47 protein-coding genes and 1 tRNA gene (2 of these 48 cut by a window edge) are annotated in these 56,977 nt (G+C 67.0%); 22 read left to right on the top strand and 26 right to left on the bottom strand.

Going from position 1 to position 56,977, the window contains the following annotated elements; translation table 11 throughout:
* Positions 1–18, bottom strand: the 5' portion of a protein-coding gene (locus RT513_RS08445; protein WP_290685252.1) for an amidase. The gene continues 1,320 nt to the left of window position 1, outside the view; only the first 18 of its 1,338 coding nucleotides appear in the window; the start codon lies at positions 16–18; the stop codon falls past the left edge of the window.
* Between the two features lie 127 nt (positions 19–145).
* Here RT513_RS08445 and RT513_RS08440 point away from each other — a divergent pair, with 127 nt between their 5' ends.
* The gene (locus RT513_RS08440) at positions 146–1,372 is read left to right on the top strand and encodes a UbiH/UbiF/VisC/COQ6 family ubiquinone biosynthesis hydroxylase (protein WP_088214758.1); all 1,227 of its coding nucleotides are present in this window, start codon (positions 146–148) and stop codon (positions 1,370–1,372) included.
* Positions 1,373–1,874: 502 nt separating this feature from the next.
* On the opposite strand, the gene RT513_RS08435 is transcribed toward RT513_RS08440, so the two are convergent.
* The 4 genes from RT513_RS08435 to purL all read right to left on the bottom strand — a co-directional run bounded on the left by RT513_RS08435 (position 1,875) and on the right by purL (position 5,478).
* Positions 1,875–2,522 (bottom strand): bifunctional 4-hydroxy-2-oxoglutarate aldolase/2-dehydro-3-deoxy-phosphogluconate aldolase, encoded by a 648-nt coding sequence (locus RT513_RS08435; protein ID WP_290685249.1) that lies wholly within the window; start codon positions 2,520–2,522, stop codon positions 1,875–1,877.
* A complete protein-coding gene (grxD, locus tag RT513_RS08430; protein ID WP_088214760.1) occupies positions 2,519–2,896 on the bottom strand; it encodes a Grx4 family monothiol glutaredoxin in 378 nt (125 codons plus the stop codon). Before grxD ends, RT513_RS08435 begins: the two co-directional genes overlap by 4 nt.
* 45 nt (positions 2,897–2,941) lie before the next feature.
* Positions 2,942–3,184 (bottom strand): BolA/IbaG family iron-sulfur metabolism protein, encoded by a 243-nt coding sequence (locus tag RT513_RS08425; RefSeq protein ID WP_088214761.1) that lies wholly within the window; start codon positions 3,182–3,184, stop codon positions 2,942–2,944.
* A gap of 131 nt (positions 3,185–3,315) precedes the next feature.
* Entirely contained in the window at positions 3,316–5,478 is a 2,163-nt protein-coding gene (gene purL, locus RT513_RS08420) for a phosphoribosylformylglycinamidine synthase subunit PurL (protein ID WP_290685245.1), read from the bottom strand.
* A gap of 27 nt (positions 5,479–5,505) precedes the next feature.
* Between purL and RT513_RS08415 the strand changes: the two genes are divergently transcribed.
* Positions 5,506–5,799 (top strand): hypothetical protein, encoded by a 294-nt coding sequence (locus tag RT513_RS08415; RefSeq protein ID WP_290685243.1) that lies wholly within the window; start codon positions 5,506–5,508, stop codon positions 5,797–5,799.
* A gap of 27 nt (positions 5,800–5,826) precedes the next feature.
* On the opposite strand, the gene RT513_RS08410 is transcribed toward RT513_RS08415, so the two are convergent.
* The gene (locus RT513_RS08410; RefSeq protein ID WP_035744132.1) at positions 5,827–6,735 is read right to left on the bottom strand and encodes a LysR family transcriptional regulator; all 909 of its coding nucleotides are present in this window, start codon (positions 6,733–6,735) and stop codon (positions 5,827–5,829) included.
* Between the two features lie 252 nt (positions 6,736–6,987).
* On the opposite strand from RT513_RS08410, the gene RT513_RS08405 reads away from it, so the two are divergent.
* From RT513_RS08405 to RT513_RS08365, 9 genes are all read left to right on the top strand, one after another.
* A complete protein-coding gene (locus RT513_RS08405; RefSeq protein WP_290685239.1) occupies positions 6,988–7,800 on the top strand; it encodes a glutamate racemase in 813 nt (270 codons plus the stop codon).
* A 104-nt stretch (positions 7,801–7,904) separates the two neighbouring features.
* Positions 7,905–8,531 (top strand): hypothetical protein, encoded by a 627-nt coding sequence (locus RT513_RS08400; RefSeq protein WP_290685237.1) that lies wholly within the window; start codon positions 7,905–7,907, stop codon positions 8,529–8,531.
* A 92-nt stretch (positions 8,532–8,623) separates the two neighbouring features.
* The gene (argC, locus tag RT513_RS08395; RefSeq protein ID WP_290685235.1) at positions 8,624–9,652 is read left to right on the top strand and encodes an N-acetyl-gamma-glutamyl-phosphate reductase; all 1,029 of its coding nucleotides are present in this window, start codon (positions 8,624–8,626) and stop codon (positions 9,650–9,652) included.
* A 9-nt stretch (positions 9,653–9,661) separates the two neighbouring features.
* Positions 9,662–10,108, top strand: coding sequence for a cytochrome c maturation protein CcmE (ccmE, locus tag RT513_RS08390; protein WP_088214767.1), 447 nt, complete (start codon positions 9,662–9,664; stop codon positions 10,106–10,108).
* A gap of 531 nt (positions 10,109–10,639) precedes the next feature.
* Complete coding sequence (locus RT513_RS08385) at positions 10,640–11,269, top strand: holin-associated N-acetylmuramidase (protein WP_290685232.1); 630 nt, start codon at positions 10,640–10,642, stop codon at positions 11,267–11,269.
* On the top strand, positions 11,260–11,640 hold the full coding sequence (locus tag RT513_RS20820) for a holin family protein (RefSeq protein WP_088214769.1): 381 nt from the start codon (positions 11,260–11,262) through the stop codon (positions 11,638–11,640). Before RT513_RS08385 ends, RT513_RS20820 begins: the two co-directional genes overlap by 10 nt.
* Positions 11,641–12,147: 507 nt before the next feature.
* Complete coding sequence (locus RT513_RS08375) at positions 12,148–14,124, top strand: heme lyase CcmF/NrfE family subunit (RefSeq protein WP_088215021.1); 1,977 nt, start codon at positions 12,148–12,150, stop codon at positions 14,122–14,124.
* The gene (locus tag RT513_RS08370) at positions 14,121–14,576 is read left to right on the top strand and encodes a cytochrome c-type biogenesis protein (protein WP_088214770.1); all 456 of its coding nucleotides are present in this window, start codon (positions 14,121–14,123) and stop codon (positions 14,574–14,576) included. The genes RT513_RS08375 and RT513_RS08370 overlap by 4 nt, the downstream gene beginning before the upstream one ends.
* Before the next feature lie 74 nt (positions 14,577–14,650).
* Entirely contained in the window at positions 14,651–15,427 is a 777-nt protein-coding gene (locus RT513_RS08365; protein WP_088214771.1) for an enoyl-CoA hydratase-related protein, read from the top strand.
* Between the two features lie 400 nt (positions 15,428–15,827).
* Here RT513_RS08365 and RT513_RS08360 read toward each other — a convergent pair whose 3' ends face one another.
* The 5 genes from RT513_RS08360 to gltX all read right to left on the bottom strand — a co-directional run bounded on the left by RT513_RS08360 (position 15,828) and on the right by gltX (position 21,228).
* Complete coding sequence (locus RT513_RS08360; protein WP_290685228.1) at positions 15,828–16,706, bottom strand: energy transducer TonB; 879 nt, start codon at positions 16,704–16,706, stop codon at positions 15,828–15,830.
* Positions 16,703–17,149: a TonB system transport protein ExbD gene (exbD, locus tag RT513_RS08355; protein WP_035713151.1), complete on the bottom strand. Its 447-nt coding sequence runs from the start codon at positions 17,147–17,149 to the stop codon at positions 16,703–16,705. Before exbD ends, RT513_RS08360 begins: the two co-directional genes overlap by 4 nt.
* Positions 17,150–17,152: 3 nt before the next feature.
* Complete coding sequence (gene exbB, locus RT513_RS08350; protein WP_290685221.1) at positions 17,153–18,319, bottom strand: tonB-system energizer ExbB; 1,167 nt, start codon at positions 18,317–18,319, stop codon at positions 17,153–17,155.
* Between the two features lie 139 nt (positions 18,320–18,458).
* Complete coding sequence (gene gltA / locus RT513_RS08345; protein WP_088215022.1) at positions 18,459–19,754, bottom strand: citrate synthase; 1,296 nt, start codon at positions 19,752–19,754, stop codon at positions 18,459–18,461.
* Positions 19,755–19,821: 67 nt separating this feature from the next.
* Positions 19,822–21,228 carry a glutamate--tRNA ligase gene (gene gltX, locus RT513_RS08340; protein WP_290685219.1) on the bottom strand — a complete coding sequence of 469 codons (1,407 nt, stop codon included), beginning with the start codon at positions 21,226–21,228 and terminating at the stop codon, positions 19,822–19,824.
* A 99-nt stretch (positions 21,229–21,327) separates the two neighbouring features.
* Between gltX and RT513_RS08335 the strand changes: the two genes are divergently transcribed.
* On the top strand, positions 21,328–23,463 hold the full coding sequence (locus RT513_RS08335; protein WP_290685217.1) for a ComEC/Rec2 family competence protein: 2,136 nt from the start codon (positions 21,328–21,330) through the stop codon (positions 23,461–23,463).
* A gap of 30 nt (positions 23,464–23,493) precedes the next feature.
* Here the strand turns inward: RT513_RS08335 and RT513_RS08330 are convergent, their stop codons facing one another.
* The 10 genes from RT513_RS08330 to RT513_RS08285 all read right to left on the bottom strand — a co-directional run bounded on the left by RT513_RS08330 (position 23,494) and on the right by RT513_RS08285 (position 33,467).
* Positions 23,494–24,597 (bottom strand): flagellar basal body P-ring protein FlgI, encoded by a 1,104-nt coding sequence (locus RT513_RS08330; protein WP_088214776.1) that lies wholly within the window; start codon positions 24,595–24,597, stop codon positions 23,494–23,496.
* Positions 24,594–25,583 carry a flagellin gene (locus RT513_RS08325; RefSeq protein ID WP_313533873.1) on the bottom strand — a complete coding sequence of 330 codons (990 nt, stop codon included), beginning with the start codon at positions 25,581–25,583 and terminating at the stop codon, positions 24,594–24,596. The genes RT513_RS08330 and RT513_RS08325 overlap by 4 nt, the downstream gene beginning before the upstream one ends.
* 2 nt (positions 25,584–25,585) lie before the next feature.
* Positions 25,586–26,986, bottom strand: coding sequence for a flagellar hook-associated protein FlgK (gene flgK, locus RT513_RS08320; protein WP_088214778.1), 1,401 nt, complete (start codon positions 26,984–26,986; stop codon positions 25,586–25,588).
* A gap of 5 nt (positions 26,987–26,991) precedes the next feature.
* Complete coding sequence (locus tag RT513_RS08315) at positions 26,992–28,293, bottom strand: flagellar hook protein FlgE (protein WP_290685211.1); 1,302 nt, start codon at positions 28,291–28,293, stop codon at positions 26,992–26,994.
* A gap of 80 nt (positions 28,294–28,373) precedes the next feature.
* Entirely contained in the window at positions 28,374–29,195 is an 822-nt protein-coding gene (locus RT513_RS08310) for a flagellar motor protein MotB (protein ID WP_290685209.1), read from the bottom strand.
* A 62-nt stretch (positions 29,196–29,257) separates the two neighbouring features.
* Positions 29,258–29,944, bottom strand: coding sequence for a fumarylacetoacetate hydrolase family protein (locus tag RT513_RS08305; RefSeq protein WP_290685207.1), 687 nt, complete (start codon positions 29,942–29,944; stop codon positions 29,258–29,260).
* A 63-nt stretch (positions 29,945–30,007) separates the two neighbouring features.
* On the bottom strand, positions 30,008–30,727 hold the full coding sequence (locus RT513_RS08300) for a sulfate/molybdate ABC transporter ATP-binding protein (RefSeq protein WP_088214782.1): 720 nt from the start codon (positions 30,725–30,727) through the stop codon (positions 30,008–30,010).
* 10 nt (positions 30,728–30,737) lie between these two features.
* Positions 30,738–31,628 (bottom strand): sulfate ABC transporter permease subunit CysW, encoded by an 891-nt coding sequence (gene cysW, locus RT513_RS08295; RefSeq protein WP_088214783.1) that lies wholly within the window; start codon positions 31,626–31,628, stop codon positions 30,738–30,740.
* Positions 31,621–32,460 (bottom strand): sulfate ABC transporter permease subunit CysT, encoded by an 840-nt coding sequence (cysT, locus tag RT513_RS08290; RefSeq protein WP_290685261.1) that lies wholly within the window; start codon positions 32,458–32,460, stop codon positions 31,621–31,623. The genes cysW and cysT overlap by 8 nt, the downstream gene beginning before the upstream one ends.
* Complete coding sequence (locus RT513_RS08285) at positions 32,460–33,467, bottom strand: sulfate ABC transporter substrate-binding protein (RefSeq protein ID WP_290685204.1); 1,008 nt, start codon at positions 33,465–33,467, stop codon at positions 32,460–32,462. Before RT513_RS08285 ends, cysT begins: the two co-directional genes overlap by 1 nt.
* Positions 33,468–33,610: 143 nt before the next feature.
* Here RT513_RS08285 and RT513_RS08280 point away from each other — a divergent pair, with 143 nt between their 5' ends.
* The 4 genes from RT513_RS08280 to RT513_RS08265 all read left to right on the top strand — a co-directional run bounded on the left by RT513_RS08280 (position 33,611) and on the right by RT513_RS08265 (position 36,677).
* Positions 33,611–34,075 carry an Lrp/AsnC family transcriptional regulator gene (locus tag RT513_RS08280; protein WP_290685201.1) on the top strand — a complete coding sequence of 155 codons (465 nt, stop codon included), beginning with the start codon at positions 33,611–33,613 and terminating at the stop codon, positions 34,073–34,075.
* An 89-nt stretch (positions 34,076–34,164) separates the two neighbouring features.
* Positions 34,165–34,668, top strand: coding sequence for a hypothetical protein (locus RT513_RS08275; RefSeq protein WP_088214785.1), 504 nt, complete (start codon positions 34,165–34,167; stop codon positions 34,666–34,668).
* A gap of 24 nt (positions 34,669–34,692) precedes the next feature.
* The gene (locus tag RT513_RS08270) at positions 34,693–35,430 is read left to right on the top strand and encodes a metallophosphoesterase (protein WP_088215024.1); all 738 of its coding nucleotides are present in this window, start codon (positions 34,693–34,695) and stop codon (positions 35,428–35,430) included.
* A 71-nt stretch (positions 35,431–35,501) separates the two neighbouring features.
* Positions 35,502–36,677 carry an acetyl-CoA C-acyltransferase family protein gene (locus RT513_RS08265; RefSeq protein WP_290685199.1) on the top strand — a complete coding sequence of 392 codons (1,176 nt, stop codon included), beginning with the start codon at positions 35,502–35,504 and terminating at the stop codon, positions 36,675–36,677.
* Between the two features lie 546 nt (positions 36,678–37,223).
* Here the strand turns inward: RT513_RS08265 and RT513_RS08260 are convergent.
* Together RT513_RS08260 and RT513_RS08255 are read right to left on the bottom strand one after the other, a co-directional pair.
* On the bottom strand, positions 37,224–38,075 hold the full coding sequence (locus RT513_RS08260) for a C40 family peptidase (RefSeq protein ID WP_088214787.1): 852 nt from the start codon (positions 38,073–38,075) through the stop codon (positions 37,224–37,226).
* Entirely contained in the window at positions 38,072–39,454 is a 1,383-nt protein-coding gene (locus tag RT513_RS08255) for a M17 family metallopeptidase (RefSeq protein WP_290685194.1), read from the bottom strand. Before RT513_RS08255 ends, RT513_RS08260 begins: the two co-directional genes overlap by 4 nt.
* A gap of 1,009 nt (positions 39,455–40,463) precedes the next feature.
* Here RT513_RS08255 and RT513_RS08250 point away from each other — a divergent pair.
* Positions 40,464–41,111 (top strand): carbonic anhydrase, encoded by a 648-nt coding sequence (locus RT513_RS08250; protein ID WP_088214789.1) that lies wholly within the window; start codon positions 40,464–40,466, stop codon positions 41,109–41,111.
* A gap of 868 nt (positions 41,112–41,979) precedes the next feature.
* Positions 41,980–42,330, top strand: coding sequence for a DUF2794 domain-containing protein (locus RT513_RS08245; RefSeq protein WP_088215025.1), 351 nt, complete (start codon positions 41,980–41,982; stop codon positions 42,328–42,330).
* Between the two features lie 18 nt (positions 42,331–42,348).
* Here the strand turns inward: RT513_RS08245 and pbpC are convergent, their stop codons facing one another.
* Both pbpC and RT513_RS08235 read right to left on the bottom strand, forming a co-directional pair.
* Positions 42,349–44,385 carry a penicillin-binding protein 1C gene (pbpC, locus tag RT513_RS08240; protein ID WP_290685191.1) on the bottom strand — a complete coding sequence of 679 codons (2,037 nt, stop codon included), beginning with the start codon at positions 44,383–44,385 and terminating at the stop codon, positions 42,349–42,351.
* Positions 44,385–49,811, bottom strand: a complete 5,427-nt coding sequence (locus RT513_RS08235; RefSeq protein WP_290685189.1) for an alpha-2-macroglobulin family protein — start codon at positions 49,809–49,811, stop codon at positions 44,385–44,387. Before RT513_RS08235 ends, pbpC begins: the two co-directional genes overlap by 1 nt.
* Before the next feature lie 831 nt (positions 49,812–50,642).
* On the opposite strand from RT513_RS08235, the gene RT513_RS08230 reads away from it, so the two are divergent.
* Positions 50,643–51,956 carry a dicarboxylate/amino acid:cation symporter gene (locus tag RT513_RS08230; protein ID WP_290685187.1) on the top strand — a complete coding sequence of 438 codons (1,314 nt, stop codon included), beginning with the start codon at positions 50,643–50,645 and terminating at the stop codon, positions 51,954–51,956.
* Between the two features lie 23 nt (positions 51,957–51,979).
* Here the strand turns inward: RT513_RS08230 and RT513_RS08225 are convergent, their stop codons facing one another.
* Entirely contained in the window at positions 51,980–52,816 is an 837-nt protein-coding gene (locus RT513_RS08225; protein ID WP_290685185.1) for an aldo/keto reductase, read from the bottom strand.
* Between the two features lie 103 nt (positions 52,817–52,919).
* On the opposite strand from RT513_RS08225, the gene xth reads away from it, so the two are divergent.
* From xth to RT513_RS08210, 3 genes are all read left to right on the top strand, one after another.
* Positions 52,920–53,699, top strand: a complete 780-nt coding sequence (gene xth, locus RT513_RS08220) for an exodeoxyribonuclease III (RefSeq protein ID WP_290685183.1) — start codon at positions 52,920–52,922, stop codon at positions 53,697–53,699.
* 347 nt (positions 53,700–54,046) lie between these two features.
* Positions 54,047–54,123 (top strand) — tRNA-Arg (locus tag RT513_RS08215).
* 208 nt (positions 54,124–54,331) lie between these two features.
* Positions 54,332–56,977: the 5' portion of a DEAD/DEAH box helicase gene (locus RT513_RS08210; RefSeq protein WP_290685181.1), read on the top strand. Its footprint extends 2,535 nt past the window's final position; only the first 2,646 of its 5,181 coding nucleotides appear in the window; the start codon lies at positions 54,332–54,334; its stop codon lies beyond the right edge, outside the window.

Here is a 56,977-nt window from a genome sequence, read left to right as displayed (position 1 = left end):
GAGCCAGTCCTCGTTCATCCCTCAATCCCCGCCGTTCCATGAATCGGCGGGAGGCTAGCCCTCCCTTGCCGCATGGACAATCCCGCCCGGAACGTTAGTTTCCCACCCGTGTCCCGATGCGTGCGGCGGGGCGAAAGGACGGACCATGCAGATCGACAGCGACATCGCCATCGTGGGCGGCGGCCTCAACGGGCCGGCCCTCGCCCTCGCGCTTTCCGGGGCGGGCTTTTCCGTGACGCTGATCGATGCGGGCCCCGCGGGCGCGCGGGGACAGGCGGGGTTCGACGGGCGGGCCTATTCGCTCGCCGCGGCATCGCAGAAGCTGCTGACCGTGCTTGGCGTGTGGGAGCAGGTGGCGGAGAGCCAGCCGATCCTCGACGTCGTTGCCAGTCAGGGCCGCGCGGGAGAGGGCGCTGCGCCCTTCTTCCTGCATTTCGACCATGCGGAACTGGATGACGGGCCGATGGGCTGGATGGTGGAGGATCGCCACCTGTCGGCCGCCCTTTCCACCGTTCTGGGCGACACTCCCGCGATTCGGCGGATCAGCGACACCGCCGTGACAGATCAGGAGGTCGGCCCGGCGGGGGTCACGCTCACCCTGTCCACCGGCACCACGATCACCGCGCGGCTGGCCGTGGGTTGCGACGGGCGGCGGAGCGGTGTGGCGGAGCGGGCGGGCATCCACCGCAGCGGCTGGTCCTACGATCAGACCGCGCTGGTCTGTGCCGTGACGCATGACCATCCCCATCAGGGCGCCGCGCATCAGTTCTTCATGCCGGGCGGGCCGCTTGCCATCCTGCCCCTGCCGGGCGGACATCGGTCCTCCATCGTCTGGAGCCTGCCCACGCGGGAGGCCGAGGCGCTGAAGGCGCGGGACGATGCCGCCTTCCTTGAAGTCCTGCGCCCGGCCTTCGGAGACTTTCTCGGGGAGATCGCGCTCGCGGGCGGGCGATTCTCCTATCCGCTGAGCCTTTCGCTCGCCGATCACTACGTCCGCCCCCGCCTCGCACTCGCGGGGGACGCGGCGCATGGGGTGCATCCGCTGGCGGGTCAGGGGTTGAACATCGGGCTGCGCGATGTCGCGGCGCTGGCCGAGGTGCTGGCGGAAGCGCATCGGCGGGGCGAGGATCCGGGCACGCTCCCGGTGCTCAGACGCTATGAACGCTGGCGGCGGTTCGATGCAACGGCGCTGGCGCTTGGCATGGATGGGATGAACCGGTTGTTTTCAAACGGAAATCCGCTGCTATCCGCCATGCGCGGGGCGGGAATGGGCATGGTTCAGGCACTCCCGCCCCTCCGCCGCGCCTTCATGCGTGAAGCGGCAGGTCTGGGTGGCGAAACGCCCCGCCTGCTTCGCGGCCTTCCGGCATGATGCCCGTCTGATACTTCATCCGAGAGGAGGAAGCGTCGAGGAGGAAGCGTCTGGGGTGCGGCCTTGCCATCCGCTGTGGCGGAACGGCCGAGGGGAAAGAGAGCGTCCGGAGTTCGGCTGCGCCATCCGCTGTAACCGAACGGCCGAGGCCAGGGTCCGGGGGGCGACCGCGCCGTCCGCTGTGGCGGAACGGTCGAGGCGAGGAAGAGCGTTCGGGGCGCGACCGTGCCATCCACTGTGACTGGAAAGGAGGGCGTCCCGGGGTGCGGCCGCGGTGTCCCGTGGTGGCGGAACGGTCGAGGGCAAGGAGGGCGTCCGGGGTTCGGCTGCGCCCTCCGCTGTAACCGAACGGCCGAGGCGAGGGTCCGGGGAGCGACCGTCCCATCTGCTGTGGCGGAACAGTCGAGGGGAAGGAGATCGCGCGTGGCATCCACCGCGGCCGAACAGTGCGCCGCGCCGGTGTAGCCGGACCCTGTCGCCCGGCCCGCTTCCGGCAGCGGCGTCAGACCGAAGGATGCGCGGCGGCCCTCGCCAAAGCTTCTATCCCCGCCCAGTCGCCAGCAGCCACCTTGTCGGCCGGAACGACCCAGCTTCCCCCGCAGCAGACCACGTTCGGCAGTTCGAGATAACGGGGCAGGTTGGCCGGGGTGATGCCGCCCGTCGGGCAGAAATGCGCGGCAGGCAGAGGCGAGGCGAGCGATTTGAGGAAGGGAACGCCACCGGCGGGTTCCGCAGGGAAGAACTTCATCGTGGTATAGCCGCGCTCCAGCAGGGCCATGACCTCGCTCGCCGTGGAGGCGCCGGGGAGGAGCGGCAGTTCCGCTTCCTCGCAAGCCTCAAGGATGCTGTCCGTCGCGCCGGGAGACACCCCGAAGGTCGCGCCCGCGTCCTTGGCCCGCAACACATCCTCCCGGCGGAGCAGGGTGCCCGCGCCGACGATCCCGCCCTGCACCTTCGCCATCGCGCGGATCGCATCCAGCGCCGCGGGGGTGCGCAGCGTCACCTCCAGCACCGGGAGGCCGCCTGCGACCAGTGCCTCCGCCATCGGAACGGCGGTGGCCGCATCCTCGATCAGGATGACCGGGATGACAGGCGCGCTCCGGCAGATTTCCAGTGTCCGGCGGCTGGCCTCGGCGGGCGAAAGGCTCAACCGTTGGCCTCGCGGATGCGGTCGGCGGCCTCCTGATCGAAGGCAACCCCCTTGGCGGTGAGAAGCTGGTCAAGCTCGCCCGACAGGGTCATCTCCGTCACGATATCGCAGCCGCCGACGAACTCACCCTTCACATAAAGCTGCGGGATGGTCGGCCAGTCGGAGAAATCCTTGATCCCCTGACGGATGTCCGCCTCGGCCAGCACATTCACGTCGGTATAGTCGATGCCCATGTAGTTCAGCACACCCGCGACGCGGGAGGAGAACCCGCATTGCGGCATCGACTTTGTCCCCTTCATGAAGAGCACGACGTCATGGCTGTCGACCAGATTGCGGATCTGGTCCTGAACGGGGGAGGAGGCTGTGTCGCTCATCTCGGTCCTCATAGCTAGGGGTTGGGCGGGCCTGTGCCCGCAAGATCAGTCCGGTGCCTTGGTCGTCAGCGCCAGCGCGTGAAGCTCGCCATGCGCCCCGTCCATCCGGCCCTTCAGCGCAGCATAGACCGCGCGTTGCTGCTGGACGCGGTTCAGCCCGCGAAAGCTCTCGTCGATCACCTCCGCCGCGAAATGGTTCCCGTCCCCGGCGAGATCGGTGATCGCGATCCTGGCTTCGGGGAACGTTTCCCGCAGCAGGTTTTCGATATCCTGGGCTTCCATCGGCATGAAGGGGCTCGTCGTCCTGTTTCCGTTTTCCAAGATGTAATCCGCCCACCCCCGGCCTGCAAGCTTTGGCCAGCGGGGATGGGCAGATAGCCTGGGCCGGATGGCCTCGGCGATGGCTTCAGGCAGCAGCCTCAGGCAGCGACGGCCTTTTCGAAAGCGGAGCGGTAAAGGGCGGAAAGCTCCGCCAGCGGGGCTGACGAATGGCCCATGCGGAACTCGCTGCCCGTGAAGCGGCCGACCCGCTCGGCCGGAACGCCTGCGGCCGTTGCTGCGTGAAGCAGCGCATCGGCAGCCTCATCGGTGCAGGCGAGCAGGTAGCGCGCCTGATCCTCGCCGAACAGCGCCGGGATTTCCGCCGTCTCCAGCGCCAGACCCACGCCGGCGCCCTCCGCCATCTCGAAGGCGGCGAGGGCCAGACCACCGTCCGACAGGTCGGAGGCCGCCGTCACCAGCGCGCGGTTCGCCCGGAGAAAATCACCGTTCCGCCGCTCCGCCACGAGATCGACCGGCGGCGCGTCGCCGGCCTCTATGCCAAAGGCTTCCACCGCCAGCGCGGACTGGCCGAGATGCCCCGCTGTCTCGCCGATCAGAACGGCGACCATGCCCTCGGCAGGGCGGCCCGCGATCAGGTTTGCCACATCGTCGATCAGCCCGACCGCGCCGATGGTCGGCGTCGGCAGGATCCCCGCGCCGTCGGTTTCGTTGTAAAGCGACACGTTGCCCGAGACGATGGGGAAGTCGAGCGCGCGGCAGGCCTCGCCTATGCCGCGGATCGCGCCGACGAACTGGCCCATGATCTCCGGCTTCTCCGGGTTGCCGAAGTTCAGGTTGTCTGTCGCGGCGAGCGGCAGGGCGCCGGTCGCCGTCAGGTTCCGCCAGGCTTCCGCCACCGCCTGCCGGCCACCCTCCACCGGGTTCGCCTTCACATAGCGCGGCGTCACGTCGGAGGTGAAGGCCAGCGCCTTCTGCGTGCCATGCACCCGCACAACGCCCGCGCCAAGACCGGGGGAGCGGACGGTATCGGCCATGACCATGCTGTCATACTGCTCCCATACCCATTGCTTGCGGGCATGGTTGGGCGAGCCGATGAGCGCCTTCAGCCCCTCGATGGGGTCGATGTCGGGCAAGTCGCCCAGCGGCGCGGCGGCAGGCGTCGCCACCCAGGGACGGTCGTATTCCGGCGCGGAGGAGGCGAGTTTGGAGAGCGGCAGGTCCGCCTTCACCTCGTTGCCGTGCAGGATGAGGAAGCGGTCCTCCGGGATCGTCTCGCCCACGATGGCGAAGTCGAGATCCCATTTGTCGAAGATCGCCTTCGCCTCCGCTTCCTTCTCGGGGAGCAGCACCATGAGCATCCGCTCCTGAGATTCCGACAGCATCATCTCGTAGGCGGTCATGTTGGCTTCGCGCTGCGGCACGGCGTCCAGCGTCAGCCGGATGCCGAGGCCCCCCTTGTCGCCCATCTCCACCGCCGAGCAGGTCAGCCCCGCCGCGCCCATGTCCTGAATGGAGATCACGGCGCCGGTCTTCATCAGTTCGAGACAGGCTTCCAGCAGGCGCTTTTCGGTGAAGGGGTCGCCGACCTGCACGGTGGGGCGCTTTTCCTCGATCGTGTCGTCGAATTCCGCGCTGGCCATGGTGGCGCCGCCAACCCCGTCACGCCCGGTCTTCGCGCCCAGATAGACGACCGGCATCCCCACGCCGGAGGCGGCGGAGTAGAAGATCTTGTCCGCATCGGCCAGCCCGGCGGCAAAGGCATTGACCAGACAGTTGCCGTTGTAGGCGCGGTGGAACCGCACCTCTCCTCCCACCGTCGGCACGCCGAAGGCATTGCCGTAGCCGCCGACGCCCTCCACCACGCCCTTGACCAGATGCGCGGTCTTGGGATGCGAGGGTTCGCCGAAGGAGAGCGCATTCATCGCCGCGATGGGGCGCGCGCCCATGGTGAAGACATCGCGCAGGATACCGCCCACGCCGGTCGCCGCACCCTGATAGGGCTCGATGTAGGACGGGTGGTTGTGGCTCTCCATCTTGAAGACCACGGCCTGACCATCGCCGATGTCCACCACGCCTGCGTTCTCTCCGGGGCCGCAGATCACCTGCGGGCCGGTGGTCGGCAGCGTGCGGAGCCATTTCTTCGACGACTTGTAGGAGCAGTGCTCGTTCCACATGGCGGAGAAGATGCCCAGCTCCGTGAAGGTCGGCGCGCGGCCGATGATCTCGAGGATGCTGTCGTATTCGTCCGGCTTCAGCCCGTGCGCGGCGATCAGGTCGGGAGTGATCTTGGGCTCGTCCATTGGCGGTCTCCGGGAGATTTGGCGGGGATGGAAGATATGGGCGCTTCCTTAAGCGATGACACCCCCGCCGGAAAGGTGGGAATGCAGGGGCGGCCATGCAGGAAGCGGCGGGATTTCGTGCAAGGGCAGGTCCGGCTGCCCTATTCTTCGGCGTTGCGGCGCAAGATGGGCGAAAACCAAAAAAAAGGCCGAGCAAAAGCTCGGCCCAAGTCCAACAGGGAGGTAAAGGAACAGCAGAAACTGCCGCGCCTTCGAGAGATCATCTATGCCCCGCACGCCGGGGTATCAAGGCCGGGAGCCCTGCGCATCCTGCAACCCTGACATGTGTCATGGGTATGGCAGGCATCTTCAGGCATCGATTTCCTCTTCCTGAAGCTTCTTGCGATGCTGGAAAATCTCCTCCAGCACGAAATCCCGGAACGCGGCGACCCGCTTGGAATGGCGAAGCTCCTCGGGATAGGCGAGAAAGACCGGCACCTCGCCGCTGTCCACATCGGGCAGCACCCGCACGAGCGAAGGGTCCGATTCGACCACGTAATGCGGCAGCACCCCGATGCCGAGGTTGTTGCGCACCGCCTGAAGCACCCCGAAGTAGTTGTTCACGTGCAGCGTCGCGCCGGGCTCATAGGTGGTGAGCATCTGGATGAGGTTCTTGCCCGCCGTGACCTGCGGGGTGGACGCGCTCTGGCAGATGAGCCGATGCTCCTTCAGCTCCGATAGCTGCGTGGGCGTGCCGTGCTTCTCCAGATATTCCGGGCTGGCGTAAAGGCGGATGTTCACGCTCATCAGCCGCTTGCGGATGAGGTCGGCCTGCGTCGGCTCCTTCAGGCGGATGGCCACGTCGGCCTCCCGCATCGGCAGGTCCAGAACGCGCTCCTCGAGGATAAGGTCGATCTTCAGGTCGGGATACTTGTCATAGAGCGCGGCCAGCCGCGGCGCGAGCCAGATGGTGCCGAACCCGGTCGTGGTCGTCACCCGCAGCTCGCCATATACCTCGTCCGAGGAATCCCGGATCCGGGCGGCGGCGGCGTCCAGCCGCTTGACCATCGCATCGGTGGCCTCGAACAGCAGTTCCCCCTGTTCGGTGAGGATCAGGCCGCGCGCATGGCGGTGGAACAGGGTGGCGTTGAGGCTCTCCTCCAGCGCGCGGATCTGACGGCTCACCGCAGACTGGCTCAAGTGCAACGTCTCGCCCGCATGGGTAAGGCTTCCCGCATCGGCCACCGCGTGGAAGATGCGCAGCTTGTCCCAGTCCATTTTTCACGCCCTCGTTCTGACAGGTCCCATATAAAATCGAATGCCAGCCATGCAACAGGTGCAAGCCGCGTCGCAGCGTCTTTCGCCGCCAAAGTGGCGCGGCGGAGCGTTCATCTGCCGCTCTGCGGCGTATATGCCCGCATTTTCGGCGCATTGTGGCGGACAGCGATGCTGCATCGCAGCGAAATGGCGCCGATGGATTTTCCCCACCCATCCGCTTAAGCAGTGGGTCTGCGAGTCGGAGGTGTGGGAATGGCGGTCGGAGTGTTTGATTCGGGGCTTGGCGGCCTGACCGTGCTCGACGCCGTGGCCCGCCGCCTGCCGGATGTTCCTTTCGTCTATCTGGGTGACAATGCCCATGCGCCCTACGGCGTGCGGACGCCGGACGACATCTTCAACCTGACCTGCCGGTCCGTGGAGCGGCTGTGGGAGGAGGGCTGCGATCTGGTGATTCTCGCCTGCAACACCGCGTCCGCCGCCGCGCTCCGCCGGATGCAGGAGACATGGATGCCTGCCGACAAGCGGGTGCTGGGCGTCTTCGTGCCGCTGATCGAGGCGCTGACGGAGCGGCAATGGGGCGACAACTCCCCCCCGAGGGAGGTGGCCGTGCAGCACGTCGCGCTGTTCGCCACGCCTGCCACAGTCTCCTCCCGCGCGTTTCAGCGCGAACTGGCCTTTCGCGCCATCGGCGTGGATGTGGAAGCCCAGCCCTGCGCGGGTGTCGTGGACGCGATCGAGCAGGGGGACGAGATGCTGGCGGAGGCGCTCGTCCATTCCCATGTGGAGGCACTCAAACGCCGCATGCCGCGCCCGCAGGCCGCCATCCTCGGCTGCACCCACTATCCGCTTCTGGAGCGCGTGTTCCGCGAGGCGCTGGGGCCGGAAGTGAAGGTCTATTCACAGGCCGACATCGTGGCGGAAAGTCTCGCCGATTATCTCTCCCGCCATGCCGACATGCGGGGCAGGGGCGGGATATCGCGCTTCCTGACCACGGGCGATCCCGTCGCCGTCTCCCACAAGGCCACCCAGTTCCTCCGACGCCGTCTTGAGTTCGAGGCCGCGTAACGGGTCGTTAACCCATTAATATCGAATAGATATTCCATGCCCCGCCCCTTGCGCCTTCGCGTGGCCGGGACGATCTTCCTGGCTTCCATCACAGGGGATCGACGATGCGTTTCACCTCAGGGCGTTTCACCTCAAGGGCGGTCCACCGCCTTTTCTGCCTCGCCGCGGCGGGGGGATTTCTGGCCTGTCCGGCCGCAGCCGCGACCTTGAGCGAAGCCGATGTCGGGATGTTCAGCCACGACTGGTCAAGCCCCAGCATCATCTCGGGCGTGTCCGGGGTCACGGGCACGACGGGCGACGGCTACGACATGTTCCGCTTCGATCTGCCCGCTGGCCCGCGTGAGCTGACGATCAGCTTTTCGGCCGGGTCGCGCATGGGCTATTCCTACTCCGCCGGGTCCACGCTGATGTACTCGCTGACGGGGTTTCCATGGGGCTGGTCCGGGGCGACGCTCGGCACCGTCCAGATAGACTGGAACCAGCAGGCGGACCGCCTCCTCCAGCTCTCGCTGGACGAGGCGTTCGAGGGCACGCTCTACCTCGCGCTCTACAACACCCACGGCGCGATGGACTATGCGATCAACGGGCTGATGGCCCCCACGACGGGTCGCGTTCAGGCGGAGGTTCCCGCCGCCGTTCCGCTTCCGGCAGGCCTCGCGCTGCTCGGCTCCGTGCTAGGCGCGGGCGGCCTTTTTGCGCTTCGCCGGAGGCGCGACGCAGCGGCTTCTTGACCTTGGGGGTGGCGCGGTCGAAAAGGGGGCCGCTGAAGGGGCCGGTCGAGAGTGTCCGGCCCCGATCGTCCATGCAAGAGGGAACCCGTCCGATGACCCTTTCCGTCGCCATCCTTGGTGCGTCCGGCTACACCGGAGCGGAACTTGTCCGCCTGATCGCCACGCATCCCGAGCTGCGTATCGCCGCGCTCACCGGCGACCGAAAGGCCGGCATGTCCATGGGCGACGTGTTTCCCTTCCTGCGCCACATGAACCTCCCCGATCTGGAGAAGATCGAGGATGTGGATTTCGCGACGGTGGACCTGTGCTTCTGTGCGCTGCCCCATGCCACGTCGCAGGCCGTCATCAGCGCGCTTCCGCGCGATCTGAAGATCGTCGATCTTTCCGCCGATTTCCGGCTTCGCGATCCGGCGGAATACGAGAAATGGTATGGCAAGCCGCATGCCGCCGTGGAGCTTCAGAAGGAGGCCGTCTATGGCCTCACCGAATTCTACCGTGACGACATCCGGGGGGCGCGTCTCGTCGCAGGCACCGGCTGCAACGCCGCGACCGGCCAGTATGCCCTCCGCCCGCTGATCGAGGCCGGGGTGATCGACTTTGACGATATCCTGATCGACCTGAAGGCAGGCGTCTCCGGCGCCGGGCGCAGCCTGAAGGAGCCGAACCTTCACGCGGAATTGTCCGAAGGCGCGCATCCCTATTCCGCGGGTGGCACACATCGCCATCTGGGCGAGTTCGATCAGGAATTCTCCAAGGCCGCGGGCCGCCCGGTCCGGGTGCAGTTCACGCCGCATCTGCTGCCGATGAACCGCGGCATCCTCGCCAATGTCTATGTGAAGGGCGATCCGCAGGCGGTGCACCGGGCGCTGGCGGAGCGTTATGCGGCGGAGCCGTTCCTGCACGTGCTGCCCTTCGGTTCCTTGCCCTCCACCCGGCATGTGCGCGGCAGCAACTATGTCCATATCGGCGTCATCGGCGACCGCATTCCCGGCCGCGCCATGGTCGTCGCGGCGCTTGACAACCTTGCCAAGGGGTCGTCTGGTCAGGCGATCCAGAATGCGAACCTGATGCTGGGAGTGGAGGAGACGGCGGGGCTGACACTGGCTCCCGTCTTCCCGTAAGGGGGCCGGATGAGGGGGCTGAAGAAAAAGCGCAGGATTCAGGTGATCCTCGTAGCGGTGGTGGCGCTGGCGCTCTCCACCGCCATGATCGGTTACGCGATGCGTGACGGGATCAACTTCTTCCGCTCGCCCAGTCAGGTGGTGGAGGCGCCGCCCGGCCCCAGCGAGGTGTTCCGCATCGGTGGTCTGGTGGAAAAGGGCAGCCTCATCCGGGGGGAGGGCACGACGGTGAGCTTCCGCGTCACGGATGGCGGCGCTTCGGTGCCCGTGACATTCACCGGCGTCCTTCCAGACCTGTTCGGCGAGGATGAGGGCATGGTCGGCATGGGCAGGCTTGTCGGCGGTGTCTTCGAGGCGAGCGAAATCCTCGCCAAGCACGATGAGACCTATATGCCGAAAGAGGTCGTGGACGCGCTCAAGGAACAGGGCGTTTACAAGGATCCGGGCGCGAGCTGACCCATCGGAGGGTCGGGCGCGTACCGACTTCAGCGGGTCTGGTCTGGCCGGACCTGCCTGCCCGACGATCGGCCCTGCTTCCCCTCCATCGCAACCTTCCCGCTGCACTGGCATTGGCCCTGCCGGGCCATACACGGCGTCCTTGTCCGCGCCGGTTTCCCAGACTGTTCCGGCGATCCCGTCCCCGAATGCTGAAAAGGTCCTGAAGTGTCAGGCCTATCTGCCGGAAGCGGAAAATCGGCCCGGAAACGCCCGAAACTCTATCGATTTCCGGCTGGATTTCGTCAGATGGCGAACGATTTCCGCGCCAACACGGGCCAAAAAGCCTTTTTCAGCAGCCTGCTAGCGGTCAGCGGAACCTCCACCCTGCCATGCACCGCGAACCTCGGGGATTGCCCGAATGCCCCTGCTGAACCGCCACCTCCGGCCCGCACCATGCGGCACCCATGCAACGCACGGTGCCCAAACCTCACCTTAGATCTCCCTGGCCATGATGCCCCGATCAGAGCAACCGCTCAGAAAGGGACTGTCATGCCGCCGAGCCGCCATCTGTCGATCCGCCGCGTCGCGGAGGAAATCGTCCTGCGCGAAGGTGGCTATGTCAACGACCCCGACGATCCGGGCGGGGCCACGAACCTTGGCATCACGCTCAAAACCCTGCGGGGGCTGGGGCTGGACATCGACGGAGATGGGCGGGTAACGGAGAATGACCTGCTGGCGCTTACCCCGCCGATGGCCACGGACATCTACCTTGAGCACTACTGGCGCAGGCCGCGGCTCGACCTGCTGCCCGGCGCGCTTCAGCCGCCGGTTTTCGACATGCGCGTCCATTCCGGCGATACCGCCGTGCGTCTGTTGCAGGAGATGCTGGGCCGTCTGGGCCAGCCCTGCGCTGTGGACGGTATCGTCGGTCCGCAGACAGCCGCCGCCACCCGCCGCGCCGCTCGTCAGGCGGGGGAGGACCGGCTGGCGGAAAGCTATGGTATCGCGCGGCGCGATTATTACTATCGCCTCGCCGACAGGCGGCCCGCCAGCCGCAAATATTGCCTGCGCCGCGACGGGGGCAAGGGCGGCTGGATCGTCCGGGCGGAGGCGTTCCTGCCCGCGGCGCTGCATTACACCCCGGCCCAGCATCGCGCACGGGTGTCGGCATGGCTCTGACGCCCCGCGCAGGGCTGCGGGCGGTGGAGGCGCTGGGGGCGGCCGCCGCGCTCTTCGGTCAGATCGCCGCACGGGCGGCCGAACGGGGGGAGGATGTCCTGCTGCGCAAGCCGGGGGAACTTTCGCGCTATGACCGGATCGTCGATGGGCTGAACCGCCTGCCGCGCCCGCTTCTCGCGCTCGGAACGATCGGCCTGTTCATCCATGCGATGACGGATCCGGAAGCCTTCGCGCGGCGCATGACGGGTCTCGCTGCCGTGCCGGAGCCGCTGTGGTGGCTGCTGGGGGCGGTCGTGTCCTTCCACTTCGGCGCGCGCGAGGCGCATTATCTCCGCTCCTCCCGCCCCGCTCCGCCAAATGATGAGGGCTGACAGTGCGAGGGCCGGGGGATGCCACCGGGAAGCATGGACAAGCCCCTTCCCCTGCCATCCCGCCGAAGTCTCCGCCCGTGCAAGAGCTGCATGCGGCCCTTCCCGTTGTGGCGGTGCAAAACCGGGTTGGCAGGCTCCTGAAGACGTTCTGAACCGTCGTGTTCATGCTTTGGAAATCGGGAAATGCGGCCCGGCAGTGATCCGAAATGTGCAGATTTCCGGCTGGATTTAGTCAGACCGTGACCGATTTCCGCTCCGGCACAGACCTGAAGCCTTTCTCGGCAGCCTGTCAGGCGGTCAATGAATTGGGGGCGAACTGACCTGCCGAAATTCCGCTTGGTGTTTGCTGAAGCGCCATTCGGAGGGAGGGATTGGGGACAGTTTTACGGAGTCTGGCTCCCCCCGGTGGCCTCTCCCTCCCGCGACATCACTCCCGCGACATCACTGCCGCGCGACCAGACTTCCGGGGGATTGGCGCGGCTGCGGACAGGGCATATGATCGGCAGCATGTTTGTAGAGCTTGGCCACTTCGCCCTCATCCTCGCCTTCATGGTGGCCATCCTGCAGATGGTCGTCCCCTTCGTGGGCGCGCAGAAGGGTTGGCGTGCGTGGATGGCGGTGGGGGAGCCTGCCGCCTCGGCGCAGTTCCTGCTGCTCGCCTTCTCCTTCGCCGCCCTGACCTATGCCTTCGTGACCTCGGATTTCTCGGTGCGGCTGGTGGTTGCCAATTCGCATACCGACAAGCCGATGCTCTACAAGGTCGCGGGCGTCTGGGGCAATCATGAGGGGTCGATGCTCCTCTGGGTGCTGATCCTTGCGCTGTTCGGGGCCTGCGCGGGCTGGTTCGGCGGCAATCTGCCCGACCGGCTCCGTGCGCGGGTTCTTTCGGTGCAGGCGGCGATCGGCGTGGCCTTTCTCGCCTTCATCCTCTTCACCTCGAACCCGTTCCTGCGCCTTGCGGTGCCGCCCTTCAACGGGACGGACCTGAACCCGCTCTTGCAGGATCCGGGCCTCGCCTTCCATCCGCCCTTCCTCTACCTTGGCTATGTCGGGCTCTCCATGTCCTTCTCCTTCGCCGTCGCCGCGATGATCGAGGGCAAGGTAGATGCCGCCTGGGCGCGCTGGGTCCGGCCCTGGACGCTGGCCGCATGGCTTTTCCTGACCATCGGCATCGCGCTCGGAAGCTGGTGGGCCTATTACGAACTGGGGTGGGGCGGCTTCTGGTTCTGGGATCCGGTGGAGAACGCCTCCTTCATGCCGTGGCTGATCGCCGCCGCGCTGCTGCATTCCGCCATCGTGGTGGAAAAGCGGGAGGCCCTGAAAAGCTGGACGATCCTGCTCGCGATCCTCGCCTTCGGTTTCTCGCTCGTTGGCACCTTCATCGTGCGGTCCGGTGTGATCACCTCCGTCCATGCCTTTGCGTCGGATCCGACACGGGGCGTGTTCATCCTCGCCATCCTCGCGGTATTCGTGGGCGGTGCGCTCACCCTCTACGCCGCGCGGGCAGGGTCGATGCAGGCCAAGGGCATCTTCAGCCTCGTCAGCCGTGAATCCGCGCTGGTGGCCAATAACATCCTGCTGGCCGTCGCGGCCTTCGTGGTGTTCATCGGAACGATCTGGCCGTTGGTGGCGGAGCTTGCCTTCGGGCGCGTCCTTTCCGTCGGGCCGCCGTTCTTCGACGCCGCCTTCACCCCCTTCATGATCGTGCTGGCGCTAATCCTGCCGGCAGGCGCCCTCCTGCCGTGGAAGCGGGGAGAGATGCGGCGCGTCCTGCTTCCGCTGCGGGGCGCGCTGGCGCTGTCCGTGGCCATCGGGCTGCTGGTCTATGCGGTGCAGTCCGGGCATTCCGCGCTGGGGCCGATCGGCGTGGCGCTGGGCGTCTGGCTCATTCTCGGCGCGGGTGTGGACCTGTGGCAGCGCACGGGGCGGGAAGGGATCCGCCGCCGCCTTGGCCGCCTGACCCGCCTGCCGCGTGCCGACTGGGGCCGGGCGGTCGCGCATGGCGGCCTTGGCGTGACGTTCATCGGCATTGCCGCGATGCTCGCGTGGAATGTGGAAGATATCCGCGTCGTCCAGACGGGCGAAAGCTTTGAGGTCGGGCAATATACCATCACGCTCGACGGCGTCCGGCGGGTGCAGGGGCCCAACTTCCAGTCCACGACCGCCGATATGACGGTGCGGGAGGGGGGGCGTTTCATCGCCACCATGCACCCGGAGAAACGCTTCTACCCCGTCGCCGGAATGCCCACCACGGAGGCGGCGATCCACAACGGCTTCCTGCGCGACATCTACCTGGTCATCGGGGATCCGCAGACGGGGGGCGGCTGGGCCGTCCGCAGCTACATCAAGCCCTTTGCCAACTGGATCTGGGGCGGCGCCATCCTGATGTCTCTGGGCGGTTTGCTCAGCCTCACGGACCGGCGCTACCGCGTCGCGGCGGGGGCGCGACGGCAATCCCCGGCGGTGCAGGTCGCGGCGGAATGAGGGTTCTGCGCCTGCTGGTCGCGGTCCTGCTCCTTGCCGGTCCCGCCTTCGCCGTTCAGCCGGACGAGATGCTGTCCGATCCGGGGCTGGAGGCCCGGGCGCGGCACATCAGCCAGGGTCTCCGCTGCACCCAGTGCCGGAACGAGAATATCGACGAGTCGAATGCCGGCATCGCCCGCGACCTGCGCCTTCTGGTGCGGGAGCGGCTTCTGGCGGGCGAAAGCGACGCGCGAGTCATCGATTATGTCGTTGACCGCTACGGGGAATTCGTGCTGCTCCAGCCGACGGTGACCGGCATGAACTGGGTGCTGTGGCTTGCCGGCCCGGTGATGCTGCTGGCGGCGGGGGGCATCGCCTTTGCCTATGTCCGCCGCCGTGACTCCAGCCGGGAACAGCCCGAGCCGCTGACCGAGGCGGAGGCGGAGAAGGTGCGCCGCATCCTTGGAGAGTAGCGCCGGGTGACGCAAGGTTGGCCCTTCCGCGGGGCCTTGGCGTGGCTATGCTCCTTTGGCAAAGGGAGGCACTCATGACCTACGAAACCATTCTCTGGCACCAGCACGACGGTGTGGGCGTCATCACGCTGAACGATCCGCGTGCGATGAATGCGCTTTCCTCCCGCATGAGGAGCGAAATCCGCCGCGCGGTGCAGGAAGCGCCCTCCCTCGGTGCGCGGGTGCTGGTTCTGACGGGCGAGGGGCGGGCCTTCTGTTCGGGGCAGAACCTGACGGAGAGCGGTGATGGCCCGATGGATCTCGGCCGCGTTCTGCGCGAGGAATATGAGCCGATGCTGCGCGCCATCGCGGATTGTCCGGTCCCGGTGATCGCTGCGGTGAACGGCGTCGCTGCGGGTGCGGGGGCCAATCTCGCTTTGGCGGCCGATGTGGTGATCGCGGCGGAAAGCGCGGTGTTTCTGCAGGCGTTCACCCGTATCGGGCTGATCCCGGATGCGGGCGGCACCTATTTCCTTCCCCGGCAGATCGGTTTCGCCCGTGCGATGGGGGCCATGCTCTTTGCCGATCCGGTCCCGGCGCGCAAGGCGGCCGACTGGGGCATGATCTGGGAAGCGGTGCCGGATGAGGAGTTCCGCTCGCACTGGGAGCGCCGCGCCATGCAGCTCGCCCTCGGCCCGAGCGCCGCTTTCGGCGCGGTCAAGCAGGCGCTGCGCCAGAGTCTCGACAACGACCTTCCCGCGCAACTTGCGCTGGAGGCGGAGCTGCAGGCGGCCTGCGGCAGGACAGCCGATTTCGTGGAGGGTGTTGCCGCCTTCCGGGAAAAGCGGCAACCGGTCTTCCGCGGCGCGTGAGCGAGCGCCGGGCAAGTGTGACGGGGAAAGGTGACGGAGGAACCGGCGCAGTTCTACAGCCGTCCTCTAGCAGGCTGCCGAAAACGGCTTTTTGGGCTGTGTTGGAGCGGAAATCGTTCGTAATCTGACGAAATCCAGCCGGAGATCTATATACTTCATACTTCCGGGCGTTTCGGGCCGATTTTCCGATTTCCGGCACATCTCCATGACATTTCAGAACTTTTTCAGCAGCCTGCTAGCGGACTGCCGAAAAAGTCGGGCCTCTCCCCGGGCTTACGCCCAGAGCAAATCTGTTCGGGCACGCGCCAAAACTTGCGGTTTCCGGGGCGTTCCTCACCAATGTGAGGAACGCCCCCGGGGGCAACCCCGGAACGCTTTTTCAGCAGCCTGTTGGCGGGGCCTACAGCCCCTCCAGCACCAGCGGCACGCTCACCGTTCCGCCGCCGCCCGGATGCGGGGGCAGGTTCGGCAGCCGTTGTGCATGGGCATTCAGCGACTGGTCGAGCCGCGCATCCCCGGTGGAACCACGCAGCGACACGGCAGTGATCCGCCCGCCTGCATCATGCTGAATGGTCATCATGACGGTCAGCGGCCTGCGGCTGGTGTTCCGCCACCGTTTCATGTGCCGAGCAACAACGGCATAGGCCCGGTCGCGCCACTTCTGCTCGACCTGTGCATTGCTGGCGCCCTGCGCGGCGCGGGGTGCGGCGGCAGCTTCGGCACGCGGGGCCTCTACACGGGGCGGGACCTGTGTCTGCGGGGCGGGTGGCCGCGTGGTTGTGGCCTGACGGCGCTGTGGCCGCGGCGGGGGGGGTGAGGAGACCTGAGGCAAGGCGACCTCCGCCTGCTCGGCGACCGTGGGCAGTTCCTCCACCGGCTCGGGCGGGGGCGGCTCATCCATGATGGGCTGCGTATCGGGCGGAGTGATGTCCGGCGGCGGTGTCATCTCCGCCTGCTGGATCGGGTCGGTCACGGGGTCGGGCATGTCCTCCGCCTCGATCTCCTCCGGGGCCTGCGGCAGGTCGGGCGCGGCCTGCATCGCCATGGGGGAGTCGTCGGAGACCAGATCCTCCGGCGCGGCGAACATCTCCGGCGCGATGTCGATCACATAGGTTTCGGGCATGCCCGGCGGCGGCGGCGCGGTATGGTTCAGAAGATAGGCCGCGGCAGCCATGTGGACGCCGAGCACCAGCACCGCGCCCCCGGCCCAGAGCGACACTTCACCCAGCCGACGACCCGTTCCGATGGTGTCGGTCCAGTCGACATGGGCAGCGGTCATGGCTGCAACCCCGCGGGCGGTGTCGCAAAACTCTCCAGCCCGACCAGCGCGATCTTGAGATACCCCGCCTCGCGCAGCTTGTTCATCACTTCCATCAGGTCGCCATAGGCCACCGTCTTGTCGGCGCGCAGGAACACCCGCTGCTCGTGATCGCCGCCCGTGAACGTGTCCAGCGCCGCTTTCAGCCCGTCCTCCGTCACCGGATCGTTGCCGATCGACAGGCCGAGGTCCGACCCCACGGTGACGTAGAGCGGCTTGTCCGGCCGTTGTGCGGGCTGGGCGGTGGAGGCGGGCAGGTCAACCTTCACATCCACCGTGGCCAGCGGTGCGGCCACCATGAAGATGATGAGCAGTACGAGCATCACGTCGATGAACGGCGTGACGTTGATCTCATGCGCTTCGGGAAGGTCGTCGCCCTGATTTTCGCGGATGCCGCCTGCCATGGTTCACTCCGCCGCCTGACGGTGACGCAGGCCGCCGCGCCGCATGTTGCGGAAGTCGAGATCGCGGCTCACCAGCCGTTCGATCCCCGCGCCGGCATCGCCGAGCAGCGCACGGTAGCCGGTGATGGAGCGGGCGAACATGTTGTAGATCACCACGGCGGGAATGGCCGCGACCAGACCGATGGCGGTGGCCAGCAGCGCCTCGGCGATCCCCGGCGCGACGACGGCAAGGTTGGTCGTCTGCGATTCGGAAATGCCGATGAAGGAGTTCATGATCCCCCAGACCGTGCCGAACAGGCCGACAAAGGGCGCGATGGAGCCGACGGTGGCCAGAATGCCCGTGCCGCGCGATAGGCGGCGCCCGGCCTGAAGCTCGACCCGGCCGAGCAGGGAGGAGACGCGTTCCTTCAAGCCCTCGCCGCCCGCATCTTCGATCGCGGCTTCGGACCGCTGGTATTCTTCCTCGGCGGCGCGGAGCATGAAGGCGGCGGGATCCTTGCGGTTGCCCGCGGAGGCGCGCGCCTCCTCCAGCGTCTGCGCGCTGTAGATGGCCCGCAGGGCGCGGTTCGCGTTCCGCTTGGCGCCCGCGATCTCGAAAGCCTTGACCACGAGGATCGTCCAGCAGGCCAGCGAGGCAAGGGCAAGGCCGAGCATGACCCCCTTCACCACCATATCGGCGGCCATGAACATCCCCCAGGGGGAAAGGTCATGGGGCAGGGTATCGGCGGGGATCGCCAACATCTCCGGCGCAAGCGCTTCCGCGGACCCGGTGTCGGACGGGATGCCCGCGTCTGCCGCAGCGTCCGCCGCCGCAGCGTCCGCCGCTGTGCCGTCCGTCGGGGAAGGCGTCAGGGCGGGCGCGGCTGCTGTCTCCGGCGTGACAGCCGAGGGGGCGTTGGACGCACCATCAGCCGGCGTCGCGGGGGCACCCGCTTCTGGCGCCGCTCCGGCGGGGGAGGGCGCGGCTGCAGGCGCGCTTTCTGCGGCGGGGGCACCGCTGCCCTCCCCGGTGGGAAGCGCGGGGGCAGAGGGCGCGGTGATTTCCGGGGCCTGTGGCTGGACCTGCGGCTGCGGCGCGTCCTGCGCCATCGCACCACTGGAAAGAAGGGCGAAGGCGACGGCAGCGCCTGCTGCCCGGCTCAACTTGGTCTTCGACGGGGCTTTCAGCATGATGCAGATTCTTTTTGTCAACTTTTCCCGCCCCTCCATACGCCCGTGTTTCAAAAGTTGCACCCCTAAAACTGCCAGAAATACCCGGAAATGAAAGAGGCCGCCCGGAAGGGCGGCCTCGGCAGGCGGTTTGATGCGATCAGCGCGACTTGATATCGCTGTAATCGCGGGCCGTCGCGCCCACATAAAGCTGGCGCGGACGGCCGATCTTCAGTTGCGGATCGGAGATCATCTCCTTCCACTGGGAGATCCAGCCAACCGTGCGGGACAGCGCGAAGATCGGCGTGAACATCGCGGTCGGGAAGCCCATCGCCTCGAGGATGATGCCGGAGTAGAAGTCCACGTTCGGATAGAGCTTCTTCTCGATGAAGTAGTCATCCTCCAGCGCGATGCGCTCCAGTTCCTTGGCGACCTGCAGCGTCGGGTTGTTCTCGACCCCGAGCAGGCCGAGCACCTCGTCGGCGCTCTCCTTCATCACCTTGGCGCGCGGGTCGAAGTTCTTGTAAACCCGGTGGCCGAAGCCCATCAGGCGGAACGGATCGTTCTTGTCCTTCGCCTTGGCAATGTATTCCGGGATCTTGTCCACCGTGCCGATCTGGCGCAGCATCTCCAGCGCCGCCTGGTTCGCGCCGCCATGCGCCGGACCCCAGAGACAGGCGATGCCTGCCGCGATGCAGGCGAACGGGTTCGCGCCCGAAGACCCGGCCAGACGCACCGTGGAGGTGGAGGCGTTCTGCTCGTGATCGGCGTGCAGCATCATGATCCGGTCGAGCGCTTTCGCGAGGATCGGGTTGACCTTGTACTCCTCCGCCGGGACGGCAAAGCACATGTAAAGGAAGTTCGATGCGTAATCGAGGTCGTTCCTCGGATACACGAACGGCTGGCCGATGGAATATTTATGCGCCATCGCCGCGATGGTCGGCAGCTTCGCGATCAGCCGGATGGCGGCCACTTCCCGCTGCCACGGATCGTTGATGTCGGTGGAGTCGTGATAGAAGGCGGACATGGCGCCCACGACGCCGACCATGGTCGCCATCGGATGCGCGTCGCGGCGGAAGCCGCGGAAGAAGTTGGTCATCTGCTCATGCACCATGGTGTGGCGCGTGACCAGCGTCTCGAAATCGGCGAGTTGCTTGGCGGTCGGCAGCTCTCCGTAGAGCAGCAGGTAGCAGACTTCGAGGTGATGCGACTCGGCGGCCAGTTGCTCGATCGGGTAGCCGCGATACAGAAGCTCGCCCTTGTCGCCGTCAATGTAGGTGATCGTGGATTCGCAGGCCGCGGTCGAGGTGAAGCCCGGATCGAAGGTGAACACGTCGCCCTGCGCGTACAGCTTGCGGATATCCAGCACGTCCGGGCCGAGTGTTGGCGACATGATCGGCAATTCGATGGTCTTGCCTTCGAATGTCAGCGTCGCCTTCTTGCTCGTCTCTGCCATGTCAGCCATCTTCGTCCCTTTCATGCTCCGGCGGGGATGCCGGTTGTCTTGGAAGCCCGGTGGCGGCTCAGGAAGCCGCATCCTCCAGGCGGGAAATTGTCTCGTCGCGACCGATGACAAGCATCATGTCGAAAACGCTCGGCGAAAGCATGCGCCCCGCCAGAGCCGCACGCAAGGCCGGGGCAACCTTGCCCAGTCCCAGTCCGCGCGCTCCGGCGACCTCCGCCACCGCCGCTTCGAGTGTATGCCGCTCCCAGGGTGTGGTCCGCAAGAGCGCAGCCGTATCCCGAAGTATACCGCGCGCATCATCGGTCAGGGCGGCTTCCGCGGCGTCATCCCGCGAAATCGGATGTTCGATCAGAACAAATCTTGCCTTCTCAATGAGATCGACAAAGGTCTTCGCACGATCCTTGAGTGAATACATCGCTTGCAGCAAGCCGCTGCGCTGTTTCTCCGTCAGGGGTGGTTCGTCGGCCGCGGCGAGGTATGCCTCTATTTCGGGCACAAGTTCTTCGTCCGGCGTGGCGGCGATATGCTGGCCGCAGATGTTCTCCAGTTTCTTGAAATCGAGTCGCGCAGGCGCGCGGCCGATCCCCGGGAGGTCGAACCATTCCAACGCCTGTGCCGTGGTGAAGAACTCGTCATTGCCATGACTCCACCCGAGCCGCGCAAGATAGTTGCGCATGCCCGCGGCGGGATAGCCCATGGCCTGATATTCCTCCACCCCCAGCGCGCCGTGACGCTTGGAGAGCTTCTTTCCGTCCGGCCCGTGGATGAGCGGGATATGCGCCCAGACCGGCACCTCCCAGTCCATCGCGCGGTAGATCTGCGTCTGCCGCGCGGCATTGTTCAGGTGGTCGTCGCCGCGAATGACATGGGTCACGCCCATGTCGTGATCGTCCACCACCACCGCCAGCATGTAGGTGGGCGTGCCGTCCGAGCGCAGCAGCACCATGTCGTCGAGCTGATCGTTGCGGAAGGTCACTTCGCCCTGCACGGCATCCTCCACGACGGTCGTCCCTTCGCGGGGCGCCTTCAGGCGGATGACATAGGGGGCGTCGGGCCAGGTCGCCGGGTCGGCATCGCGCCAGGGCGACAGAAACAGCGTGGAGCGTCCCTCCGCCCGCGCGGCCTCCCGGAAGGCTTCGATCTCCTCCTGCGTGGAGTAGCAGCGATAGGCGCAGTCGCGCGCCATCATCTCATGCGCGACTTCCGCGTGACGGTCGCGCTGCTCGAACTGGCTCACGGCATCGCCGTCCCAGTCGAGGCCGAGCCATGTCAGGCCGCGGAGGATCGCCGCCGTCGCCTCGGGCGTGGAGCGTTCGCGGTCCGTATCCTCGATACGGAGCAGGAACCGGCCCCCGCGCCCGCGGGCATAGAGCCAGTTGAACAGGGCCGTCCGCGCACCGCCGATATGCAGGTAACCGGTGGGCGAGGGGGCGAAACGGGTGACAACCGGGCGGGCGGCGGACATGCGCGGGGCCTTTCGGAATTAACCATTCAGAAACCATGTCTGCGTTATGGCTTCGGCGTCTCTGTAGGCAATCGGCCGGGGGAGGGCAAGCCGCGCGCGATGGCGATCTTGGACGAGGGACAGCAACCACGTGGCTCCACGCGGAACGGAGAGGGCACTTCGCGGCGTATTCTGGCGCTTCTGGGCCTTCCGCTGGAGGGACTTGCGCGGGCACGGGGGCGGCTGTTCCCCTTCGTCCCGGTGCTGCTGGGCCTTGGCATCGCGTGGTATCTGGCGCTTCTCCGGGAGCCGTCTCACGCCTTTGTCTGGGCGGCGGTGATTCTCTGCGCCGTCTCCGCGGGTCTCTGGTTCCGGGGGCCGCACCGCTGGCGGCCCGTGGCAGCGGTGCCCTGCCTCGTGCTGGCGGGGTTCCTGCTGATCCTGCTTCGCACCCATATGGTCGCAGCACCCGTGCTCTCCTTCCGCTACTACGGCCCTGTCGAAGGGCGTCTCGTGGAGATCGACCGTTCGGGAAGCGACCGTCTCCGCCTGACGCTGGATCAGGTGACTCTGGCCCGCATGGCGCCCGACCGGACGCCGGAGCGGGTGCGCGTCTCGCTGATGGAGGAGCCGGGGCATGCCCTCGCGCCCGGAACGCGGATCATGCTCACCGGTCATCTCTCCCCGCCGGGCCGCCCGACGGAGCCAAGCGGCTTCGACTTCCGCCGCACCGCCTGGTTCGAGCGGCTGGGCGCCGTGGGCTACAGCCGGACGCCGGTGATGACGGTGGCCCCCTCGCAGAATGACCTCGGCCTGTTGATAGACCGTATCCGCATGACGCTTTCCGCCGGTATCCGCGCGCATATTCCGGGCGATGCCGGGGGTTTCGCCGCAGCCGTCACTACGGGCGACCGCTCCGGTATTTCCGCCGCCGCGAATGATGCGATGCGGGATTCCAACCTCTCTCATCAGCTTTCGATTTCCGGCATGCACATGAGCATGCTGGCCGCCTTCATCTTTGCCGTGGTGCGGCGCGGGCTGGCATTGATGCCGGGCGCGGCGCTGCGTCTGCCGACCAAGAAGATCGCCGCCGCCATCGCGCTTGCCGCCTCCGCCTTCTATCTCGCGCTCGCCGGGCGGGATGTGGCGACGGAGCGTGCCTTCGTCATGGTGGCCGTCATGCTGATCGCGGTGATATGCGACCGGCGCGCCCTTTCGCTCCGCTCCATCGCGTTGGCCGGGGTGATCGTGCTCCTGCTGCGGCCCGAGAGCCTGACCAATGCCGGGTTCCAGATGTCCTTCGCCGCAACCACGGCGCTCGTCATCGCCTTCGGCTGGATTTCCGGCAGGGCCCGCCCCTGGCCACGGTGGAGCGACGGGACGATCATGCTGCTCTTTTCCTCCTCCGTGGCCGGGGGTGCGACGATGCCTTTCACCGCAGCGATCTTCAATCGGGTGGTGAATTACGGCTTGCTCGCCAATCTGCTGGCCAGCCCGCTGATGGGGGTGCTTGTCATGCCGTTTGCCGTGGTTGCGCTGCTGCTCGCGCCGCTGGGGCTTGAGACGGCTCCCCTGTGGCTGGTCGGGCTGGGGTCGCAGGGCGTTCTCCGCGTGGCGGAGACGGTGGCCGGTCTTGACGGAGTGGTTTCCGCGGTTCGGATCCCGCCGCCCGGAGCGCTGCCGCTGGTTGTGGTGTCCCTCCTCTGGCTCACCCTCTGGCCCGGGCCGTCGCGATGGGCGGGCATGGTGCCCTTGGTGATGGGGGGCTGGCTTTTCTGGCACGGTGCAGCCCGCCCGCTCGTACTGATCTCAGAGAGCGGCGCCGTCTCCGGCCTCCTCACCGCAGAAGGTCGGGCGCTGTCGCGCGGGCGGGGCGATGCCTTTGCGGTGACCGGCTGGCTGCAGCGGGATGGCGATCTCGCAAGTGCCGAAGTCGCCGCGCGGCGACCGGGTATGGCGCGTGACGGGAGTGTCGTCCGGTATCGCGCCGCAGATCGGGAGATCGTCCATATCACTGGGCGGGGTGCCGCTGACCTCGTCCAGGAGAACTGCCGCGATGGGGCCATTCTCCTCACCTCCATTCGCTTGCCGGACGGGACATCGCCATTGCGTCAAGGCGCGTGCGACATCATCGATGGAGCGTCGCTCGAACGATCGGGCGCGCTGGCGCTGCACGCGAACGGAGGCGTCCTGCGCATCCTGAGTGTCGCCGAGGCGAGCGGGGACCGTATTTGGACCCGGCCCGCAAAGCGTTGAGCGGCCAGCATTCACCGCTTTCGCCCCTCCCTACTTGACCAGCAATTCCGCGTGCAGCGCTCCCGCCGCATTGATGCTCTTGAGGATGTCGATCATGTCCCGCGGACCGACCCCCAACGCATTGAGGCCCGCGACGACATCCGACAGCGATGTGGAGGCGGAAACCTCCGCCAGCCCGACACCCGGTTGCTCCTCTATCGAGGCGGAGGACCGCGGCACGATCACCGTCTCGCCCCGTGCGAACGGGTTGGGCTGCACGACGAGCGGGGCTTCCTCCACCCGCAGGGTCAGATTGCCCTGCGCGACAGCGACGCGGGAGATGCGGACGTCCTGTCCCATCACGATCGTGCCGGAGCGTTGATCGACGACGACGCGCGCGCGCTGCTGCGGCTCCACCATAAGCGCTTCGATACGGGTCAGCACATGTGCGGCAGATGCCATGCGTGTCCCGGCGATATCCAGCGCCACCGTGCCCGAATCCAGCATTCGCGCCACCGGGCGACCGAAGTCGCCGTTGATCGCTGCCTCGATCCGCGCAGCCGTTGTGAAATCGGGCGCGCGCAGGGCAAGCCGAAGCGCCTCCAGATCACCCAGCTCGAAGCCGATCTCCCGCTCCACGCGGCCGCCGCCCGGAATGCTGCCGGCCGTCGGGACACCCTCGGTCACGCTGGCGGCCTGACCCGCCGCGACTGTGCCGCCGGCTATGATGGTTCCCTGTGCGACCGCGTAAATCTGCCCATCCGCCCCGTTCAGCGGGGTCATCACCAGCGTTCCGCCCAGAAGGCTCTTTGCATCCCCGATGGTCGAGACGGTGACATCTATCCGCCCCCCCGCGCGCGCAAAGGGGGGAAGCTCTGCGGTGACCAATACCGCGGCGACGTTCTTGGGGCGAAATTGCTCACCCGTCACGTTTACGCCAAGCCGTTCGAGGATATTGGTCATGATCTCTTCGGTGAAGGGCGAGTTTCTAAGCCCGTCTCCAGTCCCGTTGAGCCCGACAACCAGCCCATAGCCGACGAGGTCATTGCCGCGGACGCCGTCGAACTCCACGAGATCCTTGATGCGGATCGGCCCTGCGGTCGCGGACAGGGAGAGGATCAGACCTGCCAGCAGAAAGGCGAAGAAACGGATCATCGCAGATAATTCGTCAGTGTGAGCGAGGAAAGGCGGCCTGTAAGCTCATAGAGCAGTTCGAGTTGCTTCTGTGTGGCGTCGAGGTCTATCGCGGCCTCATACGGATCGACACCGGCGATTTCCACCAAACGCGCTTTCGTAGCCGTTTCCTCGGCCGAGTTGCGCGTTCGCACCGCGTCGATACGGGCCTCTGTCGTGCCAAGATCAGCTGCCGCAGCCACGATGCCATCCGTCGCTTCCGACATGCGAAGCGCGGCGAGACCGATCATCGCACCGCTCTGGGCATCGGGAAGGGGGGCGGAGAGCGCGCCGAGAGCCAAGGCTTCCAACGTCTGCCGGAAGGCCGGAGCATCTGCGCGAAGAGACAGGCTGACCGCTTCTCCCGCGCCGATCGGGACCGGGCTTCGGGGCTGGCTGTCGCCAAGGTAGTAATTGGCGGGCGTGTCGAACCAGCCGGAAACCGTCGCCGCGATATCTGACGCGGTCTGTGCTCCCGATGCCGAGATCGCGTCCGCGAGACCTGCGAGAATTTCCGCCGCCTCCTTGATCGCAGGGCCCGCCGCCGCCGCGCCACCGAATACGGGCTGACCGGAGGACTGCATGTTGATGGTCGATACGGCAGTCCCGAAACGCGCGTGAAGATCGTTCGCGACCGCGCGTCGCGATGCAGGGTCTTCCGTGCTCGACGCAAGGATGGCGGACTGCCGGCCGGATTCCAGGGATTCCTTCAGAGAAGTAAGCGACTCCTGCATTGTGGCGGCCGATAGGGCGGCCTCTGTCGCCGTTGTGCGCCAGGCGGCAAGGCTCGCCAATCTGGTGTTCAGGCGGCTGTCCAGGCGGTGGTCTCCCCCAAGGCGTGCGGACCTGTCGGTCGGAGCCCCGGTTGTCGCCTCCTGCATCGCGCGTGAAAGCGCTTTCTGCGTCGCTCCCGTGGATTTTCGCAAGGCAAGGCTGCGGGCCAGATCCCCGATTCCCATTCCACCCATCATCAGCGTATCCCCAGCAGCGTTTTCATCATCTCGTCAGCGGCCTGAAGGACACGTGCATTGGCCGCAAATGCCTGCTCCATCAGGAGCAGCTTTTGCACCTCCTCGTCGGAGTTGACGCCCCGCGCGGCTTCGGCACTGCGGAGCTGGTCACTTCGCGCGGTTCTGAAACTCGCCTCCATCTCCGCCGAGAGACGGCGGGTAGCCACGCCGGAGAGAAGAGCGGCCGCGCTTTCCGTCAGGGGCTTTTCCTTTTCCATCGCGGTTGAGAGAGCAATAAGTCCGCCCGCGTCACCTGGCCGCTCTGTCGTGGTGCCTGCGCCGTTCCGGATGCGCCACAACTCCCCTCCCTGATCGGGATCGTAATCAGCGGCTATGACCAACCGGCTCGCCAGCCCTGCGCCGCCGGTACCGGAGGCGTCCTGAAAAAGACCCGCGCCATCCGGGGCGAGGGTCTTTGCCGCGGCATCGAACCTGGCGATCAAATCGCCTGCAAGCGCATCCGCCTCACTCTGCAACGCGGGGGCGAGTTGATCGCGGATGGTCAACTGTGCCGCGATCCTGCCCTCGCCGACCCTGCCTCCGGCACCAAGGGACAGCGGCTTCCCGTCCAGTGTGACGCCGGAGAGAAGGCCGTTTTCGACCGTCGTGGCAGCCGTTACGTCCCCTGCGGGTGAGAAGCCCAGTTTGGCAACCCTTGAGCCTTCCAGCAGGGTCGTTCCGTCGCTGAGGTGAAGCGATATACGGCCGTCATCCTGCAGCGTCTGGCGCACCGGAAGGGCATCGGCGATACCATCGACGAGCCTTTGCCGCTCATCGAGAAGGGTGTTGATATCACTGCCGCGGGCAGCCCCGGCAACGACGGCACGGTTCAATTCGTCGATCCGCGACAGGTTGGCATTCACCATCCCGACATCTGCCGCGAGCTTCTGATCGGCGGCAGCACGTGCCTCCTGCGCAGCCTGTCCGATGCCGTTGATCTTGCCGGCGAGCGCCTTTGCCGCCGACAGCACATCCGCCAACCGGCTTTCGGAGGAAGGCAGGCTGGAGGCTGTGGCCAGAGTGGCGCCAAGCCGTGCGACCCTGGCAGAGAGCGAATCGCCGGAGTCACTGGTGCCGATGCTGTCCTCCAACGCTTTCAGGAAGGCGGCTTCCACCCCCGTGCCCGCGGCCTCAGACTGAGCTTTCAGCCGCTGGAGCGTCAGCGCAGGGTCCACATCCCGCAGGACGGCCGTGACCCTGACGCCGGTTCCGGCATTGCCGGCGATGTTCGAGACGACGACCTCCTGCCGGCTGTAACCCGGGGTCAGGCTGTTCGCGAGGTTGGCCGACACCACGCCCGTCGTGCGACCGACGACGGAAAGCCCGCTCGCAGCATTTGAAAGAGCCTGTGAAATGCTCATCGGGTTTACCGTTTGATGTTCGTGGTTTCCTGCAGCATCTCATCCACGGTCTGAATGACCTTGGCGTTGGAGGAATAGGCCCTCTGGGTCTGAATGAGCTGCGTCAACTCGCTTGCGACATCCGTAGCCGACTCTTCCCGGGCAAAGCCTGTCACACCGCCGACCGGCCCCTTGCCCGCGTCCCAGAGAAACATCGGACCACTTTGCGAAGACAGCCGGAATGTCTGGTTGCTGCCCGCCAGCAGACCGTTCGGGTTGGGAACGTCGATCACGGGCACCTGGTAAATCGTGCGGGTGCTGCCGTTGTCGTAGATCGCGTTCAGCCTGCCGTCGGCGGTGAATTCGACGGAGGCGAGGTTGCCGACCGGAGAGCCGTCTTTCTCGCTGGGGCGCGTTGCGAACGTGTCCGACAGTTGGGTCAGCCCGCTGTTCGAGCCGAGAGTGCCGATCCCGATGGCGATGCTGCCGCTTGCCGTCGTCAGGTTGAGCTTGCCCGTCGCCGCATCGTAACCGGGCGTGTTCACGCCGCCCGTCACGGCGACGGAGGCAAGGGTGCCGCCCTTGGCCGCCGTATCGTCGAAGGTCAGTTCGAAAATGCCGATGTCCGCTCCGCTCGCCTCGTCATGGACCGTCATCGTCCACTGGTTCGGCGTCGTGGTGGAGGGGGTGTAGGTGACTTTCAGCCCTTCCGTGGTGCCGAGGTTGCCGAAGTATTCGACCGACATCTCATAAGGCTCCCCGCTCGCCCCGGGACCAGTTGCGGTGGCGGGCAGGTTGGCGCCGAGGGTGATGTTCTTCGTCGGGTTGCCGACATACTGGTTGGCCGTGATCTGAATCGGCTGAAGCGCGGCTTCCGAATCCCGCGGATACGTGGGGATCGTCCCGTCGGGATTGGCTGGCCAGCCAAGCAGGACGAGGCCCGAGCTCGTGGTGAGGTAGCCGTTCTGGTCCGCACGGAACGAGCCTGTGGTGGCAAGCATCAAGGGTGTGTCGCCCGACCCGATGGAGGCAGTGGAGGAGACGGGCAGGAAGCCGCGTCCGCTTACCGCGATGTCGGTGGCGTTGGACGTCCCGACGAGGCCGCCCCGCTGATCGACCACGCGGCCCGTCGTCGCACGAACGCCCCCGGCGGAAAAACTGGCCGCGCCCGCCGTGCCGGAGCCGATGACCATGGAGAGGAAATCCGCCTCCGCCCGCTTGTAGCCATAGGTGCCGGAGTTCGCGATATTGTCCGAGATCGTCGCGAGCCGCACGGCATTCGCGTTGAGCCCGGCCACGCCCGCGTTGAGTGAGGAGGATATGGACATTCTGATGCCTTTCGAGGTTCGGATTCGGATGTCGTTGTCCGACTTTTGCTTTCAGGGGCTTAAGAACCCGCTAACGCGTGTCATTTTTTGCGCAGAAGGATGATCTCCACGCGGTTGTTGCGGGGGGAGGCCCGATCTGCGGCGGCGGGGCGACGGTCTGCATGGCCCGTAACCCGCTGCAGACGCGCGGCGGGAAAGCCTGCATCCTCCATAAGACGGCGCGCGGCGTCGGCACGGGCCGTCGTCAGGTCCCACACGGGGTTCCGCGCGAGCGGCAGGGGATAGCTGCGCACATGCGCCTCCACCGCGACAGGATTGCGCGATTGCAGATAGACGGAGGCCACGACGCCGGTGAGATCGCGCAGGAGGGGGGTCGGCGTGGCCGATTCCGGCTCGAACAGCGCGGCGCCGTCCGTGTCGAAAAGCTCCACGATCAACCCCTCGTCGCTGACACGCGTGGCGAGGTGGATGAGCTTGCTGCGGAGGGTGAGGCTGTCGCCGGTGCGGCCCTGAAGCAGCGCCTCCATTCCTTCGCGCGCGCGCTGAATATCCGCGTCCAGCGTCACGCCGTTGACGCCGCGCGCCTGCCGCTCGCGCATCGCGCGGCTTTGCGAGGCCCCGGTGCCGTTGTGGACCAGCGTATCCTCGGAAAAGATGCTGTCACCGCCGAAGGCGCCGTCTCCGCCGCCGGAGACGCGATTGACGGGGATGGTCGGGTTGAAATAATCGGCGATGCCCTTGCGCTGCTTCTCCGTCGTGGCGTTGAGCAGCCACATGAGCATGAAGAAGGCCATCATCGCGGTCACGAAATCCGCATATGCCACCTTCCAGGCGCCGCCGTGGTGACCCCCGGCGACGATCTTCTTGCGCTTGATGATGATCGGGCGCTTGTCGTTCTGCATGGCTCGCCTCCCTGACCCGGCGAGACTAGCCGCACCGGGTTAAGGAGGCGCTAACGCAGCGATCAGACGACGCGGACGTCCAGGACGCCCAGGCCCTCGATGGCAGCGGTCATCACCTGGCCCCGCTGAACGGCGCCGACGCCAGCCGGCGTGCCGGTCATGATGAGATCACCCGGAGCCAGTTCGAACAGACCGGACAGATGCGCGATCACATCGGCAACGGACCAGATCTGATCGGCCAGATCCCCGGACTGGCGAAGCTCCCCGTCCACCTTCAGCGTGATGGCGCCGTGATCCGGGTGGCCCACCTCGGCCACGGGGTGAAGAGGGGACACCGGCGCGGAGCGATCCGCGGCCTTTGCAGCCTCCCACGGGCGTCCGGCCTTCTTCGCCTCCGCCTGAAGGTCGCGGCGGGTCATGTCGAGGCCGATGGCATAGCCATAGACGTGATCCAGCGCCTCGGCCGCGGGGATGTCGCGCCCGCCCTTCGCCAGAGCGACGACCAGCTCGACTTCATGGTGCAGGTCGGCGGTGCGGGAGGGGTAGGGGAAGACGCCCTCCGTCGTCAGGTTGTCGGGATTCTTCTGGAAAAAGAACGGCGGCTCCTTGCCGGAATGGCCCATTTCGCGCGCGTGTTCGGCATAGTTGCGCCCGACGCAATAGACGCGGCGAACTGGGAAAAGCGCGGTCTCCCCCGCGACGGGCAGGGTCACGGGGCGCGGCGCGGGGATCACGTAGGTGTCGGGCATGAGGAACTCCGGTCGGTTGCAGGCCGTTGGTAGCCCCATCGACCCGCGCGCGCCAGAGCGGCGTCAGACGGAAAGGAAGTCCTTGACGAACGGTGTGGCGGGACGGGCGCGAATGTCGCCGGGGCGGCCGATCTGCTCGATCCGGCCCATGGACATGACGACCACCAGATCGGCCAGTTCCATCGCCTCCTCCTGATCGTGGGTGACGAAGACGGAGGTGACGCCGGTCGCGTCGTGGATCTCGCGCAGGCCATGGCGGAGCTCCCGGCGGACACGGGCGTCCAGCGCGCCGAAGGGTTCGTCCAGCAGCAGCATCCGCGGCTCGATGGCCAGCGCACGCGCCAGCGCCACCCGCTGCCGCTGGCCGCCCGAGAGCTGGCTCGGGTAGCGTTTGCCGATGTCGGGAAGCTGGATCAGTTCCAGCAGCTTCGTCACGCGCCGGCGGATTTCCTCGTTGGAGGGCCGGGTCTTGCGGGGGCGGGCGCGCAGGCCATAGGCGATGTTCTCGAACACCGTCATGTGGCGGAAAAGCGCGTAGGACTGGAAGACGAAGCCCGCGCGCCGCTCCTGCACCGAAAGCCCCGTCGCATCCACCCCGTCGAAGAGCACCCGGCCCGAGGTCGGGTATTCCAGCCCGCCCAGAATGCGCAGGAGCGTCGTCTTGCCGGAGCCGGAGGGCCCGAGAAGCGCCACCAGTGCCCCCGTGGGAATGGAGAGGCTGACGGGATGCAACGCCGTCGTTCCGTCAAAGGTCTTGGCGATTTCGTCGATCTCGATATGCATGATCGGCCTCTCAATGGCGGAGCGTGGCGGCGAGCTGATCGGCATAACGCCACTCCAGGAAGGATTTGAGCGCAAGGGTGAGAAGCGCAAGAAGCGTCAGAAGCGCCGCCATGGAGAAGGCCGCGACCGACAGGTATTCGTTGTAGAGCATCTCGATGGTGATCGGCATCGTGGCGGTCTGGCCGCGGATCTTGCCGGAGACGACGGCGACCGCGCCGAATTCCCCCATCGCACGGGCATTGCAGAGCAGAACGCCGTAGAGCAGCGCCCAGCGGATGTTCGGCAGCGTGACCGTCATGAAGGTCCGCCAGCCGGAGGCACCCAGCGTCAGGGCGGCTTCCTCCTCATCCTTGCCCTGCTCGATCATCACCGGGATCAGTTCCCGCGCAACGAAGGGGAAGGTGACGAACATCGTTGCCAGCACGATCCCCGGCAGGGCGAACACGATGGGAAAACCGTGCGCCACGAGCCATCCACCGACAAGGCTGTTCGCCCCGAACAGCAGCACGAGGCAAAGCCCCGCCACCACGGGCGAGACGGAAAACGGCAGGTCGATCAGCGTGATGAGGAAGGCCTTGCCCGGAAAATCGAACTTGGTGATCGCCCAGGCGGCAGAGACACCGAAGACCGCGTTCAGCGGCACCGAGATCGCCGTGACGATGAGCGTGAGCCGGATCGCCGACCACGCATCCGGGTTGGACAGGGAGGTGACCGCCGCGAACCAGCCGCGTGCCAGCGCCTCGGAAAACACCACCACCAGCGGTGCTACGAGCAGCACCGCCAGCACCCCGAGCACAAGGACGGTCAGCCCGGCGCGGAAGGCCGGGCTTTCGTTGGCGGGGTCGCGAAAGCGGCTTTGCGGGGGGGAGTGAGACCCGGACCGGGCGGATATGTCAGACATGGCCGCTTCTCCTCCGGCTCCAGATCTGGATGATGTTGATGAGGAACAGCATGGCGAAGGCGATCAGCAGCATGGCGATGCCGATGGCCGCCGCCCCGTCGTAATCGAACTGCTCCAGCCGGATGACGATGAGCAGGGGGGCGATCTCCGTCTTCATCGGCAGGTTGCCGGCGATGAAGATCACGGAGCCGTATTCACCCACCGCCCGCGCCAGCGAGAGCGCGAAACCGGTCAGCGCGGCGGGCAGCAGCACCGGCAGCACCACGCGGCGGATCGTGTAGAAGCGGGAGGCGCCCAGCGTGGCGGAAACCTCCTCCCACTGGCGGTCCACTTCCTCGATCACCGGTTGCACGGTGCGGACGACGAAAGGCAGCCCCACGAAGACCAGCGCGATGAAGATGCCGATCTGGGTATAGGCGATGCGGGTGCCGAAATACTCCACCGCCAATGCCCCGAAGGCCCCCTTGGGCGCGTAGAGAGCGGTGAGCGCGATGCCCGCCACCGCCGTCGGCAGGGCAAAGGGCAGGTCCACGGCAGCATCTATGAGCCGCCGGCCCGGAAAGCGGTAGCGCACAAGCACCCAGGCCAGCAGCACCCCGAACACAAGGTTGAACAGCGCGGCGTAGAGCGACAGCCGGAACGACAGCAGGAGCGCCGCGAGAACGCGGGGCTCGGTCGCCACCGACCAGACATTCGCCGGCCCGTAGCTGGCGCCCCGGAGAAGCAGGGCGCCGATGGGCAGCAGGACGATGATCGACAGCATCGCCAGCGTCACCCCCATCGACAGGCCGAACCCCGGTATCGGGGATCGGCGGAGAGCGGTGCCGCGCATCATTTCGCGCTGTAGATCTGGTCGAAGATGCCGCCGTCGGCGAAATGCGTGGCCTGCGCCTTTTTCCAGCCGCCGAAATGCTCGATGGTCACGAGATCGAGTTTCGGAAAGCGCGCCACGTCTTCGAGATCGGCCTTCGACGTGTCCCATGCCCGGTAGTAGTTCTTCGCCGCGATGGCCTGCGCCTCCGGCGAATAGAGCCAGTTCAGGTATTCGGTGGCCAGCTTGCGCTGCGCGTCGGACTTGATGTTGCCCTCCACCAGCGCCACGGGCGGCTCTGCGAGGATGGAGAGCGAGGGCACGACGATCTCGAACTCACTGGGGCCAAGCTCCTCCAGCGCGAGGTAGGCCTCGTTCTCCCAGGCGAGCAGCACATCGCCCAGACCGCGCTGGGCGAAGGTGGTGGTGGAGCCGCGCGCGCCGGTGTCGAGCACGGGGACATGGGTGAAGAGCTGCTTCACGTAATCCTGCGCCTTCGCCTCGTCGCCATAGGTCTTTTCGGCCCAGGCCCAGGCGGCGAGGTAGTTCCAGCGCGCCCCGCCGGAGGTTTTCGGATTGGGGGTGATGACCTCCACCCCGTCCTTCACCAGATCGCCCCAGTCGCTGATCCCCTTGGGGTTGCCGGCGCGGACGAGGAACACGATGGTGGAGGTGTAGGGCGAGGAATTGTGCGGCAGCTTCCCCTGCCAGTCGGCCGGGAGCTTGCCCGTCCGCTCCGCAATCGCGTCGATGTCGGCGGCAAGCGCCAGCGTCACCACCTGCGCGTCCAGCCCGTCGATCACCGCCCGCGCCTGTGAGCCGGAGCCGCCGTGAGAGGTGGATATCTGCGCCGCGGGGTTGCCCTGTTCAGCCCAGTGCTTGGCGAAGGCATCGTTATAGGCCCGGTAGAACTCCCGCGTCGGATCGTAGGACACGTTCAGGAGGGTGCTCTGGGCCAGCGCCGGCCCGGCCAGCCAAAGGGAGGCCGCAACGGCCGCCGCTGCCTTGAAGGCGAGGAAAGGCTTCATCTGTCTTCTCCCGTTGGTCCGGGCATTTGCCACGGGACCGGTTGACACCATAATCACGACAGACATTATCGTTATTTTCAATGGTGGCGTTGTTTCGATTTCGCCGGGTCTTGGAGAATATGTTTCTCTGTGTGGGGAAGAAAATGGACCTGATCGACAGAAAGATTATCAGTGAGCTTCAAAAGGACGCGACCCTGCCCATCGCCCAGATCGCCGATCGGGTGGGCCTGTCGCAAACCCCTTGCTGGAAACGGATTCAGAAGCTCGAACAATCCGGCGTGATCCTGCGGCGCGTGGCGCTGATGGACGGGATGAAGATCGGCTGTGCGCTCACCGTTCTGGTGGGGATCGAGGCGCCCGACCATTCCGCCGAATGGCGGGAGCGATTCGCCGCCGCCGTCAGCGCGCTGCCGGAAGTGATGGAGGTGCTGCGCATGGCGGGGGACATGGACTACCTCCTTCGTGTTGCCGTCTCCGACATGGCGGCCTATGACGCCTTCTACAAACGGCTGACCGACGCGGTGATGCTCAAGAACGTCACGTCGCATTTCGTGATGGAGAGCATCAAGGCCACCACCGCCTATCCGGTTGATACGTCAAGCCGGTGATGCCTTGCCGAACCCGCCCGGCGATGTAGCTTCAACGTGTTCCCCCGGTCGCTGACCGGGCGGACGATATTCGCTGACGGAGACAGGACATGACCGTGAAGGAACATTTCGAGAGCCGCGACTGGGAGCGCATCACCGCGCTGCCCATGCTCGTTGGCGTAGCGGTCACGGCGGCGGATCCCAGCGGGCTGTGGGGTGCGATCAAGGAAAGCGCCGCCATGGCGAGCGAGCTCCGCCGCGCCAAGGCTAATCCCGAGGACAACGACCTGATCGCAGCGGTGGTTGCCGCCTATGACAGCGCGGATGAGCGTCAGGTGGTCACCGAAATTCTGCGGGCGGAGGTGCGCAACCGCAAGCCGCCGGAAATCGTGGAGGACATCGTGGCGGAGGTGGAGCGGCTCATGCTGCTCGCCACGGTGAAACTGCCCGATGAAGCCCCCGGCTTCGGCCGCTGGCTCATCGAGATAGCGCGGCAGGTGGCGGAGGCGGCGACGGAGGGCGGCTTCCTCGGCTTCGGCGGCGAGCCGGTAAGCCCCGAGGAACGCGCCACGCTGGACCGTCTGGCGCTGGCGATCCGGGTCGGCAGGGCGTGATCCCGGAGCGATGACGCGATCATGATACGCACCTACGCCATTGGCGACATCCATGGCTATATCGACGAGCTGCGCCGCGCCCACCGGTTGATCGCGGAGGATCGCGCGCGGACCGGCGATCAGGATGCGCCCGTCGTGCATCTGGGCGATCTGGTGGACCGCGGGCCCGATACCGCGGGCGTGATCGACCTGCTGTCGGAGGGCATCGCGGCGGGAGAGCCGTGGGTGGTGCTGAAAGGCAATCACGACCGCATGTTCGCGGGGTTCATGGAGGATCCCGCGCGGCGCGATCCGGGCCTGTCCGATCGCTATACGTGGCTTGCTCCCGCGCTGGGAGGGCTCGATACGCTGGCCTCCTACGGGGTCGGCACGGAGGGGCGGGAGGTGGCGCAGATACAGGCTGACGCGCTTCACCGCGTGCCCGAGGCGCATCGGGAGTTCCTTGCCGGACTGCCCACGTCCTACCGTCGGGGTGATCTGATGTTCGTCCATGCGGGCGTGCGGCCGGGCGTGCCGCTCGATGCACAGGCGGAGGACGATCTTGTCTGGATCCGCTCGCCTTTCCTTGAGGATACGCGCAACCACGGCGCCTTGATCGTGCATGGCCACACCGCGCTTGATGCGGCCACCCACCACGGCAACCGGGTCAATCTCGATACCGGCGCAGGCTATGGCAGGCCGATCACCGCTGCGGTCTTCGAGGGGCGGGATGCGTTCATCCTGACCGATGAGGGGCGCGTGCCGCTGCGTCCGCCCTACTGACGATACCTTGCAGTAACCCCGCCGCCATGCACAACTGCCGCCCGGACCTAAGAGATTTCCGGGAGGGAAATATGACGGATATCGTGATCCTCGACGGTGCGCGGACTGCTATCGGCGGCTTTGGCGGCTCGCTTTCCGGTTTTGCGCCCACCGCGCTCGGCGCGCTGACGGCCAGGGCCGCGCTGGAGCGGTCGGGCGTGGAGCCCGGGCAGATCGGCCACGTGGTCTATGGCCATGTCATCAACACCGAACCGCGCGACATGTATGTCAGCCGCGTGACCGCCATCGACGCCGGTGTGCCTGACACGGTGCCCGCGATGAACGTGAACCGGCTCTGCGGCTCAGGCGCGCAGGCCATCGTCTCCGCCGCGCAGGCGCTGATGCTGGGGGATGCCGATTTCGCGCTGGCGGGCGGCGTGGAGGTGATGAGCCGCGCGCCCTACATCCTCAAGGACGCCCGCTGGGGCCAGAAGATGGGCGACGTGAACGCGGTGGACATGATGCTCGGCGCGCTGAACTGCCCGTTCGGCACCGGCCACATGGGGGTCACGGCGGAGAATGTGGCGGCGGAATGCGGCATCACGCGCGAGGCGCAGGACGCCTTCGCGCTGGAGAGCCAGACCCGCGCTGCCCGCGCCATCGCCGAGGGCCGGTTCAAGGGACAGATCGTGCCGGTGGAGATCGTCACCCGCAAGGGCACGACGGTGTTCGACACCGATGAACACCCGAAAGCCACGAGCGGCGAGGGGCTTGCCGCCCTGCGCCCCGCCTTCCGCAAGGATGGCACGGTGACGGCGGGCAACGCCTCCGGCATCAACGACGGCGCGGCGTCCATCGTGCTGGCGCGGGCGGAAGCGGCGGAGAAGGCCGGGCTGAAACCGCGGGCGCGCGTGCTGGGCTATGCCCATGCGGGGGTGCGGCCCGAGGTGATGGGCCTTGGCCCGATCCCGGCGGTAAGGGCGCTGATGGAGCGCACCGGGCTGACGGCGAGCGATTTCGATGTGATCGAGTCGAACGAAGCCTTTGCCTCGCAGGCGCTGGCCGTGTCCGACGGTCTGGGCTTCGATGCGGCGAAGGTGAACCCGAACGGCGGTGCGATCGCGCTTGGCCATCCGGTAGGCGCCACGGGCGCGATCATCACGCTGAAGGCGCTGGCGGAGCTGGAGCGGACGGGCGGGCGGCGCGCGCTCGTCACCATGTGCATCGGCGGCGGGCAGGGCATCGCCATCGCGCTCGAAGCCATCTGAGCCGAACGCGGCACGCGCCGGATCGGAGCGTGAGCGGCGGGGGTGGAGGACCGCCCCCGCATCTCCACCGCATGGGCGCGCATTGACGGGGGACCCGACCAGCGTTCGGGGAAACCCATGCCGCAGGAGCGCAACCCGGATACGGCGGAGGTATCCCGACCTGCGGTCGGGGAAAAGCCGTCGGGACGCCAGACAACACCGTCGGGACTCCGGGCCCTTTCGGCAGGTCAGCGGGCCCTTCCGGCAGGTCAGCGGGCTGACTTCCAGGCCTTCTCCCGGGGCGGGGTCGTGGCGCTTCGGCGGCCCGTAACTCCACCCGGCCTGTTGCGTGCTTCCTGTCGCGCGCAGTCGGGGGGGGAAGCTCGATGCGGCGCCGCCCTTTTCATGGGCGTGAGGCGCGGTACGAGCAGGGCGCGCAGTTTCCTTGCCCTTCCGCACGGAGCCGCGCCGTGGCGTTTTGACGGCCTGTGTCTGAGGTCGGAACGTCCGTGACAAACGGCTGGTGAAACGTGCAGTGCTGCTTTTTGCAGGAGCGAAAGGCGGCGGTCAGGGCAGGGTGGGACGGCGCAATTTTCTGACCGGCAGGCCGTCGCTGGCCAGGATGCGGGCGAAGGCGGCCTCGATGCCCTCATGGACCACCGCCATGGCGTGGCCGTTGGCGTGAACAAGCCGCCCCGCGTCCGCCACCATCGCGACATGCCCTGTCCAGAACACCAGATCGCCACGCCGCAAGGGGGTTCCGGGCGGCAGTTCCGCGCCCATCGCCTCGCTCGCAGCCTCTCGTTGCAGATCGCTGTCCCCGGGGCAGGCGATCCCGGCGGAACGGAGCGCGAGCTGCACGAGGCCGGAGCAGTCGATCCCCTCCCGGCTGTTGCCGCCCCAGAGATAGGGTGTGCCGAGCAGCCGCTCCGCCACATCGACCGGGTCAGGCTCCAGCGTGTCGGCGGGGCGCAGGTGACTGCGGGGCACGAACCAGCCGTCCGTCGTCTCGGCAAAGGCGCCGCGTTCGTCCACCACATGAAGCCGGCTGCCGAGGGAGAGGAGCCTCGCCTCGCCCCGCTTGATGTCGGGGTGCCAGTAGGCATGGGTGGCGGGGGTCGCGACGCGGTGGGTCGCCTGCCCTGCGGGTTGCCCCAGAGCCTCCTCCCGCATCCAGCCGACATAGCCGTCGCGCCCGGACTGACCGAAGGCATGGCCCTCCTGCCGGTCGATGACAAGGAACGTCTCTCCAAAGATCATCTGCCGGTTCCTGATGCCGCCCGGCGCGTCCAGCAGGTCGGCGGCGGTGCGGATCACCCGGAGCGGCTCCCCCGCCACATAACGTTCGGCGGGTACGATGCCGCGCAGCGACTCAAGCGCTACGCGGCCGTTGGCGGGAGTAAGGCGGGGATCGCTCACAGCGACAGAACCTCCGGCAGGGCGGAGAGGATGGCGCGGCCCGCCTGACCGGTGCCGCCCTTCGTGCGCGCGGGCGCGGCGGCTGGCTGCCAGCCGTAGATGTCGAAATGGGCATAGCGTGCGGCGACGAAGCGGCGGAGGAACAGCGCCGCGGTGATTGCGCCCGCCATGCCGCCGGAGGGGGCGTTGTCCAGATCGGCAATGCCGGGTTCGATCATCTCCTCATAAGGCTCCCAGAAGGGCAGGCGCCAGATCGGGTCGGCCACGCGCCCCCCCGCGGCGGTGAGCGCGGCGGCAAGCGCGTCGTCATCGGTGAAGAAGGGCGGCACATCCGGCCCCAGCGCCACCCGCGCGGCCCCGGTCAGCGTCGCCATGGAGATGACCAGATCGGGCTGCTCCTCATCCGCCAGCGCCAGCGCATCGGCGAGCACGAGCCGCCCCTCCGCATCGGTATTGTTGACTTCCACCGTCAGCCCCTTGCGGGAGGTGAGGATGTCCTTCGGGCGGAAGGCCGCGCCGCCGACCGCGTTCTCCACCGCCGGGACGAGGACGCGAAGCTGAACCGGCAGGCCGAGCGTCATGATCGAGCGCGCCAGCCCCATGACGTTCGCCGCGCCGCCCATGTCCTTCTTCATCAGCAGCATGGAGGAGGAGGGCTTCAGGTCCAGCCCCCCGGTATCGAAGCACACCCCCTTGCCGACGAGCGTGAGCTTCGGCCCCCGCTCGCCCCAGCGCAGGTCGAGCAGCCGCGGTGCCCGCGGGCTGGCGCGGCCCACGGCGTGGATCATGGGGAAGTTCTCCGTCAGAAGTTCCTCACCCCGGATCACGCGGGTCTGTGCCCGGAAGGGTTCGGCCATTGCAAGGAAGGCCAGCTCAAGCTCCTCCGGCCCCATGTCGGAGGCGGGCGTGTTGATGAGATCGCGGACCATGGTTTCGCTGGCAGCCAGCGTCTCCAGCCGGGCCGCGTCGATCCCCGCGGGGGCGACGAGGCGCGGCTTGTCGGCCAGAGGCTTCTTCGGGCGATAGCGGTCGAAGCTGTAGCCCGCGAAAAGCCAGCCGAGCGCCGCTTCCTCCGCCATCTCGGGCGCGAGCCCTTCCAGTTTCCAGACCCTTGCGGGCAGGTGCGGCACCGCGCGGGCCACGGCAAAGCGCCCGCGCTTCCGGCCCGCCGCATCGCCAAGGCCGAGCACCGCGCCAAGGGGCGCGCCATCCGCCCCCGGCAGGAGCCGCAGGTCGCCGAGACGCGCCTCGAATCCTGTTGCCGTCAGCCAGGCGGCCACCGGGGCGGGCTGTTGCCCCAGCCAGTCGCGGAAGGCCGCCTGCTCCACGAGGTGAAGGGGCAGGGCGGCGCCATCATCGGCGGCGAAGGTCTGGCTCATGGGTGCTCCGGTGTCAGTCTGCTGCGACTCTGCGGGTGAGCCTAAACCTCATTTCCGGGAGAGCAAACCCCGGCGTCACGAGGTGCTTTGGCTCGGGGCGGAGAGCGCGGGAGAGGGCATGACGTTCGACAGAGCCGATCCGTGGAAATCCTTAACGGCAAGAAGATTGGCCGCGACGTGCCCCGGCACACGGCGGCACGCGGCGGCAGAACAGGAGAGCCCGATCGGCGTTCGGAAAGCCGCGATGGTGACGCCGGGAGGCTTTCGCAGCCTGCCTCCCGCAACCCGCCTCACCGGGCGCGGCATGCGGGGACATGGGCGTATCCGCTCTCAGGTACTCGGAACGGCAGGCCGAAAGATGCCGTGCCGAAAGGGGTCGTGCGGCGAATGGGGGGCAAAGGCGCGAACGCCACCGAAGTGGTGGGCAAGGCGGTGACGCGCCCGAATGCACGGTGGAACGCCGGGCTGACAGGGAGCGTTTGAGCGCGGGCCTATGGGGTGGCCGGTGTCCGCCCCAAAACGGCCCCGAGCGAATGGCGCCTCGCAGTCCAGAGCATGCCCGTGCGGAGGATATCGGCTTTGCCGCGGGTCGGCCGCCCGGGGCAGGGGTCGCAGGTGAGGGCGTTATCGTCCAGCCAGACGCGCTGGTGGCATCCGATGGAGCCTTGCCCGGGTGCAAAGCGCTTAGCAGACTGCTGAAAAAGGCTTCTTGGGCCTGTGTTGGAGGGGAAATTGTTCGCCATCTGACGAAATGCAGCCGGAAATCTATATACTTCCGGGCGCTTCCGGGCCGATTTTCCGATTTCCGGCACATAGGCATGACACTTCAGGACTTTCCAGCAGCCTGCCAGGTGTCAGGTTAGGTGGCGCGATTGCAGCTGCTCCGCTCATGCCCGTGGCGCTCCCTGCCTGCGCTCCGAAGCCCGCCGTCGCGATGCCGAAAGCTCGGGGGTTGCACTTCACCGCGAAAGAGGATGGAGTCCGCCCGCTTCGTCAAAGGAGAACCCCGATGCTGCCGATCCGCCCTCTGCCCGGTTACCTCGTGCAACGCTATCACGGCTGGAGAGCGACGATCTGGGAGGACAACCACAACTGGTATCGCCGTCTGGCGGAAGACGGCCAGCGGCCCCGCGCCATGGTCATCGCCTGCTGCGACAGCCGGGTGGACGTGGCCTCGATCTTTGGCGCGGATTCGGGCGAGCTGTTCATCCACCGCAATGTGGCGAATCTCGTGCCGCCCTATGCGCCCGACGGGGATCATCACGGCACCTCCGCTGCCGTCGAATATGCGGTGGAGACGCTACGCGTCGCCAATCTGATCGTCATGGGGCATTCCCGCTGTGGCGGAGTGCAGGGGTGTTACGACATGTGCGCGGGCCATGCCCCGCAGCTTGAGGAGAAGACGAGCTTTGTCGGACGCTGGATGGACATTCTCCGCCCCGCCTATGCCAAGGTGCTGGACTTGCCCGAACCCGAGCGCGTTCCCGCGCTGGAGAAGCTGGCCGTTCTGACCGGCATCGAAAACCTCCTGGGCTTTCCCTTCGTCACGGCGGCGGTGGAGGAGGGGCGGCTCTCTCTCCATGGCGTATGGAACGACATCGGCGAGGGCGGTCTGGAGAGCTACGATTCGACGACCGAGAGCTGGAACGCCGTCTGACGGTCAGGACGGCCGGATGTGGTGTGCCATGCGGCTCGTGGGGCGCTTCGGCAGACCGCGAAGCGGATGTCCTGCTGAGTTGCCGCCGGCCCTGACACCCTGGTCACCCGGAAGCTGCAGGCGGCGCGCTCTGGGGAGCGATGGGCGCGCTGCGATGGGGCCGCTCCCTGCAATCGGCGCGGGGTGATCCGGGTCGGTCGGAAAGCCGTGCTGCGAGGGATTTCTCGCGACAGGCCAGCGTGCGAGCGAACTGGCTTCCACCGAGCCGCCAGAGAGAGACATGTCCGCGCGGTGGGGCTCCCGGTTGAGGAGAAAGCCACGGAAGCGGTTGATCCCGCAGCTTTTAGCCAGGATGTGATCGCAATCCCCGCGGGTTCCCTTGACCACGGTATGATCGTGATACTTGCAGGGTTTCCCACGCTGTTTACGCAGATGCAATGCTAGGCGGAGCCGTTGCGTCAAGGCGAACATCTCGGCGACAGGGCCGAGCAACCTATGGCACAGGGTTCGATCCTTGCGGCCGATGCTTCCGGCGTGAGATGCCGGGGTTTAGCAGGCTGCTGAAAAAGCATTCCACGACTCCCCTGAGACGGGGATCTTTCCCGCACGCTTGAGTGTGCCCCGGAAACCGCCAGGTTTGGCGCGTGACCGGGCAGATTTTCTGGCTTTCGACGCAAGCCTGGGTAGGTGCCTGACTTTTTCAGCAGCCGGTTAGATACCGATGGTGCCGGTCCTCTGGCTGAAGCTGATGGAACGGAGGGAGATTTCCCGCCCCCGCTGCCAAGAAGCGTCACGGGCTGACGTCGTTCTTTCCCACCTGCCCATGACAGTGCTTGATTTGCGACGGTTTCCGACACACCTTTCCAGAATGACGGCGCAGATCCCTCCCTTTCCGACCGGCCAGCCCAGCTTCGTACCGGAGCAGGTGAGCTTCGACCGGATGGAGCTCGGCACGATCCTGTCGCTTTACGGGCGGATGGTGGCGGCGGGCGAATGGCGGGATTACGGGCTGTCCTTCCTGCGCGAAGTGGCGGTGTTTTCCGTCTTTCGGCGCACGGCGGAACATCCGCTCTACCGCATCGAGAAACGGCCGCGCCTGCGGGGGCGGCAGGGCATGTATGCCGTGATCGGCATGGACGGGCAGATCCTGAAGCGGGGGCACGATCTGCGTCAGGTCTTGCAGGTTCTGGAACGCAAGCTCATCCGCGCGGTGGAGTGATCTTGCGTGGCGTGAGCCTCAGCGCGGCACGCTGAACGTCACCGCCGCAGACCGTCCCTGACCGTCGATCACCGACAGCCGGAACGTCCCGGGGCCATCCAGCGGCAGAAGCAACTCCCGCCCGCTCCCCTGTTTCACGATGGGCCTGCCATCCCGGAGCCATGTGAACGGAGGTTGACCGCGTTCCACCCGCGCGGCGACATGACCGTCCAACGGTTCCACCACCGCACCTTCCGGCGGGAAGGAGAGAACGGGGCCGTCGCGACGGGCGGCCTGCGGGGGGCGAAACCGTTGGAGCGGAAGCGGGAGATCCGCCGTCGGCAGGAGCAGCGTGGCCGGCGGCGGCAGCGGCAGCGGGTCGAGCTGCGGCTTCATGAGAGAGAAGGCCTCGAACAGCACAGGGGCCGCGAACTCCCCGCCGAAGGCGCCGGGCACCGGCGTGCCGTCCGGCCTGCCCATCCACACGGCGATCACGGTGCGCCCGTCATAGCCGATCGCCCAGGCATCGCGGTGCCCGTAGGAGGTGCCGGTCTTGTAGGCCAGCCGGTTCGCGGGTGCACCGGGCGGCGGCGCGAGACCGGAGAGGATATCGCCCACCTGCCATGCCGCCTGCGGGCTGAGCACACGTTGCAGCGTCCCGGCCTGTCCGGGAAGGGCGGAAAGGCGGAGCGCCACGCCGCCGCGGGCCAGGGCTGCATAAAGCTGGGCCATATCCTCCAGCGAGAGGCCGATCCCGCCGAGCGCGATCGCCAGCCCCGGCTCCGCCCCGACAAAGCTCGGCTCCAGCCCCGCGCGCTTCAGGGCGGCGAGGAGGCGGGCGGGGCCGAGCGCCTCCGTCAGCGCAACGGCGGGAATGTTCAGCGACATCTGCAACGCCTCCCGGGCGCGGACGGTGCCGTGAAACTGCCGGTCGAAGTTCTGGGGCGCGTAGGTGCCGAACCGGGTGGGCTGGTCCTCCATCAACGTCTCGGGATGGGCGAGTCCCGCGTCGAAGGCCAGCCCGTAGATCAAGGGCTTGAGCGTGGATCCGGGGGAGCGGGCGGCGAGCGTCATGTCGATGTAGCCCTGCCGGTCCTCGGCACCAAAGGCTGCTGCCCCGACGGAGGAGAGGATCTCGCCCGTGCCATGATCGGCGATTACGATGGCCGCAGACACCCTGTCGCCCCGCGGCGCGACGGCGCGGGCGGCGAGGCTCTCCATCGCGATCTGCAACGGTGCGTCGATGGTCAGGCGGAGCGGCGAGACACCGGGTTCCGCCGCGACCATCCGGTCCGCCAGATGGGGCGCATGGGCGGGGAAGGGCAGCCGCGCGGACGGAACGGGGGCGGCCAGCGCCTCCGCCAGCGCGGCAGGCGTCAGCAATCCGGCCCCGGCGGCACGGCGGAGCACGTTGTCACGCCCGATACGCGCGGCCTGCGGGTTGCGGTCGGGACGGCGGAGGGTGGGAGCCTGCGGAAGCGCCACCAGCAAGGCCGCCTCTGCGGCGGTCAGGCGGCGTGGCTCCTTGCCGAAATAGGTGAGAGAGGCGGCGCGCACCCCTTCGATATTGCCCCCGAACGGCGCGAAGTCGAGGTAAAGGCTCATGATCTCCGCCTTGCTCAACCGCCGCTCCAGTGCGAGCGCCACGCGGATCTGGCGGAACTTGCCGGGCCATGCGCCCGTGCCGCTGTTCTCCAGCAGGCGAGCCACCTGCATGGTGAGGGTCGAGCCGCCGGAGACGATCCGCCCCGCGCGGAGGGACTCGCCTCCCGCCCGGATCAGCGCGCGGAGATCGACGCCCGAATGGCTGTCGAACCTTTTGTCCTCGAAGGCGCGCAGCATCGCGAGATAGGTTGGATCCACCTGCGCCGCGCTGGCGGAAAGCCGCCATATGCCGTCTGCAACCGTGTAGGGACGCAGGAGCGTGCCATCCCGCGCGACCACCTCCACCCCGGTGGCGACGGTCAGCGGCGGCAGCACCGTCCCGTCGATCCAGCGGCTGAACGCATCCCGCCCGCCCGCAGAAAGGCCCGCGATCACCACAAGGGCGAGGATCAGGCGGGCCAGCCGTTTCATCAGGGGCCGACCTCGGCCACGCCGGTTGCGGTCACGGCGCGGTAGTCGGGCCGGTACATGTCGGCCACGCTGGCGGCAGGATGATGATAGCGGCCCGGAGTCACCGCGCGAAGGATATAGGCAAGGCGCAGCACCTCCACCCCGTCGCTGTCGATCTGTGCGACGAAGCGGTCCTCCCGAAACTCCGCATGGGCAACGGCTTCTGTCGGTTGCAGCCAGTCGAGCTGGGAGAGATCGCCCGCGCGGAGCAGGTTCGGGTTGTCGATCTCCAGCCCTCCGGGCAGGGGATCGTCGATGACAAGGCGCGCGGGCACCGTTTCGGTCGGCGTCACCTCCAGCACCGCGACCAGCCGCGTTCCGGGGGCAATCGGGCCTTCGACCGGCTCTCCCGAGAGAGTGGTGTAGCGGCGGGTGATCGCATAGCCCTGGCCGCCCGCGGGCTCCGCCACCGCGGGCACGCCGAAGGTGGTGAGGGTGAGCAGGCTCGCCGCGCCGCCGGTGTTGCTGACGCTGACGGGCGCCGCAGCGTCAGCATCCGACAGCGCCTGAGCGGCGCTGCCGGAGGCCGGAGCGCCATTGATGGTGATGTCTTGCGCCCCTTCCGCCGAGAGTGCGTGGGCGGCAAGCAAGGTCCACGCGGCCTCCTGCGTGGAGGCGGAGCCGGTCGCATCCTCTCCCAGCCTTGCGATGATCAGGTCGAGGGGGGCCGCGCGACTGCCCGCCTCGGCGGCAAGCGCCACCACCCCCGCCGCGTCGCGCCGGTCCGAGCCGTAGTCATCCCGTCCCGTGCGTCTGCCGGGTGCGGTGAGGCGCTCCAGCGCTGCCTTGCCGGCCTGCGTGAACAGCCGGTCCGCGCGGGGCTGGTCCCCGATCGTGGCAAGGGCCGCGCCAAGCTGGGCCGCCGCGAGCGGCGTGTCGAAGGCCGCCGCCTTCACATCCGCATAGTAGCGCAGATCGTCCACCGGTGCGCGGCCCGCGCGGGTCAGCACGAGCATCGCATAGGCCCAGGGCCCGCCCCCGGTATCGAAGTCGGGGGCGAAGGAAAGCTGGTTGCGCAGGTTGTCGAGCGCGCTGGTCAGCGCCCGCTCCGGCACGGTGCCGCCCTGTTCCCTGGTGCGAAGCAAGACATCGGTCGCATAGGCATCGAGCCAGAGATCGCCCGATCCCGCCTGCCACAGACCGAAACCGCCGCTGGCCGACTGGTTCGCGAGGATGCGGGCAACGGCCTTCCGCGTCGCATCCTCCGCAGGCGGCAGGCCCATCCCCGCGAGCGTATCGGTGAAGTAGAGCAGCGGCAGCAGGCGGGACGCCGTCTGCTCCGTGCAGGCATAGGGGTAATCGGCGAGAAGCCTCAACAGCCCCGGCACATCGAGCCGCGCCTGTGGCCCCACCGCGAGCGTGGCCCTCCCCGTGCCGGGAAAGTAGTTGGCGAAAAGGTCGCGGTCGAAGCGGAGCGTCTGGCCGGGGTCGAGGGCGATGCGGCGCGTCTCGCTGACCATCGGGTCGTTGCGGCGGACGGGGATCGCCACGTCCTGCGTGAGCCTGCGGCCGTCGGGCGTGGTGAGGGCGACGCCGATCCGCGCCTCGCCCGGCGCGAGAGCGGAGAGGGGCAGCGCCACCTCGGCCGTGCCGCCTTCCGTCAGTTCGATCGCCTCGGGAACCGGCGCGGAGAGCGTCAGCCCGCTCGCCGTGACGGCAAGCGGCATCCGCCCCGCCGCCCCTCCCGCATGGGTGAAGCGGAGGAGCAGCCGGCTCTGATCCCCCGGAGCGAGCACGCGGGGGGCGCTTGCTTCCACCACCACGGGGTCGCGCACGGTGACATCCGCAGTGGCCTGCCCGACACCGGTGTCCGACCAGACCACCGCCATGAGCCGCACCGTGCCGTTGAAGGCGGGCAGGTCGAAGCTGGCCCGCACGACGCCATCCTCCACGGGGAGCGGGCCGGAGAAGAAGGAAACCGGCGCACCTGCGGGGGGCTCTCCCTGCATACGCGATTGTGCGCCCGCATCGCCGCCCGAGCGCACGGTGCCGGACGCGCCGCTCAGCCCGTCGATGAGGCGGCCGTAGATATCGCGGATGCCCACGCCCAGCCGCTGCTGGCCGAAATAGTGCCCCTCGGGGTCGGGCGGCGTGAAACCGGTGAGGTTCAGGATGCCCAGATCGACCGCTGCGATGGTGGCGTAAGTGCCGGGCTCCGCGCCATCCACCCGCAGCACCGCCTCCATCGGGGCACGGGGATCGGCGCTGGCGGGCATGTCGAAGCGCGCGACGAGCCGCCTGGCTCCCGGCGCGATGGCGGCATGGGCGAGGCCCATCGCACGGGCCGGGTTGTGGCCCGCCGCCTTGTCCAGCGGGCGGAGGAGCGAGGCCGTCACATAGGCGCCGGTGCCCCAGTCCTCCGTCACGGCGAGATCGACCACAGCACCGCCCGCGGGCACGGTGACGGCCCGGCTCGCGATCACCCGGTTGGCCAGCACGGTCACCAGCGCCTGCCCGCCCTCCCGCGAGGTGATGCGGAAATGCGCGGTGTCGCCGGGGCTGTAGCTCTCCCGATCCAGCGAGACCTCCAGCCGGTCCGGGGTGCCGCTGCCCTCCACCGCGCCGTACCAGCCCGCGTCGAAGCCGACGGAGCTTCCCACCGGGGTGCCATCCGCCGCCTCCACCCGCAGCTCGTAATGGCCCCAGTCCACACGGGGAGCAAGGGCGAGCGGGGCATCGGCCGGGATCCGCGCCTCCCCCTCCGCCACACGTGCGCGGGTGGTCACGGGTTGCCAGTTCCATGCGCTGTCAAGGTTGAACCACTGGTAGCGCGTCTCCACCCGCTCCAGCGTCCAGCGGACGGGCAGGTCAGCACGGGTGAGCGCCGGGTCCAGCGCGATGACATCGAACCGGGCCTCGCCGCCCTCCGGGACCGGGCCTTCGTTCGCGGGGCGGATGCCGATGACCGGCGTTCCGGGCAGGACGGGGGCGACCGTCCGCCGCTCCACCGGCCGGCCGGAGCCTTCGGCGACGCGCAGGACGATCTCCGCCTCCAGCGGCCGGGCAGGGGGCAGATCGACCGGCGGCAGGGTGAGGGTGAGCGGCAGGGTTCCGTCCGGCCCGGTGCGAAGGCCGGAGGGGAGCGGGGCCATCTGCGGCGCGAAAGGGTCATCCTGCAGTCCGAAGCGATAGCCCGGCCAGTCGGCAAGCGAAGAGGCTGCGCGGAGCCGCACCTCCCCCTCCACCGCCAGATCGGGCGCGGGCGGCCCGAAGAGATAACGCGCGGCCACGCTTCCCTCCGCCACCGCGCCGAGCCGCAGCGGGGTCCGGGCAAGCGTCAGCGTCACGTCGATCCGCTCGGGCAGGAAATCCTCCACGAGGAAGGTCCGGCTGGCCAGCGGGCGATCCGCCTCGGCCAGAATGTCGAGCCGCCACAACCCGCGTGCCGCGTCCGGGCCGAGTGGAGCGGACCAGACATGGCCCCCGGCGCCCAGGTCCGCGCCGGTCTGCCGCGTATATTCCACCCCGTCGGGGCGCGTCAGGCGGAGCGTGAGCGGCAGCCCGGTTTCCGCCGCCGCCCTGTCGTTCCGCGCGAGCGCGGTGACGTTCACCGTCTCGCCGGGCCGATAGACGCCTCTCTCCGTCGTCACGAACACGTCGATCGGCGGCGGCGCCTCCCGGCCTGCAACACCCCTGTCCGACAGGTCGAACTCCGGCTCCGTCAGCGACAGGAACGAAAGGTCTTCCCCCCGACGGAGCGTGAGAAGCGCCGGCGCCCCCGCGCCCGCTCCGCGCAGCAGGGGCAGGGCAAAGGCGGCACGGCCCGTGTCATCCGTCTCCGTTGCCGCGAGCACGGCATTGCCCTGCGAGAGGAGCGAGACCTGTACCCCGGCCAGTGGCTCCGCCGCGCCAAGGCTCTGGGCAAAGACCGTCAGCCCGTCCGCGCCGGTCATGCTGGTCACACCGATATCGCTTATGACGAACCATTGCTGCGGCCGGGGTGTGTCGCTGTCTGCCGTATCCGCGACGGTGGCGCGAAGGACATAGACGCCCGGCTCCAGCGGCCCGGCCGCAGCGAGGGGGAGGCGGGTGGTGATCTCCCGGTTCAGGGGGGCGGGCACCTCTGCCGTGCCGCGCCAGATCTCCTGGGCAAGCTGCGCGTCGAAATCCTCGATCCGCCAGGGGGGCAGGGGGGTTGCGAAGAGCTGCTCCTGCATCGCGCGGACGAGTGTCCTGTCGCTGACGCGGGAAAGGACGAGGTCGAGCCGGCCCGCGTTCACCGTCGTCACCGGAAGCGCCGCCTCTCCCGTCCGGGGCAGCTCATAGGCGCGTCCCGGAAACCACGCGGCGGGGCTGCGGTCGCGCACATAGGCGGTGAGCGGCGTATCGGCACGGAGCACCTCGCCCCGCGCGGAGGGCAGGCCGCGCCGGAAGGTCAGGGTGTAACGCTCGCCATGCCGGACACCGCCGATGCAGATCTGCTGGCCCGTCGTCTCCACCGAAAGCGCGGGATCGGGCAGGCGGACGAAAGGCGCATAATCCACTCCGGCGGGGGCCAGCGGCTCGGAAAAGACGGCGCAGATCCGGGGCCGGTCGGTGGCGGTGTCGATCTGCGTATCGGTCAGGCGGAAGCCGTATTTGCCGATGGCCTCGTCCAGCGCCGCGGCGGTTTCAGGGCGCGCCGCCAGCGTCTGGGCCAGCCGCAGCGCCGGGATCATGTCACGCCCCCGGCCCATCGGCTCCAGCGTCGCGGCGAGTTCCGTCAGGGATGCCGCGCGGGCAGGAGGGGTCTCCGCCCGGAGATAGGCGTTGATCGCGGCGGAGAGAGACTCCTGCAAGCCACCCCAGCGATCCTCCGCCTCCGGGGCAAGCGCGGCGCGGCGGGTGAGCAGGGCGTAGCGGGTCCAGTCCCCGCTGTCATCGGTGAGGGTGATCGCCTGCGCGGCAAGGTCCGCGGCCGTCTGCCACTGGCCTGCGGCGCGCGCGGCCTCCTCCTCGTCCCGCAGCGTGGGGAGCGCGCGGCCCTCTGCCGGGTGGCGCGCGGCGAAAGCGGCGGCGCGTGACCGGGCCTCTGTCAGATCATCAGGGGTCAGGAACGCCGCAAGCTCCGTCGCCCGCGCAGCGCCCCGGCTTCGCGCGGCGGCAGAAAGCGTGATGACCGGGCCGGAGACCGCACCGGAATAGGGCGAGGCCGGGCCGGCGGCGGATTTTGGAAAACAGGCGCCCGACCGGGCATTGAAGGTCATGGCCACACAGCGGGTATCAGCCAGACAGGCGCGTGCGCAGGCATCGAGCGTGGTGCCGAAAATCTGGCGGATATCGCCGCCCGGAATATCCTGCCCGCTGGTGAGCGCCATGCGCCGTTCGGGCACCATATCCTGTGCGGGGAGCATGGTTGTGCCCGCCATGAAGACCAGCGCCGAGAGAAGGCCGAAAGACAAACGCATGACACTTCTCCGGTTGCCGTTGGGCGATCTGCTGGGCGATGTTGCGTCGGGGGTGGCACCCCGTGCGCTTGCTCAAGGATAGGGGAAGCCGCTGGCCTGACAACCACAGGCGCCCGCTTCCGTGCAAATTCCCGTGTCGTGACCTGGTTGCGGCCGGGGCAAAGGTCTGTGTCGCAGACATGGACGACACTCGCGGTCGAGGTTGGGCGCAGCCGTTGCGGTCGGCCCCGGGGGCGGCGGCATACCACATCCGGGTGGCTGATGAATGACTGATGGGTGGCGGGCCCTGCCATGATGCGGGGCGCTCGATACCTGGTTGCGGCGATGGCGCTGGCGGGCGGTATTGGCGGCGGTACTGGCCGAAGTCCGGTCGTTCGGAAGGCATGGGCTTCTGAAGATCGCCTTTGATAGAGGTCAGGAACAGTCGCGACGCTGGGCCTGCAGGCCGCTTTCCGGGGCAGCCCGACGGGGTTCCATCCGGCTGATCCGCGAGGAAATCTAAGCACGGGCGGGTGACCGCTCGGCGCGGCGCGAGGGCGGGCATGCCTTTTCCTCGCCGCAACTTGGCCTTTGCGACCCGCGCGATACCTTTGTGAACAGGCCGCTGAAAAGCCGGGCTCCTACCTGAGCTTGCGTTGAAAGCCAGAAATCGGTCCGGTCATGAGCCAAAACTCGCGGCTTCCGTGGTGCTGTTCAGCAAGGCGGGGAAGATCTCCGCCCATGGGCAACCGCGGAATGCCTTTTGGGAACCTGTTAAGGGGTCTGCGGCGAGGGAAGGACATGGCCGGGGGAAATACATAGCCGGGCGAAGGACATGGCCGGGGGAAGTGAATGGCCGGAGTGACGAAACCCGCAAGCGCGGCACCGGGCGCCGGGCAAAAGTCCGAGGGGAGGAAAAGTCACCTCGCGCTTTGGATCGCGATGGCGCTGGTTCTGGGCGTCGCCGTCGGCGGCTGGTGCCATGCGCAGGCGGCAAGCCCCGAAATGGCGGAGGCCATCGCGGGGCGGTTCAACATCGTGACGACCATCTTTCTGCGGCTCATCAAGATGATCATCGCGCCGCTTGTCCTTTCGACCATCGTGTCGGGTATCGCCAGTCTCGGCGATGCCAAGGCGGTGGGCGGGCTGGCGCTCAGGGCCATGGGCTGGTTTGTCACGGCTTCCCTCGTTTCGCTGCTGATCGGGCTGGTGATGGCGAATATCGTGCGCCCGGGGGCGGGCGTGAACCTGCCCCTGCCGGCAGGCCGCAGCGCTGAGGGCGTTGAAACGAATTCGCTGAGCCTCGGGCAGTTCTTTACCCATGTGTTTCCCGACAGCATCGTCGCGGCGATGTCGGGAAACGAGGTGCTCCAGATCCTCGTTTTCGCGGTGTTCTTCGGTCTTGCCGTGGGGGCGCTGCCCCGGGAAAGGGCCGCTCCGATACTCGCGCTTGCCGATGCCGTCGCCGCGGCGATGTTCATCGTCACGGGCTACGTCATGCGCCTTGCGCCGCTGGCCGTCTTTGCTGCCATGGCGGCGGTGGTGACGGTGCAGGGGCTGGGGGTGCTGATCGACTACGGCCGGTTCATCGGCGGGTTCTATCTCGCTCTCTTGCTGCTCTGGGCCTGTCTGATCGGTGCGGGCCGGCTGTTTCTGGGGCCGAGCGTGTTCCATCTGCTGTCGTTGCTGAAGGAGCCGATGCTCGTCGCCTTCTCCACCGCGTCGAGCGAGGCCGCCTATCCCAAAACCGTGAGCCAGCTCGAGGCGTTCGGGGTGAGCGGGCGGGTGACGGGATTTGTCCTGCCGCTCGGCTATTCCTTCAATCTCGACGGGTCGATGATGTACCAGACCTTTGCCGCGCTGTTCATCGCGCAGGCCTATGGGATCGAGATGACCTTCAGCCAGCAGGTCATCATGCTGCTGGTGATGATGCTCGCGTCAAAGGGGATCGCGGGTGTGCCGCGGGCGTCACTGGTGGTCGTCGCGGCGGTGTCGCCGATGTTCGGCCTCCCGGCGGAGGGCGTGCTCCTCATTCTCGGCATCGACCAGATCCTCGACATGGGCCGCACCACCACCAATGTGATCGGCAACGGCCTTGCCACAGCGACGGTCGCCCGCTGGCAGGGCGAGATCGCCCCGGCGGAGAGCAGAGACCGCGGGCCGTGACGGCCAGAGGTGATGGACGGAGGTTAGATCATCTCCAGCGCGGTCCGATGGGTGGGCGGCGGGAACAGCGTATCGAGGAAGGTCCGTGTCTCCTCATCCAGCCTGACTTCGAGCGCGCCCGCATTGTCCTCCACATGTGCCACGCTCCCTGCCTTCGGGATTGGAATGATGCCCGGCCGTTCCAGCAGCCATGCCAGCGCGAGGCGCGCGGGCGAGAGGGAGAGGCTCTCGGCGAGCAACGTGAATTCCGGGTGATCAAGAAGCCGGCCCTGTTCGATCGGGCTATAGGCCATTGCCGGTATCCCGCGGGAGGACAGCCACGGCAGCAGATCCCACTCCACCCCGCGCCGGGTGAGGTTGTAGAGCACCTGATCGGTCTGGCAGCCGAAACCATCCGCTGCCAGCAGCTCCTCCATGTCATCGGTATCGAGATTGCTGACCCCCCAGCTTCGGATCAGCCCGTCCCGTTTCAGCCGCTCCATGGCGATCACCGTCTCGCCCAGCGGCACGTCTCCCCGCCAGTGAAGCAGGTAAAGGTCCAGCCGGTCCGTCCCGAGCCGCTTGAGGCTCCCGCGGCAGGCATCCGGCAGACGGGCTTCGGAGGCGTTCTGGGGATAGGCCTTGGAGACGAGAAACACCTCCTCCCGCCGGCCGCGGATCGCCTCGCCCACCATCTCCTCCGACGCGCCGTCGCCATACATTTCGGCCGTGTCGATCAGCGTGAGGCCGAGATCCAGACCCCTCCGCAGCGTGGCGATCTCCTCGGCCCGGCGGGACGGGTCTTCCCCCATCATCCAGGTGCCCTGGCCAAGTGGGGCTGCCTCTTCCCGGTCGGGGAAGCGTATGCCGCGTTCGTTCATCTGCGTCTCCTTCTGCACGGGAACAATGCGCGCCGTCCCGTTAAGGTTCATCTTCTTGGCCTTCGGCGGCGAGAAGGATACAACGATGCGTCGGAGGTGCCGCATGAAGATCGCAAGTTTCAACATAAACGGGGTTCGCGCACGGATCGAGGCGCTCACCGCCTGGCTTGGCGAGGCGCGTCCCGATGTCGTCGTCCTGCAGGAGATCAAGACCGTGGACGAGGGTTTCCCGCGCGAAGCGATCGAGGACATGGGCTACAACGTGGAAACCCACGGGCAGAAGGGCTTCAACGGGGTGGCGATCCTGTCGAAATATCCGCTTGAGGATGTGACCCGCGGCCTGCCCGGCGACGAGAGCGACGAGCAGGCCCGATGGATCGAGGCGACGGTGGCGGCGACGCGGCCTGTCCGGGTCTGCGGGCTTTACCTGCCCAACGGTAATCCCGCGCCGGGGCCGAAATACGACTACAAGCTCGCCTGGATGGAGCGGCTGGAGGCCCGCGCGCGCGACCTGCTGACGCTGGAGGATCCCGCGGTGCTGGCTGGCGATTACAACGTCATTCCCGACCCGCGCGACGCCAAGCGCCCCGAGGCCTGGGTGAAGGACGCGCTGTTCCTGCCCGAGACGCGCGCCGCCTTCCGCAAGCTGCTGGCGCTCGGCTACACCGACGCGTTCCGCGCGCGCAATCAATCCGCTGGCCAATATACCTTCTGGGACTATCAGGCGGGTGCCTGGCACCGCGATGACGGTATCCGCATAGACCACCTGCTGCTCACTCCGCAGGCCGCCGACCTGCTGTCCGATTGCCGGATCGACAAGCAGGTCCGGGCAGGGGAGAAACCCTCCGACCATGTCCCGATCTGGATCGAGCTTGACGCCTGACCGCAGAAAACCCGTTGCACCCGCCCCGGAGGCCGGTTAAGAGACGTACCAGACGCGCACCCGTAGCTCAGCTGGATAGAGTGCTGCCCTCCGAAGGCAAGGCTACGTCAAGCGCGCCGTGGGTGATGGTTGAAAAAGTTGAGGAAAGCCAAGCGATTGGCGGGACTCGAAGGAAGCAGAGAAACTGCTTACGTGGTCGCGGAAGCGCCGCGGAAGCAAATTGAAGGAAGCTGTAGAGTACGAACGACCATAATCGGCAGTGCTTCCAGCGCGCACCGTTTGCGATCGTTTGAAAGTTGGAATCGAGGTTGACCCTGGTCGACCTCGGACACTATCTGAAGATAAATGCACCCATAGCTCAGCTGGATAGAGCGCTACCCTCCGAAGGTAGAGGTCTCAGGTTCGAATCCTGATGGGTGCGCCATTTCCCTTCGATGACGGCCAACCTTACTCCCCAAGACTGCTACCGAAGGCACAACAAGGGACCACGCTTCAAGACGTGCGTGGCGCGTCTATGCGCACTCTGTCAAAGCTCGCCTCTTTTCCATAAGGTTCTCTTGTAGGTAAGAAGAACTGGGTAGACGAAAGGCGGCAAAGAGACACGTCAGGGTCTAGGCCGTGGGGGAAGCGGAATGAAGGCGTTCGAATTCGGTCATCGACTTATCGATTCCTATGCCCGCTTTTCTCGTTCCTTCAGCACCATTCGGTCCCAAGACCTGAAGGCAGAGATCGACCGCCAGTACGATGCGGGACGGTTCTGGCCCGACGCCCTGCTGTCCATCAATCCGCGCTTTCTTCAGGGGCCCACCGTCGATGAATTGGTCGCCTCCGGCGATCTCGACGAAGCGACCGGCAGGATATTCCGGTTCGGGACGACGCCCCTGCGTTTCCATCGCCATCAGGCCCAATCCATAGCCAAAGCGCGGGCTGGTCAGAGCTATGTGGTCACAACCGGCACCGGTTCGGGCAAGTCGCTCTGCTTTTTCGTGCCGGTGGTCGATGCAATCGTGCGTGCGCGGAAAGCGGGGAAGCCACGTAGGACCAGCGCGATCATCGTCTATCCGATGAACGCCCTCGCAAACAGCCAAATCAACGAGATCGAGAAATTCATATCCCAGTCCGGGCTGTCGTCCGACATCAAGCCTGTGGTGCGTCGCTACACCGGCCAGGAAAACCCGGAAGAACGGCGGCGGATCGCCGACAACCCGCCGGATATCCTGCTCACCAACTTCATGATGGCCGAGTTGCTGCTCACCCGGCAGGATGCCCTCGACACGAAGGTCATCGAGAACGCCAGCGGCCTGGACTTCATCGTTCTCGACGAGCTGCATACCTATCGTGGCCGGCAGGGCGCTGATGTCGCCGTTCTCGTCCGTCGTCTGCGCAACCGCTGCACGCCCGACAGGGCCCCAATCTGCATTGGGACCTCGGCGACGATGGCGAACGAAGGGTCAGACGCTAACCGCGCGCAGACCGTGGCGGATGTGGCCTCGCGTCTTTTCGGGGCATCTATCGGGCCGGAGTCGGTCATTGATGAGTCACTTGAACGGGCAACGGACGACAGGTTGAAGCTCGACGAAGTGCGGCCGGCGCTTGCGTCTGCGCTCACCCGTGGGCTCCCGGAACTTTTGCCCGACGAACTCCTGAGAAAGCATCCTCTGGCGGTCTGGACGGAGTTGGCGATCGGCCTGGATGACGCGCATGAACTCAAGCGCAAGAAGCCGATCCCATTCGAAAAGGCTGTCGCGCTCTTGTCGGAAGACAGCGGGATAGATGTCGACACCTGCCGGACGAGCCTTGAGACTTTCCTGACCAGGATCAGCCTTCCAGAAGCGGATCGGGGTGGCTCGGGGGCGGGAGCATTCCTGGCCTTCAAATTGCACCAGTTCATATCCGGCGCGGGGGAAGTTTTCACGACGCTGACCGAGAAGCCTCGGAATGTGCTGTTCGAAGGTCAGCTCGAGGATCCGAGCGCGCCGGGTCATCGCCTCTATCCAACCAGATTCTGCCGGGAGTGCGGACATGAGGTCCATGTCGTCACCAAGACGGAAGACGCTGACGGTACCCTGTTTGTGCCGAGAAACATCGACGATGCGCCGCTCGACGATCAGGAGGAGGATGCGGCGGGTTACCTGACCGCCAGCGGAGACGGCGATCTCGACTACGCCTTTACGGGTGAAACTGAGACCTACCCCGAGGATTGGCGCGAGGAGCGCAACGGCATCGAGCGGCTGCGAGCGAACAGAAAACGTCGGATGCCTCAGATGGTCACTGTGGCTCCCGATGGTCGGTACGATTCATCGGGGAGGAGCTTCTGGTTCATTCCCGGCAAGTTTGGCTTCTGCCCGTGCTGCCTCGATCAGCCGCACCCCAGCATGAGGGAGCGCACGAAGCTCGTAGGACTGTCGGGCGAAGGCCGCAGCTCCGCCACCACGCTGCTCGTCGCAACAGCCCTCGAGTGGATGAACAGGCGCGACAGCGGCGTTCCCAAGGAGAAGCGCAAGCTCCTTGGCTTTACCGACAACCGGCAGGACGCTGCCCTTCAGGCGGGGCACTTCAACGACTTTCTATTCGTTAGCCTCCTGCGCGGCGCGATGCTGCGGGCCGTGCTCGACGCCGGAGACGACGGCATAGCCGAAGACGAATTCGGCCTGCGGGTCGTGAAGGCGCTCGGGTTCACGGCGGCCAATCAGGATGCGCGCATTCACTGGATGCTCGACCCCGAGGCTGGCGCAGTGATCCGCGAAGACGCCCAGCGTTCTCTCGCGAAGGTGCTTGCTCATCGCCTCTGGACAGACCTGCGCCGGGGCTGGCGCTATACCAATCCCAGCCTTTCCGTCCTCAAACTGGTCGATGTCACGTTCGTTGGACTTGATGCCATCGCCGAAGACACGGAGCGCCTGACAGCCGTCCTGCCAGAGTTGGGAGCACTCGACGTGCCCCAGCGGATGGACATGTTCAAGAAGCTCCTCGGCGCCATGCTGGACGGTCTGGCCGTTGGCACGGAAGCGCTCGATCTGACCGTCCTCGACACCGTCGCGCAGAAATCTCGAAATCTTCTGCGCACCCCTTGGGCGATTGACGCAAAGGAAACTCCCAGAAGCCGCACCACGCTATTTCTGCAGGCGCCCGGCAAGGACCGAGTGGGACTGCGCGAAGAACAGACAATCGTTCGGGCGGGGCACAATTCGCGTATCGCGCGCCTTGTCAACCGCACGAGCGTCATCGGGACCAAACTGGGCAAGGCGGACTATCTGGCGGTCATGACGGGCCTTATG

Source organism: Haematobacter sp., from assembly GCF_032102465.1.
Taxonomy (GTDB): domain Bacteria; phylum Pseudomonadota; class Alphaproteobacteria; order Rhodobacterales; family Rhodobacteraceae; genus Haematobacter.
Note: the sequence above shows the minus strand (reverse complement) of the source record. Positions and strands in the feature narration are given on the sequence as shown.

Bases quoted from the DNA above. Each gene is read 5' to 3' on its own strand.
- RT513_RS08440 (WP_088214758.1), top strand. From the start codon at position 146: ATGCAGATCGACAGCGACATCGCCATCGTGGGCGGCGGCCTCAACGGG.
- grxD (WP_088214760.1), bottom strand. From the start codon at position 2,896: ATGAGCGACACAGCCTCCTCCCCCGTTCAGGACCAGATCCGCAATCTG.
- RT513_RS08425 (WP_088214761.1), bottom strand. From the start codon at position 3,184: ATGCCGATGGAAGCCCAGGATATCGAAAACCTGCTGCGGGAAACGTTC.
- purL (WP_290685245.1), bottom strand. From the start codon at position 5,478: ATGGACGAGCCCAAGATCACTCCCGACCTGATCGCCGCGCACGGGCTG.
- RT513_RS08415 (WP_290685243.1), top strand. From the start codon at position 5,506: ATGGAAGATATGGGCGCTTCCTTAAGCGATGACACCCCCGCCGGAAAG.
- RT513_RS08410 (WP_035744132.1), bottom strand. From the start codon at position 6,735: ATGGACTGGGACAAGCTGCGCATCTTCCACGCGGTGGCCGATGCGGGA.
- RT513_RS08405 (WP_290685239.1), top strand. From the start codon at position 6,988: ATGGCGGTCGGAGTGTTTGATTCGGGGCTTGGCGGCCTGACCGTGCTC.
- RT513_RS08400 (WP_290685237.1), top strand. From the start codon at position 7,905: ATGCGTTTCACCTCAGGGCGTTTCACCTCAAGGGCGGTCCACCGCCTT.
- argC (WP_290685235.1), top strand. From the start codon at position 8,624: ATGACCCTTTCCGTCGCCATCCTTGGTGCGTCCGGCTACACCGGAGCG.
- ccmE (WP_088214767.1), top strand. From the start codon at position 9,662: ATGAGGGGGCTGAAGAAAAAGCGCAGGATTCAGGTGATCCTCGTAGCG.
- RT513_RS08385 (WP_290685232.1), top strand. From the start codon at position 10,640: ATGCCGCCGAGCCGCCATCTGTCGATCCGCCGCGTCGCGGAGGAAATC.
- RT513_RS20820 (WP_088214769.1), top strand. From the start codon at position 11,260: ATGGCTCTGACGCCCCGCGCAGGGCTGCGGGCGGTGGAGGCGCTGGGG.
- RT513_RS08375 (WP_088215021.1), top strand. From the start codon at position 12,148: ATGTTTGTAGAGCTTGGCCACTTCGCCCTCATCCTCGCCTTCATGGTG.
- RT513_RS08370 (WP_088214770.1), top strand. From the start codon at position 14,121: ATGAGGGTTCTGCGCCTGCTGGTCGCGGTCCTGCTCCTTGCCGGTCCC.
- RT513_RS08365 (WP_088214771.1), top strand. From the start codon at position 14,651: ATGACCTACGAAACCATTCTCTGGCACCAGCACGACGGTGTGGGCGTC.
- RT513_RS08360 (WP_290685228.1), bottom strand. From the start codon at position 16,706: ATGACCGCTGCCCATGTCGACTGGACCGACACCATCGGAACGGGTCGT.
- exbD (WP_035713151.1), bottom strand. From the start codon at position 17,149: ATGGCAGGCGGCATCCGCGAAAATCAGGGCGACGACCTTCCCGAAGCG.
- exbB (WP_290685221.1), bottom strand. From the start codon at position 18,319: ATGCTGAAAGCCCCGTCGAAGACCAAGTTGAGCCGGGCAGCAGGCGCT.
- gltA (WP_088215022.1), bottom strand. From the start codon at position 19,754: ATGGCAGAGACGAGCAAGAAGGCGACGCTGACATTCGAAGGCAAGACC.
- gltX (WP_290685219.1), bottom strand. From the start codon at position 21,228: ATGTCCGCCGCCCGCCCGGTTGTCACCCGTTTCGCCCCCTCGCCCACC.
- RT513_RS08335 (WP_290685217.1), top strand. From the start codon at position 21,328: ATGGCGATCTTGGACGAGGGACAGCAACCACGTGGCTCCACGCGGAAC.
- RT513_RS08330 (WP_088214776.1), bottom strand. From the start codon at position 24,597: ATGATCCGTTTCTTCGCCTTTCTGCTGGCAGGTCTGATCCTCTCCCTG.
- RT513_RS08325 (WP_313533873.1), bottom strand. From the start codon at position 25,583: ATGGGTGGAATGGGAATCGGGGATCTGGCCCGCAGCCTTGCCTTGCGA.
- flgK (WP_088214778.1), bottom strand. From the start codon at position 26,986: ATGAGCATTTCACAGGCTCTTTCAAATGCTGCGAGCGGGCTTTCCGTC.
- RT513_RS08315 (WP_290685211.1), bottom strand. From the start codon at position 28,293: ATGTCCATATCCTCCTCACTCAACGCGGGCGTGGCCGGGCTCAACGCG.
- RT513_RS08310 (WP_290685209.1), bottom strand. From the start codon at position 29,195: ATGCAGAACGACAAGCGCCCGATCATCATCAAGCGCAAGAAGATCGTC.
- RT513_RS08305 (WP_290685207.1), bottom strand. From the start codon at position 29,944: ATGCCCGACACCTACGTGATCCCCGCGCCGCGCCCCGTGACCCTGCCC.
- RT513_RS08300 (WP_088214782.1), bottom strand. From the start codon at position 30,727: ATGCATATCGAGATCGACGAAATCGCCAAGACCTTTGACGGAACGACG.
- cysW (WP_088214783.1), bottom strand. From the start codon at position 31,628: ATGTCTGACATATCCGCCCGGTCCGGGTCTCACTCCCCCCCGCAAAGC.
- cysT (WP_290685261.1), bottom strand. From the start codon at position 32,460: ATGCGCGGCACCGCTCTCCGCCGATCCCCGATACCGGGGTTCGGCCTG.
- RT513_RS08285 (WP_290685204.1), bottom strand. From the start codon at position 33,467: ATGAAGCCTTTCCTCGCCTTCAAGGCAGCGGCGGCCGTTGCGGCCTCC.
- RT513_RS08280 (WP_290685201.1), top strand. From the start codon at position 33,611: ATGGACCTGATCGACAGAAAGATTATCAGTGAGCTTCAAAAGGACGCG.
- RT513_RS08275 (WP_088214785.1), top strand. From the start codon at position 34,165: ATGACCGTGAAGGAACATTTCGAGAGCCGCGACTGGGAGCGCATCACC.
- RT513_RS08265 (WP_290685199.1), top strand. From the start codon at position 35,502: ATGACGGATATCGTGATCCTCGACGGTGCGCGGACTGCTATCGGCGGC.
- RT513_RS08255 (WP_290685194.1), bottom strand. From the start codon at position 39,454: ATGAGCCAGACCTTCGCCGCCGATGATGGCGCCGCCCTGCCCCTTCAC.
- RT513_RS08250 (WP_088214789.1), top strand. From the start codon at position 40,464: ATGCTGCCGATCCGCCCTCTGCCCGGTTACCTCGTGCAACGCTATCAC.
- RT513_RS08245 (WP_088215025.1), top strand. From the start codon at position 41,980: ATGACGGCGCAGATCCCTCCCTTTCCGACCGGCCAGCCCAGCTTCGTA.
- pbpC (WP_290685191.1), bottom strand. From the start codon at position 44,385: ATGAAACGGCTGGCCCGCCTGATCCTCGCCCTTGTGGTGATCGCGGGC.
- RT513_RS08235 (WP_290685189.1), bottom strand. From the start codon at position 49,811: ATGCGTTTGTCTTTCGGCCTTCTCTCGGCGCTGGTCTTCATGGCGGGC.
- RT513_RS08230 (WP_290685187.1), top strand. From the start codon at position 50,643: ATGGCCGGAGTGACGAAACCCGCAAGCGCGGCACCGGGCGCCGGGCAA.
- RT513_RS08225 (WP_290685185.1), bottom strand. From the start codon at position 52,816: ATGAACGAACGCGGCATACGCTTCCCCGACCGGGAAGAGGCAGCCCCA.
- xth (WP_290685183.1), top strand. From the start codon at position 52,920: ATGAAGATCGCAAGTTTCAACATAAACGGGGTTCGCGCACGGATCGAG.